Origin of the sequence: Mesorhizobium sp. INR15, assembly GCF_015500075.1 — a bacterium.
In the GTDB taxonomy this organism is placed as follows: Bacteria; Pseudomonadota; Alphaproteobacteria; order Rhizobiales; family Rhizobiaceae; genus Mesorhizobium.
In genome coordinates this window covers 1,370,021-1,425,847 of record NZ_CP045496.1, presented here as the reverse complement: position 1 = coordinate 1,425,847, position 55,827 = coordinate 1,370,021, and the positions used below count along the sequence as shown (strand labels likewise).

Below are 55,827 nucleotides of genomic sequence, written 5' to 3'. Positions count from 1 at the left end.
GCGGCCCTGCTTCATCAACTGGTAGATGGCGACCGTCTCGCGCGGGAACGCGGTGACCAGCCCGGCCACCCAGCCAATGGCGCCGACTGACAGTGCCTCGAAGGCGAGATTGTCGACACCGGTGAACAGGTCGTAGCGGGTGCCCAGGCGGTTGATGATCTCGGTCGAACGACGGATGTCGTCGGATGATTCCTTGATGGCGACGAAGCGCTTGTCCGATGCCAGTTCTTCCATCTGGTCGACGCTGACATCGACGCGGTAGGCGAGCCGGTTGGAGTAGATCATGACAGGCAGGTCGCCGGCCTGGGCGACGGCACGCAGTGCCGCGACCGTCTCTTCCTCGTTGGTGTGGTAGATCGGGCTCGGCACCACCATCAAGCCGTTGGCGCCTTCCTTGGCGGCGCGCTTCGCGATGCTGGCCGCCTCACGGGTGCCGGCTTCGTTGACCGTCAGCAGCACCGGCTTCTTGCCTGCCACCTTCTGCGCGATCTTCAGAACCTCGATCTTCTCGTCCGGCGACAGCATCGGCCCTTCGCCGAGCGATCCGCAAACGATGATGCCGTCGCAGCCGGCCTCCATCTGCAGCGCGTAGCAGCGCTCCATCTCGGCATGGTCGAGGCGGTCATCCTCGGTGAATTTGGTCGTGACTGCGGGAAAAACTCCGGTCCACATGATCATCTCTCCATCTGATATATCAGCCATATATCTGTTAAGAAACTGCCTGTCAATGCGGATTCCGTTATGATATATGCAAGATATATCAGGAGAGCGCGTTTGATATCCATGGAAGCAAGCACCGCGATCGAACCGGCCGCGATCAAGGCCTATCATGTGCTTGAGCAAATGATCGTCACACTCGAATTGGCGCCGGCAAGCTTCGTCACCGAGGGCGCGCTGATCGAAAGGCTCGGGCTCGGCCGCACGCCGGTGCGCGAGGCGATCCAGCGGCTGGCCTGGGAAGGGCTGCTCGACGTGCGGCCCCGCGCCGGCATTGCGATCGCCCCGCTTCACCCCGGCGACTGGCTGCGCGTGCTCGACGCGCGCCGTGGCGTCGAAGTGGTGCTGGCCCGTTCGGCCGCGCGCTTCGTCACCCGAGAGGCAGCCGACCTGTTCCACGATGCGGCGCTGGCAATGCAGAAGGCGGTGATCTCAGGCAATGTGCTGGCCTTCATCCAGGCCGACAAGGCGCTCGACGAAGCGCTGGCGCTGGCCGCCGACAACCCGTTCGCAGCCCGGCTGGCAGCGCCCTTGCAGACGCACAGCCGACGCTTCTGGTTCCGCTACAAGGCCGACACCGGCCTGGCGGAATCGGCCGAACACCACGTCGCGCTGATCCGCTCGATCCTCGACGGCGACGAGGAAGCCGCCGCCAAGGACGCCAAGCGGCTGATGGCATTGCTGCGCGGCCACGCCGAAGCGGCCGCGACGCGATGACGGCTCAGGCTCCGTGCGCCTTGGCGGCGACCGCGAAGGTATTTTCCCAACCGTCGCCCGCCGCAAGTATGCAGCTTTGGCCCTTCACGTCGGTTATCAGCATGGTCCATTTGCCGCTCGCCGAGACATAGATCTCGATGATCGCGGCTCGCCCAACCACGCCGTAGCCGAGCTGCTTTTCCTGAAAGACCTGGGCCAGTCGCGCGACCACATCACCGTGGCCGCCGCAGACGACTTGGGCCTGAGCGGGGAGAGCCGACAAACCCGCCATCACGGCGCCGCTCGTGACCATCTTCATCCATCGAAACAAGAATGTACGTGCCATGGGGCACCTCCTTTGCCTTCGCGTCTCGGCAAGGGAGGCACATCGGCCGCCTCAATATGCCGGAACGCTCCAGGCCGGATTCGACGTCTTCATCACGTCACTCCTTCTGGTTTCCGGTCTGTCGTCGGGAACAGCTATGACGCTCCCTGGATTCGATATGGTGAGGTCCTCGTGCGAAAACAAGCGGCCTTTTTGGGGCCGTGCATCTGACGCAAGGCGCACAAACACCAGACGCAAAACGGGCGCCCGAGAGCGCCCGCTTGTTTAGATTCTAACCGAATTCCGGATCAAGAACTCAGTTCATAGTCGGGATGACGAACTCCGCACCGTCCTTCGAACCCGACGGCCAGCGTGACGTTACCGTCTTGGTCTTGGTGTAGAAGCGGAATGCATCCGGGCCGTGCTGGTTCAGGTCGCCGAACGACGAGGCCTTCCAGCCGCCGAACGTGTAGTAGGCGATCGGCACCGGGATCGGCACGTTGACGCCGACCATGCCGACCTGGACACGCGAGGCGAAGTCGCGTGCGGCATCGCCGTCGCGGGTGAAGATGGCGACGCCATTGCCCATCTCGTGATCGTTGGCGAGCTTGATCGCGCTCTCATAGGTCGGCGCCCGCACCACCGAGAGCACCGGCCCGAAGATCTCTTCCTTGTAGATCCGCATGTCGGCGGTAACATTGTCGAACAGGCAGCCGCCCATATAATAGCCGTCCTCGTAGCCCTGCATGGAGAAGCCACGGCCGTCGACGACCAGCGTGGCGCCTTCCTTGACGCCGGTATCGACGTAACCCTTGACGCGCTCCAGCGCCTGCGCCGTCACCAGCGGACCGAAATCGGCGGAAGAATCCGTAGACGGGCCAACCTTCAGGCTTTCAACGCGCGGGATCAGCTTTTCCATCAGCCGGTTGGCGGTGTCGTTGCCGACCGGAACCGCGACTGAGATCGCCATGCAGCGCTCGCCGGCCGAGCCGTAGCCGGCGCCGATCAGCGCATCGACGGTCTGGTCCATGTCGGCGTCGGGCATGATGATCATGTGGTTCTTGGCGCCGCCAAAGCACTGCACGCGCTTGCCGGCTGCCGTGCCGCGCGAATAGATGTAATGCGCGATCGGCGTCGAGCCGACGAAGCCAATGGCCTTGATATCAGGATCGTCGAGGATGGCATCGACGACGTCCTTGTCGCCATTGACGACGTTGAGGATGCCCGCCGGCAGGCCGGCTTCGAGGAACAGTTCGGCGATGCGCATCGGCACGCCCGGATCACGCTCCGATGGCTTCAGGATGAAGGCATTGCCGCAAGCGATGGCCGGCGCGATCTTCCACAGCGGGATCATCGCCGGGAAATTGAACGGCGTGATGCCGGCAACGACACCAAGCGGCTGGCGCATCGAGTAGACATCGATGCCGGGGCCGGCGCCGTCGGTGAATTCGCCCTTCATCATATGTGGCGCGCCGATGCAGACCTCGACCACTTCGAGGCCACGCTGGATGTCGCCCTTGGCGTCGGCGATGGTCTTGCCGTGTTCGCGCGCCAGGATCTCGGCGAGCGAGTCATATTCCTTGGCGACCAGTTCGAGGAACTTCATCAGCACGCGTACGCGCCGCTGCGGGTTGGTGGCCGCCCATTTCGGCTGCGCTTCTCTTGCGTTGACGACCGCTGCGCGCAGTTCCGCCTGCGAAGCCAGCGCGACCGTGCCGCGCACCGTGCCGTCCATCGGCTGCATGACGTCCTGCTTGCGGCCGCTGGTGCCGGCGACATGCTTGCCGCCGATGAAATGACCGTATTCGATCATGATTTCTCTCCCTGGTTTGTGATGAGGCATTCTCCGCCTTTGCACCGCCGATGGCAACGCGAGCCAGAACGCAACCGTTGTGCGTGAAATAAACAACGGTTACACGTTGAGTATGAATTTTCGCAAACGATCGCTTTGACAGCGGGAGCGCCATGAACTGGGATGACGTGCGTATCTTTCTGGCGGTGGCGCGTGCCGGCCAGATCCTTGGCGCGGCCAGGCGGCTTGAGCTCAACCACGCCACCGTCTCACGCCGCATCGTGGCGCTTGAAGACGCGCTGCGGACAAAGCTGTTTCGCCGGCTGACCACGGGCAGCGAGCTGACGCCGGCGGGTGAGCGGTTCCTCGACATCGCCGAGCGCATGGAAGCCGACATGATCGCCGCGCGCTCGACCATTTCAGGCGAGGGCGACGATGTCTCGGGCACCGTGCGCATTGGCGCGCCCGACGGCTTTGGCGTCGCCTTTCTGGCCAAGCGTCTTGGCGCGCTCACTGCCCTGCACCGGGAACTGACCATTCAGCTGGTGCCGGTGCCGCGCTCCTTCTCGCTGTCGCGGCGCGAGGCCGACATCGCCATCACCGTCGAGCGGCCGACCGAAGGCCGGCTGGTGGCGGGAAAGCTGGTCGACTACTCGCTCGGCCTGTTTGCCTCGCGCGCCTATGCCGAAGCCAACGGTCTGCCGCGGACCCCTGCCGAGCTCTCCAGCCATACGCTTATCGGCTATGTGCCCGACCTCATCGTCAGCCCCTCGCTCGACTACGCGGCCGAATTCAGCGCCGACTGGCGCACTGCGTTTGCCATTTCCTCGGCACTTGGCCAGGCCGAGGCAGTCCGCTCAGGCGCCGGCATCGGCATCCTGCACACGTTCGTCGCCCGCTCGATGCCGGAACTGCTGCCCGTCAATGTCGTGGCGCCGATCCGCCGCGCCTACTGGCTGGTCTATCATGAGTCCGTCAGGCCGCTACGCCGCATCCAGATCGTCGCCAGCTTCATCACCAAGGCGGTGGAACGCGAACGAAGCCTGTTCGTGTAGAACTTTCATCGCGCATCGAGGACGAAAGAACTCACCACCCGTTCAGCCTGCTCCGCCAGCGGCGCCCACATCTGCTCAACCTGTTCGATGTTTTCGCTGATCACCGCGCAGTTGACATAGCCGAAGCGCGCGCCACGCACCGAAAACGCAAACCTGGAATGGCCGTGCAGGCTGACATTCTTGTCTTCTACCGTGAAGTCCACATCGGCAAGTCGCACGGGATAGCCGTCCGGAAATCTTGCCAGCTTGTCATTGCTGAAATCAGCTGTGCTGAAAGGTCTACCTATCATCGCTTTCCATGTGTTCATCGACCAGTCCTCGATGAATTTGCGGGGATCGGCCGGCGAGCCCGGCCCGGATGTGTTGTAGAGCGAGGCAGATACCATACAGGTGAGGCTTGGATCGCCGGAATTTATCACGAGCCGCAACATCGCCTCGCCGGAAGGCGGTTCTTTGGTCCACTTTTCAGGAAAAGTCAGCGAAAACCCGTTGTCCTGGTCATGAATGGTCTTATCGGCGGCGGCGGCCAGCGAGGCACAGGACACAAATCCAACGGTCGTGACGAGAAGGCAGAGGCGCATCGCTGATACTCGCGAATGCCTGGCTCGGGTGGCGCCTTCCAGGCAGGTTGTACCGACACGGCGAACGCAGGCGGGCCATCCACGCCGCCTTTTCCTTGCCACAAAACCGGCCAGTGTGTCATCAGGCGTGCGGCGACTGCCGCTAGCGGGATTGCCGGGTGGTGAATCTTTCAGAAAACAGGCACGGATAGATATGCGAGCCGTTCTTGCCATCCTGCTTTTGGCTTTCCTTTCCGCTTGTGCCAATCCTTGGACAAAAGTGCCGGAAGCGGAGCTGCCCAAGCCGATCCGCTATGCCATGGCACGGCCCTCGCCTTTCGTCATCGGCAACTATTGCGGCCCGGGAACCCGCACCGGTGATCTCTCCGCCCGGCCGGTCGACCGCCTCGACGCGGTTTGCCAAACCCATGATGCCTGCTACATCGCCCGCTACAACCATTGTGACTGCGACGGCGCCCTTGTCGCCTCGGCCAAGGCGATCCGCGATGACAAGACAGCACCGGGCAAGATGCGAGACGAGGCCGAGCTTTTGATCGCAACCTTCGCCATTCCGATCTGCAAGGTTTTCCCGCAAGGCTTCATGCCGCCGCGCGACCCCGCGCAACTGGCCGTCTTGAAAGCCGGAGCCGCCGGGTGACAGGCCGAGCATTCCTTGTCCTGGCCCTGCTCGGTCTGACGCTCATCGGCGGCTGTGCGGGACCAGCTGGACGAAAGTCCTGCGAATTCTTCCCCGGCGAGCAGGCTTGCGCACGGCCTTCGTTCTCGGCTGAGACAACGCATTCACGGATCGCGGCTGCCCAGTTTTTCGGCGATGCCGGCGCCAGCGACTATGAGAGACGCTTCCAGGCACTGCTTGCTCATCACGAAATCGGCGCCATGGATCGTGACAATGGCACCGGCCCTTTCGGTCATGACCGTCATGAAATCCGAAACAGCGATTTCCAGGCGGCCTACCGGACACTTCAACAACTGGCCATATCAGTCGCCATCCCGCACCTGCCCCCGGCTGGCAACAACAGTGGCGAAGGCCGCTTCATCGGGCGCTGGCGCGTGTCACGGCAGACGCTTTATATCGACGCTTCAGCGCGGCCCACGGCGCCGAAGACATTTTCCTTCTCCGGTTTGCAGGCCCGCTCGGTCGAGATCATGTTACGGCAAGCCGGCAGCCAACCGGTCGACATTGCCGGCTCTTGTGACGGTGCGCTGGCGATCCGCCAGGCAGGCACCACGCGCCGCTTTGCGCCAGGAACGGCTTTCCGCATCCGCCTTGCGCCCGGCGACATCTCTGTCAGCCTGTTTCCCGAAGACAGCCTGAACCGTTGCAGCCTGAGCACGCGGTCAAGCCTCGCCCCAACCGGCGCGCCGCTCACGATTCTTCGCGAAGAAAAGGCCGACCCCTCACTCGCCAGTTTCGACAGTCGTTACGACCGCTGTCCGACGCCGAACCCGACTGGGCTCGATGCCCTCGCTCAAGCCTTTTATGCCGGCCGCTGGCTGTCGCAGACATGCGCCTTGCCGATCGGCCAGCCTCGTCTGTTGCGCAAGTCGCGGGATGGGTTCAACGCGAAGGTCGAGGCGCTGATGGGTGCACCGCTGTCCGACGCCGCCATCGACAAAGGCGATCCGGAACTGCCGCTCGACTTCGCCAAAGCGCCAAGGCTGAAGCTGATCTACCTGTCGTCGCTGGAATTCAAGGCGGACTTTTCCGGCTGCATCATCGAACGGCTCATCCGCCATCATGCCGCGCTTGGCACCAAGGTGCGCATCATGGTCACCGATGTTCTGGAGCGCGACAAGGATGACGCGATGCTGCACCGGCTGGCGGCTGAATTCCCCAATGTCGAGCTGCAGGAATATCGCTGGCATGCGGACCAAGGCGCACCGATCGACGAGCAGATCTCACAGCTGCACAAGACCCTTCACGTCAAGATGCTGGCAACGCTGGCCGAGGATCCAGGCCGCTCGCGCGTCATCATCGGCGGCCGCAACATCCATGACGGCTTCCTGTTCCACCAGCCGATCGACCTGTCGCGCTATCCGGACCTGCAGCAATACGGCAAGACCGACGGGCTTTCGCTCAACTACTATTCGAACTGGAGCGACTTCGACATCGAGATATCCGACCGGACCACGGTCGAGACGCTCGCCGCGCATCTTTCGACCCTGTGGCTGCGCGATGCCGACACCAACCTGACGCGGCCGTTCTCCATCCCGGTCACCTCTTCAAGCCGCCAGCCACAAGGCACCGCGCGGCATTTCATTTCGGTGCCTTATGAGGACGGCCACGCGCTGGAGGACTATTTCGTCGAACTGGTCGACGCCGCCCAGCATCGCATCCAGATCGTCAATCCCTATCTCAACCTGACGCCGAAGCTAACCCACGCCTTCGACCGGGCGCTGGCGCGCGGCGTCAAGATCGACATTGTCGGCCGCATCGATCTCAAGGGCGACATCGGTGGCAGATTTCTCACCGCGCTCAACAAGCTGTTCGTCGAGAAATATGGCGACCGCATCAACATCCGCGAATTCAAGGCGCCTGATGTCGTGCTGCATTCCAAGATCATGATGATCGACGAAAGGCTGGTCGCCATCTCGTCGGTCAATCTCAACAACCGCAGCTTCTTCCACGACAGCGAAAATGGCCTGATGGTGCTCGATCCCGGCTTCTACGCCAGGATGAAGCCGATCTACGACGACTACGTCGCCCACTCGAACCCGGTCGCCACCAACGTGACGGTTCCCTGGGCCTACCGGCTGCTCTTCGACGAGGATTGGGTCAGCCAGGCTTTTTGAACGCTGACGTGGCCCCTATCGCTGATACCGTTCGGGGCCGAGATCACGCACATCGATATCAGGCACCTTGCTTGAGATGATGTCGGACAGAACCTTGGCCGAACCGCAGGCCATGGTCCAGCCAAGCGTGCCGTGGCCGGTGTTGAGATAGAGGTTCGAGTATTCGGTGCGGCCGACCAGAGGCGGTCCGTCCGGCGTCATCGGCCGCAGCCCGCACCAGAACGAAGCCTCCCGCATGTCACCGCCGCCGGGGAAGAGATCGCCGACCGAATGTTCAAGCGTCCGACGCCGTGACTCGTGCAGCCGCAGGTCGAAGCCGGAAATCTCGGCGGTGCCGCCGACCCGGATGCGATTGCCGAGCCGGGTGATGGCCACCTTGTAGGTCTCGTCCATCACGGTCGACTCTGGCGCCAGGGCGGCATCCTTGATTGGCACCGTGATCGAATAGCCCTTGACCGGATAGACCGGGATCGGCCGTTTCAGGAAGCGCATGAACTTGGCCGAATAGCTGCCCATCGCCATCACGTAGGCGTCGGCGGCCCTCCAGCCCTTTTCGGTGGCGATGTTGGTGATGCGATTGCGGTTCTTCACCACACGCTTGATTGACGTGCCGTATTCGAAAGTGACGCCGCGCTCCACGCACAACTCGGCCAGCCGGTCGGTGAACATCTTGCAGTCGCCGGTCTCGTCGCCCGGCAGCCGCAGGCCACCGACGAACTTTTCGCGCACCCCGGCCAGCGCCGGCTCTGCCCCGATACAGCCTTCAGGGTCGAGCAACTCATAGGGGACGTTGTATTTGTTCAGCACCGCGACATCGCCGGCGACGCCATCGAGCTGCTTCTGCGTGCGGAAAAGCTGCAACGTTCCTTTCGTGCGTTCATCATAGGCAATACCGGTGTCGGAGCGCAGCGCCTTCAGCGTGTCGCGGCTGTATTCAGCCAGCGGCACCATGCGCGCCTTGTTCACCGCGTAGCGCTCGGCCGTGCAGTTGCGCAGCATCTTGACCAGCCATGTCCACATGTGCGGATCGAAAGCCGGCCGCACCACCAGCGGGCCGTGCTTCATCAGCAGCCATTTGATCGCCTTCAACGGGATGCCTGGCCCGGCCCATGGCGAGGCGTAACCGGGCGAAATCTCGCCGGCATTGGCAAAGCTGGTTTCCAGCGCCGGACCTTGTTGACGGTCGACGACTGTCACTTCATGGCCGGCCTCGGCAAGATAATAGGCCGTGGTAACCCCGATGACCCCGCCGCCCAGCACCATGATTTTCATTGTTCACTCCTTGCAGCGCCGCGTCTCCGTCCGGGGACAGCGTGGCCTTTCTGATTTTGCACATGGTCCAACCCAAAAATCGATACCGATTTTGGGTTGGGCCACCAAAGCTGATCAAGCCGCCGAGGGACCTGGATCATTGTCTTCTGTCTGCCGGATTTTCCCGATCTCGCCAAGGGGACGGCTGCCCCAAGGAGCACTGTAGACAAGGGTAAGAGCGGCAGGGCGCCGCGCCGGCTTTTCCTGCAGAGCACGCCGCGCCGCCTCGGGCTGGTAAAGCACCGCCTCGATCGCGATCCGCTCGCGCCGGCCGTCGGCCTGCTCGATCGACGCCGTCTGGCCTCGCGCCATGCCAAGCATGCAGAGCCCGCGCCTGGTCCCGAGCGGCAGGCTCGAGCCAACCGGTCCGCGTGTCTCGTTCTGCACCAGGGTGCGTGTTTCCAGCGGGCCGGCATCAATGCGAAAGACCACCCGGCTGTTCAGCGTCACGATGTCGGGGCTCACGGCGTCGACCGGCACGACGCGGCTTTGCGACAGCTTTTCTTCCAGCACCGCCGCGATCGGATCGGCGAAAGCACGCCGGCGTTGCAGCATCGCCTCAAGGGTCGAGAAGTCCTTCGTCGTCAGGCAACATGTGTCTGTCATTTGAGCCTCCCGTCACGGCCGCGGGTCAGGCGACGGCGCTTCGACGCCGCCGATGGTCGCCGACAGCTGTCGACCGTCCCGGCTCTTCCAGCTCACTGTCTGGCCAACGGCCGCCCCGATAAGAGCGGTTCCCATCGGCGTCAGGACCGAGATCCTGCCTTCCGCGATGTCGGCATAGCCTGGATAGACCAGCGTGACGCGCTGCAGGTTGCCGCTGCCGCCTTGCGTGATCACCGTCGAACCCATGCGCACGACATTGGCCGGCATTGCCGCGGCCGTCATGATCGTGGCCCGATCCACTTCCCCAAGCAGTTCTTCGGCGGTGGCCGGCGTGCGGTCCAGCGAAGCCCTGGCCAGGACTGTCAGCCGGTCGTGGTCGATATTGCTGATCCGCAGCCGGTTCCTCGGGTGCGGTTTCGTTGCGTGTTGCATGGCAAACCTCTTGAATGGCGCACGAAGTGCGCGCTGCCACCGGATCAAGGGTGGCTTGACGAAGGGCCGCTAACCACGATGGTTGTCGGCTCGATGATGGGATGTCGGAAAGAAAAAATGCCCCGGTTCGGACGAACGCCAAAAGGCGGCCGCGCCGGGGCTACGATCCCGCGATCGGGCAAACCCTGAAAAAGGTTCTGCTATGGCCGAGGTTGCTCATGCGCGGAGCCTTGCCGACAAGCACATGCTTGTCAAGCGCGGCGAAACCGCTCAACCGCCGATATAGTGCCGTTCGAAGCGGTGTCCAAGGCTGGTCAGCACCTCGTAGCCGATGGTGCCGGCATGGCCAGCCGCGTCATCGACGCTCTGCGATGGTCCGAGCAGCTCGACCAGATCACCGCCTTTGAGCTTGCCCGGGGGCAATGCTGAAATGTCGAGAATAATCGAATCCATCGAGACCCGGCCAAGGAAAGGCAAGCGCACGCCTTCGAAGAAGGCCGCGGCCGAGGCACGGCGATGCCATCCATCGGCATAGCCGAGCGAGATCGTCGCCGTGGGCAAAGGAGCGGTGCTATGGAACGTATGGCCGTAGCCGACACCCACACCTGCCTCCAGCATCCGTGTCTGGACGACCCTGGCCTCCAGCCGCGCCACAGGCAGCATCGGGTTCGGGTCGGCCGGTGTCGGATTGATGCCGTAGAGCGCTGCCCCTGGCCGGGCCAGATCGTAGTGATACGATGGGCCGAGAAAGATGCCCGATGAATTGGTGAACGACGACGGCGCTTTCGGCAGCAGCTTGCGCAGCCGCTCGAACGCCAGCCGTTGCTGCTCATTGGCCGGATTTCGCGGCTCGTCGGCACAGGCGAGATGGCTCATCACGTAGGTGACGTCGATGCCGTCGAAAGCCTGCGGATCGGCGGCGAGGCGCTCGACGTCGCTGGGGGCGATGCCGAGCCGCGACATGCCGCTGTCGACCTGGACCGCCGTTGGCAGTTTCCGGCCGGCATTGCCAGCCGCTGCGCGCCACGCGGCCAACTGTTCAGGGCTGTTGATAACAGCGCAAAGCCCCGCCGCCACCGCAAGCCCCTCCGCGCCAGGAGGAATTCCGTTCAGCACATAGATCGCGGGGGCAGGCCCGAGTGCCTGACGCAGGGCCACGCCTTCGACGAGAAGAGCGACAAAGAAGATATCGCAACCTTCCTTGGCAAGCGCCGCCGCCACCTGGTTGGCGCCTAGCCCATAGCCGTCAGCCTTCAGCACGCCGGCGCAGCGCACGCCATTGAGCCTTGCCTTCAACCGCCTGCAATTCTCGCGGATCGCGTCGAGATCAATCGTAAGGATAGCGCTGGCTGCTGCATCGCCGACAGACGGCGACTTTGTCTCATGTGCCTGAAGCATCGACTTTCCGGACGCAGTGCTCATCCGGCCCCTGATTTCTGGCGGATCGGCTTACTGGTAAGGTCAGATCACGCGCATCGCAACAATGTCGGCCTACGCCAGATGCCGGAACGCGGCCACCACATCCTCATAGACATGGCGCTTGAACGGCACGATCAGGTCCGGCAGGTCCTGCATTGGCCGCCATGCCCATTTGTCGAACTCAGCGGTGTGGCCGCCCGGCGGCGGGTTGATCTCGATCTCGCTGGCGTCGCCGTGAAAGCGGAAAGCAAACCATTTCTGCGTCTGGCCGCGATATCGCCCCTTGAAGGCGATGCCGACGAGGTCATCGGGCAAATCATAGTTGATCCAGTCCGGCGCCTCGGCCAACAGCGAGACGCTGCGCATGCCGGTCTCCTCATAAAGTTCGCGTTCCGCAGCCTGCAGCGGTTCCTCACCCTTGTCGATGCCGCCCTGCGGCATCTGCCAGAGCTGGGTCGTGCCAGCGAATTCACTGTCCGGCTCGGCAATGCGATGCCCGACCCAGACCAGGCCGTCGCCATTGAGGATCATCAACCCGACGCAGGGGCGGTAGGGCAACGTTTCGCGGTCGATCTTCTTCGTCTTGGCCATCGTGAATCGTTCCGGAGGATCAGCCCCCGTGGCTAGCCCTTTTCCGGATCAATGGCCACCGCCGAAATCGGCACGATCTCGATGCCGCGCTTCTTGGCCTCGATGACCCAGGATGAAACGGTGTCAACGGTCAGGTCGAAGGCCGAGCCGATGCCGATGGCGGAACCCTTCGCCCGCGCTGTCGCCTCAAGCCCGTCGAGCTTCTTCAGGATGGCGCCACGGTCCTGCACGGCATCGATCGACGTGTCTCCGGCAACGAAGGGCACACCGTCCTTCAGCGCCATATCAGGCGCAAGGCTGCGCGACGACGAGCCGTCATCGATATAGGCAAGACCGCGTTTGCCAAGCTCGGCCATGAACGGCCCCATTGCCGCCGCGTCGGCAGAAAAGCGCGCGCCCATGTAGTTCATGACGCCGGTGTAGTTGGTCGTCCGCGACAGCGCCCAGTGCAGGCTCTTCAGGTTCTCATCCGGCGTTGCCGCCACCGTCAGCGTGTTGCGGCCGGGATTGACGTTGGGATAGTCGAACGGTTCGAGCGGCACCTGCATGACGATCTCGTGGCCGCTCTGGCGCGCCGCCTGCATCCAGCGGCCGATGCTGTTGCCTTGCGGCGCGAAAGCCAGTGTCACTTCCGCCGGCAGCTTGGCAATGGCCGCCTGCGTGCCGGTCTGCGACACGGCGAGCCCGCCGATAACGATCGCCACGCGCGCGCCGCGTGCGCCGGACCATGGCCGCGCATAGACATCGAAGGGCCGCCTTCCGTCAGCCGACCGGATCGGCAGCGGCCCGGTCTCGCTGGTTTCAATCAACGCCTTGTCAGGGATATGCGCGATCTTCAGGTTTTGGCCGACGGTCGAAGGGTCGCGAATGACAATAGCCGCCTTGGGCGGGCCATCGCCCTCTTCCGTCTGCACATGAATGATCTGTGGGCCGCCAGTCTTGGCCGGCGCCTCCACCTTGGGTGCCGCCACGGGAGCCAGTGCGGCCGGCGCGGCGGGTTCGGCGGCTGCCGTCACCTTCGGCGTTGAAACGGCTACTTCTTGCGGCTTTCGAAACGGCTTCTCACGCAGCGCGATCGCGCCGGAGACACCAACCACGGCCAGCACGGCAAGTGCCGCCCCGACCGCCCCGACGCTGATCTTGCCGGCACCGCGCGGCGCCCGGACAGACTGTCCGAGCGGGCGCTCTATCTCCTTGCCGATCTCAGCCAAGCCGGCGTGTCCCCTTGCCCTGGAGTGGCTCACGGAACCGCTCCAACTCCTTGCTTTTACGCAATTCCGGACGGAAAACCGCTGCGCACTTTTCCTGGAATTGCTCTGGGTCCCCGAATCAAACTGCCGGAACCTCGCGGCCCCGGCAGCATAACATTGCTTCGATCAGGCGATCGATCCTTACTGGTTCAGGACCGCCTTCTCCGGATTGGGCGGGAAGGACGGATCGGTCTTCTGGCCGCGCAGCAGCTGCTCGGCGTAGATCAACTGCAGATCGTCCTTCGGATCCGGCGGCACATAGGCTGCCGAGCCTGAACCGGTCGAGCTCTCGTCAGCGCCCTTGATGTGGCCCTTCAGATCGGACTCGCCGCGCGTCAGGTCCCTGCCCTGCAATTCTGGCGGCAGCGGCTGGTCGACCTTGATGTCGGGCGTGATGCCCTTGCCCTGGATCGACTTGCCGGACGGCGTGTAATAGAGCGCCGTCGTCAGACGCAGCGCGCCATTCTCGCCAAGCGGGATGATCGTCTGGACCGAGCCCTTGCCGAAGGATTGCGTGCCGACCACCGTGACGCGGCGCAGATCCTGCAGCGCGCCGGCGACGATCTCGGAGGCACTGGCGGAGCCGCCATTGACGAGCACGATCATCGGCTTGCCGTTGATGTCGTCGACCTGCTTTGGCTTGGCGTCGAAACGGGTGACGTCCTTCGGATCGCGGCCGCGCGTCGAGACGATCTCGCCACGGTTGAGGAAGGCATCGGACACGCTCACCGCCTGGTCGAGCAGACCACCCGGGTTGAGCCGAAGGTCGAGCACATAGCCCTTGAGCTTGTCGTCCGGCACCTGCTTCTTGATGGTCTCGATAGCGTTTTCGAGATCGTCATAGGTCTTCTCGGTGAAGGAGGTGATCTTCATGTAGCCGATGTCGTTCTCGACCCGGAACTTGACCGCCTTGACCTTGATGATGTCGCGCACGACCGTCAGTTCGATCGGCTTGTCGGCGCCCTGGCGCAGGATGGTGAGCTTGATCGGGGTGTTGACCAGGCCGCGCATCTTCTCGACCGCGTCGTTGAGGGTGAGGCCGCGAACCTCTTGGCCATCGATCTTGGCGATATAATCGCCGGCCAGCACGCCAGCCTTGGCGGCCGGCGTATCGTCGATCGGCGTGATCACCTTGACCAGGTCGTTTTCCATGGTTACCTCGATGCCGAGGCCGCCGAATTCACCCTTGGTCTGCACGCGCATGTCCTGCGCTTGCTCGGCGTTCATGTAGGAGGAGTGCGGATCCAGCGAGGCAAGCATGCCGTTGATAGCGTTCTCGACCAGCGACTTGTCGTCCGGCGGCGTCACATACTGTGCCCGTACCCGCTCGAAGATGTCGCCGAAGATCGCCAGTTGCTTGTAGGTCTCCGACCCCGCAGCGTTCGCCGCCGAGCCGGGAGTGCCATAGACGAGGCTCATGGCAGACGCGCCCATCAGCGCACCGGCAAACAGAAGCGACAGTTTCCGCATCATTTCACGTCCTTCCAGAAAAACGGTCCGCCCACCATGGGGCCGGATCGACGGGTTTTCCATCCTTGCGGAACTCGACATAGAGTTCCGACGTGGCATTCGTAGTCTTCGAAACCGAGGTGCTTGCCACCCGGGCCTCTCCCATCGCACCGACCGGCTCTCCTGCGAGCACCGACTGGCCAGTCGCGACACTGATTCTGCTCATCCCCGCGAGAACGACATGATAGCCGTCGCCTGCGTTCAGGATCAAGAGTTGACCATAAGAGCGAAACGGCCCCGCATAAAGCACATTCCCATCCGCCGGCGCGGTGACGATGGCTCCGGATTGTGTCGCAACCATGTCGCCAAGCATCACTGCGCCGTTACCGTCATCACCCCCGAATCGCCGTTTGATCCGGCCTATGACCGGTAGCGCGATCTGGCCCTGAAGTGCGGAAAAAGGAGCTGGGGCGGTGAGTTGGTTGCCCTCCGGAACCGGCAATGACGCCAGTTCCGTTGTCTTGTCACCATCGGCTGCTGCCTTGTCCGCCGTTGCCTGGCGCGACACGTCCGCCGCCTTGCGGTTCTTGTCGGCCTGCGCTTCGAGCGACGCTATCAGTTCCTTCAGGCTTCCCGCTTTGGCGGCGAGCTCGACGGATCGCTGTTTTTCAGCGGCCATCGCCGCTTGCGTGTCGGCTTCGAGCTTCTGCTTGGCCTCCAGCAGCATGCTGAGCCGCTTCTTTTCCGCGGTCTGGTCGCCGACCGCCGCCGTCAGCCGCCCACGCTCGGCTTCAATGGAGGCCGTCACCCGTGACTGTTCCTTGAGGTCGGCAAGCAGGATGTCGGTCTGCTGGCGCAACTCCGGCACCACGGCGCCAAGCAGAATCGCGCTGCGCACGGAGGACAGCGCATCTTCGGGCTTGACCAGGATCGCCGGCGGCGGATTAAGCCCCATGCGCTGCAGCGCGCCCAGCACTTCGGCCAGCACGTCACGCCGCGCCATCAGCGACGCGCGGATCTTCTGCTCCTGGCCCTTCAGCCCTTCCAGCTTGGCGCCGATGTCCTCGATGTCCTGGCCGAGCTTCTGCTCGGTCATCGCCGACTGGATCAGCGCGGCGGTGATCGAGGCGTGGTCCTTCTTGACCGTGGCAATGTCGGCGGAAAGCTTGGCCAGCCGCTCGGAGGATAGCGTAATCTCCTTCGAGACCCGCTCATATTCGGCACGGCTCTGGTCGGGGTCGGGCGCCATGTCGAGCGTGTTCTCGCTCCAGGCCGTTCCGAACGACAGCAAGACAAGCGCCACAGCGATACCGCCGCGCGCGCGCCAGGAGCCCGTTCTCGATTTCCAGCCTTCAGACATTCAAGTTCGATTCTATCCGCGGCTTCGTTAACGAACCATCAACCATAAATGCGTGGAGAACGATCCCGCGTCGGGAAAGCCCGCCTGCGACCTCATCATGCGTGCCATTGGGGCGGAAATCCGGGCGGAGCATGCTGATACACAGGGTTCAGATCGAGTCAGGACCGGTGATAGGGGTGTCCCGAAAGGATGGTGGCTGCCCGGTAGAGCTGTTCGCCCAGCATGACACGCACCAGTTGATGCGGCCAGGTCAGCGCGCCGAACGACAGCACAAGTTCGGCCTGGTCGCGCAATGACTGATCATGACCGTCGGCGCCGCCGATCGCGACGACAAGCGCCTTGCGGCCGCCATCGCGCAACAGGCCGATGCGGCCGGCGAAATCTTCCGAGGAGAGGTTCTTGCCGCGTTCATCGAGCAAAATCAGCGCGGTACCCGCCGAGAGCTGCGTCTGCAGCTTCTGGCCTTCCTCGCGCCGGCGCTCATTGGCGGTCTGGGCGCGGCCTTCAGCAATCTCGGCAACGCCGGTGAATTCGAGGCCGATAGCCGGGCCACTCTTGGCGAAGCGCTCGAAATAACGGTCCGCAAGCTGCTTCTCGGGGCCGGCTTTCATCCGGCCCACGGCATGAACGGCAATCTTCATCCCTGCCTCAAACAGCCCCGAATGCCTGTCTCCCGACAGGCATTGCTACAAAGCTGGCTCAGTGGAGGGTCTCTTCCTCGAGATCCGGCGCCTGCCACATCTTTTCAAGATTGTAGAATTCGCGGACTTCGGGACGGAAGACATGGACGATGATATCGCCAGAATCGATCAGGACCCAGTCGGCGCCAGCCAGCCCTTCAACGCGCGCGGTGCCGAGGCCGGCATCCTTGAGCGCCTTGAGGAGATGATCGGCGACAGCCGCGACATGACGGTGCGATCGGCCCGATGCGACGACCATATAGTCGCCGAGGCTCGATTTCCCCTGAATGTCGATTGAGACAATATTTTCGGCCTTGGAGTCTTCCAGACTGACAAGGACTGTCTTGATGGCGCGGGACACGGCGTCGTCTACGCTGATCCCGGCCGGCGAAGGCACGATAAAGGCCTTCTTCCGCAGTGCTGTTCTCAGTGTATTTCCTTTCGCAGCAAGAACAACCAAATCACCCCCTAAAGCAGGTGACACCCCTTAAATAGGCAGAGTTCCGTTGCAGTTTCAAGACGGGGACCCCAAAGCGGTTGTGCTAGATCAGGTTAATGGCGTTTCGCCGGGTGCTCTTCCGCTGCAAAGGCCAGTTCGACCGGCAGCGGCGCCTGCGCCGTCATCGGCGCGAAACTGCCCGTCTCGGCGGCGGGAACAGCTTGCGTCGTCACCACGCGCCACAGCACGAACAGGCAGAAAGCGGCGGCGATGACGATCGCCACATAAATGAAGGCCTGTGTTCCATAGACCGCCGAAAGCCCCGTGACGATGCCTGGCACGATGAAGCCCGACAATGACCAGGCAAACAGCAGCGAACTGGACAGCGCCACCATGTCGTCCTTGCCGGCGCGGTCCGATGCATGCGCGCTGGACAGCGAATAAATCGATTCCGATGCGCCGTCCCAGACGATGTAGATGACAATCAGGGCCGTCAATGCGCCACCGTCAAAACCAAGGGCGAACACCCCTGCCACCATGGCCAGCGCCGAAGCGGCGATCAGCACGTAGCGGCGGTCGGTGCGATCGGAGATCCAGCCGAGCGGAATCTGCAGGATGAGCGTACCGACCGGCATAGCCGAAAGCAGCAGCGCCACATCCGCCTGGCTATAGCCCTTGGCTGTAGCGTGGATCGGCGCGAAACCGGCGATCGCCATCGACAGACCGCCGACGGCCAGCATGCCGGCAACCCCGACCGGTGAAATCCGCCAGGCCCGCCGCAGCGCCACCGATGCTGCCTGCGGCGCCGGCGGCTGGGCAAGCCTGGTCAGTCCGACGGGCAGGATCGACAGCGCGGTGAAGGCGATGCCGATCAGCGGCCCTTCCGCCGTGCTGATGTCGATCAGCACCAGGGTCGCGTAGCCGACGCCAAGGCCGGCGACATAGGCGACATAGAAGAAGGCCATCACCCTGCCGCGTATGGCGTTGGCTACGGCATCGTTCAGCCAGCTCTGCGCGACGATGAACAGGCCACAGATGGAAAAGCCATAGAGCGCACGGGCAGCGATCCACACCAGCGGATGCGGTCCGGCGCCGACGGCGGCATTGGACAGCGCAATCAGCGCCGACAGCACCATGAAGGCGCGGGCGTGACCAACCCGTCGCACCAGCGGTCCGGTCAGGATACAGCCGGCAAGGCCGCCCGCCGAAAGGCCGGTGATGATCAGCCCGGCCCAGGTCGGATCGAAGCCCTCGGCACCGAGCCGGACAGGGATATAGGCAAACATCAGCCCGTTGCCGACCGCGATCAGCGCCATCGACAGGATGACGCTGGCAATCGCGATCAGCGGCGTCGGCGTGCCGCCTTGCACCGGATCAGTTTCAATTCGGTTTTTATGTTGAATGGCCATGCCCGGCAAGGATCGCCCATGAGCTTGAGAAAGGCCGCCGCAAAAGCGACATGGCCAGGAGGGTCCGGCTCAGCTTTTCGCCATCTCGCGGATCGCGCTTGACGACAGTGACGAGCGTGGGCCGTGGATGAAAGTCCAGGCCGGCGCCTTCATTCGAGAAAGTCGGGGCGCATCGCCCTCATCGACGCGGGCGTAGTCAAAGGTCTTGGCCACCACCGACGACAGGAATGACAGCGTCGCGCCGGGGCGGTCGATGACCGCGATCGGAAATGTCATGACGATCTGCCGCCAGCGCTGCCAGCGATGGAAATCGCGCAAGCTGTCCGCACCCATGATCCAGACAAAATCGACGCCGGGATTGCGCGCCTTGACCAGCGCCAGGGTGTCGGCGGTGTAGCGGACATGCTGGCCGGCCTCGAAAGCGGTGACCTTGATTTTCGGGTTCAGCGCAATGGCCTCGGAAAGCCGCAGCCGCTCGCCAAGCGGCGCCAATTCCCTTGCGCTCTTGAGCGGGTTACCCGGCGTCACCATCCACCACAGCTGGTCGAGCGCCAGGCGCCGCAGCGCGATCTCGGCAACCAGCGCATGGCCGGCATGCGGCGGGTTGAACGAGCCGCCGAACAGCCCGACAGCCAGGCCTTTCTCGGCATGCGGCATCTTCAGATATCGATGCCCAATATCCGGCAAAGACTTGGAAGTGTCGGTCAAGGCCGTATCTGGCCAGACCCGCGCACGCGGTATTTGAAGGAGGTCAGCTGCTCGACGCCGACCGGGCCGCGCGCGTGCATCTTGCCGGTGGCGATGCCGATCTCGGCGCCCATGCCGAATTCACCACCATCGGCGAACTGTGTCGAAGCATTGTGCAGCAGGATAGCCGAATCGATCTCGTTGAAGAACCTCTCGACCGCTTGCGCGTCCTCGGCAACGATCGCCTCTGTGTGATGCGAGGAGAATGTCTCGATATGCACTATGGCGTCGGCAACGCCGTCGACCAGCTTCACGGCGATGATGGCGTCGAGATATTCGGTCACCCAATCGGCATCGATCGCCGGCTTGGCGTCGGAAAACACCTTCAGCACTTCGCCATCGGCATGGATTTCGCAGCCGGCGGCGCGCAGCGCGTCAAGGATCGGCACCAGATGCGTGGCGGCGACAGCGCGGTCAACCAGCAGCGTCTCCGCCGCGCCGCAGACGCCGGTGCGCCGCATCTTGGCATTGACGGCGATGTTGACCGCCATGTCGAGTTTCGCGGAGCGGTCGATGTAGAGATGGCAGATGCCTTCGAGGTGGGCGAATACCGGCACCCGCGCTTCGTTCTGCACGCGTTCGACCAGGCTTTTGCCGCCACGCGGAATGATCACATCCAGCGCGCCGCCGAGGCCTTTGAGCATCTCGCCGACAGCGGCGCGGTCGGTGGTGGGCACCAGCTGGATAGCATCTTGCGGCAGGCCGGCGGCCTTCAGCCCCTCGACAAGGCAGGCATGGATCGCCGCTGACGAGTTGAGCGAGTCCGAGCCGCCGCGCAGGATGACCGGATTGCCGGCCTTGAGGCAAAGCGCCCCGGCATCGGCGGTCACATTCGGCCGGCTTTCATAGATGACGCCGACGACGCCGAGCGGCGTGCGCACGCGTTCGATATGCAGCCCGTTCGGGCGATCCCAGGCGGCGATGACATCGCCGACCGGATCGCGCAATGCGGCGATCTCGCGGATCCCGTCGGCCATGGCATGGACCCGTGCGGAATTGAGCTTCAGCCGGTCCATCGAGGCGCCGGAGAGCCCGCTTTCCTCACCATTCGAGACATCGATGGCGTTGGCATCGAGAATGTCCTGCTCGCGCGCCAGGATCGCCTCGGCCATGGCGGCAAGTGCTGCATTCTTGGCTTCGGTCGAGGCAACGGCCAGCGGTCGGGCAGCGGCGCGGGCGCGATGGCCGATATCGGCCATCAGCACGACGGTATCATCCCGGGATTTTTCATGCAGCTTCAGCATGGTTCACCGTCCGCTCGATATCTGGCCACCGGCCAATGCTCAGTCGTCCGCCAGTACTTGGTCACCCGAATGACTCACCACAAGGTCGTCGCGATGGATCATCGCCGAACGCGCCTCATAGCCCAGCACCGTCTCGATTTCGGCTGTCTTCAGGCCAGCGATCCTTACGGCATCGGCGGCATCATAGGCAACCAGCCCGCGTGCGATCTCGCGGCCCTCGGGCGACAGGATCGCCACCGTGTCGCCGCGCGCGAAATTGCCGCTGACCAGCTTCACGCCGGCCGGCAGCAGGGATTTTCCCGACTTGAGCGCGCCGACGGCTCCGGCATCGACCGTCAGCCTTCCGGCCGGCTCGAGCTGGCCGGCGATCCAGGTCTTGTAACCCTTCACCGGGTTGCTGCTTGGCCTGAAGAAGGTGGCGCGCTCGCCGCGTTCGATCGCCATCAGGGGTGACAGCCGCGTGCCCGCCGTGATGATCATCGCCGTGCCGGCGGCAGTGGCGATCTTGCCTGCATCGAGCTTCGTCCGCATGCCGCCACGCGACAATTCGGAGGCAGCAGCACCCGCCATCGCCTCGATGTCGGGCGTGATGCGGTCGACCACGGGAATGAATTTCGCGCCAGGGTCCAGAGCCGGCGGCGCGGTATAGAGCCCGTCGATGTCGGAGAGCAACACCAGAAGATCAGCACCCATCATGGTGGCGACGCGGGCGGCCAGCCGGTCATTGTCGCCATAACGGATTTCGGACGTCGCGACGGTGTCGTTTTCGTTGATGACCGGCACCGCCTTCATCTTGAGCAGTGTCGAGATCGTGGCGCGGGCGTTGAGGTAGCGCCGGCGCTCCTCGGTATCGCCAAGCGTCAGAAGGATCTGGCCGGATTTCAGGTTGCCCTTGCCGAGCGCGTCCGACCAGGCCCCGGCCAGCGCGATCTGGCCAACGGCGGCGGCCGCCTGGCTTTCCTCGAGCTTCAGCGCCCGCTTGCCAAGGCCGAGAATGGTGCGGCCGAGCGCGATCGCACCGGAGGACACGACCAGGATTTCAGCCCCGCCCTGAGCGAGCACCGCGATATCATCGGCGAGCGAGGCCAACCAGTCACGCTTCAGGCCCGTCGCGCGGTCGACCAGCAGCGCCGAACCGATCTTGACGGTGATGCGCCGGTATTTCTTCAGCGACTGCATCGGCCTACTTTTCCCAGCGCGTCTCGACAGGCGCCGCGATCTGCGCGCGCGCTTCCGCCACCACCGCCCGCAGCACCGCCTCGACGCCTTCGCCGGTGACCGCCGACAACAGCATCGGCGCGCGGCCGGCGGCACGCTTCAAGGAAGCGACCTTCTTCTTGCGCGCATCGGCATCGAGCGTATCGATCTGGGAAAGCGCGACGATCTCGACCTTGTCGGTCAGGCCGTTGCCATAAGCGTCGAGCTCGGTACGCACGGTCTTGTAGGCCTTGCCCGGATTCTCCTCCTGCGCCGAGACCAGGTGCAGCAGCACGCGCGTACGCTCGACATGGCCAAGGAAACGGTCGCCGATGCCAACGCCTTCATGCGCGCCTTCGATCAGCCCCGGAATGTCGGCGATGACGAATTCACGCGCATCGATGCGCGCGACACCGAGGCCCGGATGCAGCGTGGTGAAAGGATAGTCGGCGATCTTCGGCTTGGCAGCGGTAACGGCGGCCAGGAAAGTCGACTTGCCGGCATTGGGCAGTCCGACCAGGCCGGCATCGGCGATCAGCTTCAGCCGCAGCCAGATGTTGAGCTCTTCGCCCGGCAGGCCGGGATTGGCGCGGCGCGGCGCCTGGTTGGTCGAGGTCTTGAAATGCTGGTTGCCGAAGCCGCCATTGCCGCCCTTGGCCAGCAGGAAACGCTGCCCGACGACAGTCATGTCGCAGATCATCGTTTCATTGTCTTCTTCGAACACCTGCGTTCCCGCCGGCACTTTCAATGTCACGTCAGCGCCCTTGGCGCCGGTCATGTTGCGGCCCATTCCGTGAACGCCGGTCTTGGCCTTGAAATGCTGCTGGTAGCGATAGTCGATCAGCGTGTTCAGCCCGTTGACCGCTTCCAGCCAGACGTCGCCGCCACGGCCGCCATCGCCGCCATCCGGCCCGCCGAACTCGATGAATTTTTCGCGCCGGAACGACACCGAACCGGCGCCACCGTCACCGGAGCGAATGTAAACTTTGGCTTGATCGAGAAATTTCATGGGATTGCGCAGTTTCTGCTAGTGGCTTTGCGCCATTGCTCTAAACCAAGGTGGGGCGAAGGGCGAGGCTGTTTTATAGTTGCGGCGGAGATGGCGGAATGAAGCTTGTAACCTATAACATCCAGTACGGCATCGGCCTCGACGAGCAATATGACGTCGGGCGCATCGCCGATGCCGTGCGCGGCGCCGATGTGATCGCGCTGCAGGAGGTTACCCGCAACAACCCCAGGAACGGCGGGCGCGACATGGTCGCCGAGATTGGCGACGCCCTGCCCGACTACTTTGCCGTCTATGGCAGCAATTTCGAGGCCAATCTCGGCTCGCGCATCGAGAACGGCCGCGCTGTCACCAGCACCTTCCAGCTCGGCAATATGATCCTGTCGAAGACGCCCATTCATCTGTCACGCAACCTGCTTTTGCCGCGCAGCCGCAGCTTCGAGGTGATGAACTTCCAGCGCGGCGCACTGGAGGCCTTGATCGAGACGCCGCTTGGTTTCATCCGCTTCTATTCCATTCATCTCGATCACCGCAGCCCGGTTGAACGCGCCAGGCAGATCCAGTTCCTGCGCCAACGTCTGCTGAACTACGCACTTGAAGGCGGTGCCTTGTCCGGCGTCGCCGAGATCGGCCTGCCGGAATTGCCCCATCCTGAAGCCTTTGTCGCCATGGGCGATTTCAACATGCTGGCGGGGTCGCCCGAATATGTCGAACTCGCCGGCCGGCCCGATCATGAATTCGGCATGCCGCTGACCGCCGATTTCGCCGTCGACGCCGCCATGCGCCTCAATGTGGCGGGTGACGGCCTGACCAGCTGGGTCGACCCCAAACAGCCTGCCGCCGCCAGCCGCCACAAGCGCATCGACTACATCTTCACCAGCGCCTCGCTCGCCAGATCGTTGAAGCGGCTCTGGGTCGACGATCAGGCGGTCGGTTCAGACCACCTGCCGGTCTGGCTGGAACTTGGCTGACGACACGACCGTCATGACCTTGTAGCGTTTTCGCGTTCGACAATCGCCATTGTAATCGTGTCGCGATACTCGCCGTCGGCATAGATGGCGTCACGTTCCACACCTTCCCTGACAAATCCGACTTTCTCATAAAGCGCGATCGCGCGAGCGTTGTCGGCATGCACGGCAAGCCCCACGCGCACCATGCCTGCCCTTCGCGCCTGTGCGAGGGTCGCATGGATAAGCCGCCTTCCTATGCCACGGCCCCGATAGGCAGGGATTATTCCCATGCCAAGCGTGCCGCGATGCGCATGGATCGGCAGGCTGTGACGCACGATATCGCACCAGCCGACAACGTCGTCTTGGCTGACCGCGACCATCTGCGGATGGCCTTTCTCAATGCACCCCATCACAAAGGCACGAGTCTGTTCAAGAGGCGGAGCCTCCAGAAAAGGCAGGTATCGGCGCTCACGCGCGACGACATCGAGCGCACGATGAAAGCTCTCGATGTGCTCGTGCGCAATGGGCATGATCGCGATATCGCCGATACCTTCGCTCATCAGCTCGATTTCCACGACCTCAGGCTGGTCCAGGTCTTCCTGTCGAGGCGGTAGCGCTCGACCGGCACCTGGCCGGCGACGATGGAGTTCAGCATGCCCTGGCCGGCATATTGGAAGCCGCATTTGTGGATGACCCGGCGCGAAGCCGGATTGATCACCCGCGTCGAGGCCTGCAGCACCTGGATCGTCGTGCGCTGGAAGGCGAGATCGACCAGCGCATGCGCGGCTTCCGTCGCATAGCCACGCTTCCAGTAGGGTTCGCCAATCCAGTAGCCGAGTTCCAGGCCACGCTCGGTGGTGTTGAGACCGGCGCAGCCGACAAAGGTCTCGGTGCCAGTCAGCGTCAACGCGTAGGCGATACCGGCGCGGCGGGATTTCGCCATGGCAAGGAAGGCACGCGCCTCGGCCTCGCCATAGGGATGTGGCATGCGGGCCAGCATTTCGGCGACATGACGGTTGTCGGCAAGCGCGGCCAACTGGCCGATATCGCTTTCACGCGGGGCACGCATCACCAGCCGCTCGGTGATCAGCACCGGGCAATCTATCGCGTAACTTTCGTCTTCGGTGTCTTCCGCTTCGGCAACCATGTCAAAGTCCTCCAGGCACAAGAAAAAGGGGAGATGGAAACCCATCTCCCCTGATCCATTTCCTGGCTTGGCCAGACACCGGTTCCCGAGATGGGCTGCCGGTGTTCTGGTGCGGAACCGGCTACTCCGCTGCTTTGCTAATCGGGTTGACCGATACGTAGGTTCGGCCGTTGGCTTTTTTGTTGAAGGTGACTGCGCCGGATTCGAGCGCAAAAAGGGTGTGGTCCGTGCCCATGCCGACATTGACGCCGGGATGCCACGTGGTGCCGCGTTGACGAATGATGATGTTGCCCGGGATGACGGCTTCGCCGCCGAACTTCTTCACGCCCAGGCGCTTGGAATGCGAGTCGCGACCGTTGCGCGACGAGCCGCCAGCTTTCTTGTGTGCCATCTAACTAACTCCGTTGCGCCGCAAGGCGCCTAAAAGGCCTTATGAACGCGTTCGCGTTCCGTTTCAAGTCCGATTCCGGCGACTGTTTCGCCGGAAATCTTACTTCGCCAATTCCTTGGCCTGTTCGCGCCAGTCCTTGATCTGGTCGGCGCTGAACGGCATGTGCTCGTCGATCTTGGCCACATCCTTGTCGGACAGCTTGGCCAACTGGGCGAAGGTGATGATACCCTGCTCGGCGAGGTCCTTGGCTGCGACCGGGCCGATGCCCTTGATCACGGTCAGGTCGTCCGGCTCGCCCTTAGGCGCCTTGAACAGCGGCGCGGCGGCCGCATCAGCCGTCTTGGCCTTGGCTTCCTTCTTCGGCGCGGCTTCAGCAGCCACGTCGGTCGCGGCCTCTGCCTTGGCTTCCTTCTTCGGCGCCTTCACTGCTGCCGTCTTCGTCGGCTTTGCGCCAGCCAGCAGGATCTCGGCGATCCGCACGGTGGTCAAAAGCTGGCGATGGCCGATCTTGCGGCGCGAATTCTGCCGGCGGCGCTTCTTGAAAGCGATGACGGTGCGGTTCTTGCCCTGTTCGACGACTTCGGCGGTGACCAAAGCGCCTTCCACGAACGGCGCGCCGAACGTGACATTCTCGCCCTCGCCATGCGCGAGAACGTGGCCGATTTCGACGATATCGCCGACATTGGCTTCGACTTTTTCGATCTTCAGGAGATCGTTGGCGGCAACGCGATACTGCTTACCGCCCGTTTTAATGACTGCGAACATTTTTTGCCTTTCGCTGTTCGGTCGGCCTTTTCGGCCGTCTTTTTGTCAGTCTGCGGGACCAAAAAACAAGCGGCGCGGAAGAACCCTCCACGCCGATTGCGCGCTGTCCGTAACCGAAGGTTTGCCCAGAGTCAAGGCGAGGAGAAGTCAAGGCAACGAGGAGTCAAGACGGGGCAACGACCAGAACTGTTGCCGAGACTGTTATTGGCCGCCGCCAGCGGGCCGTGTCAATCTCGCGCCAGAAATGCGTTTCTGCCAGGAGGAGGCCAAGGTGCTCAACGGGTTGCGAAACTGCCTGAGCTTTGCGCTGATGGCCGGGCTTGCCGCAACGCCGGCGCTGGCAAATCCGAACACGGTCGCCGACAGCGTCGACGCGGCCGTGAAATCATGGATGACCACCTACAACATCGCCGACGCCGAGGTCGCGATCGCGCTGCACCAGAACCTCGTCGGCTCTTATGATCACGGCTGGAAGCCCACGGAGCGGCACCCGGTCGCGAGCCTCTCCAAGGCAATCACCGGCATGTGCATTGCCGGGATGGTCGACCACAAGCAACTGGCGCTCACCGATACGCTCGGCACGGTCCTTGCCGGCTACTTCCAGCGCAACGGCGGCGCCAATGAACCGAAGGACCCGCGCTTCAAGACGATCACCATCGACGAATTGCTGACGCATCGCGCCGGGCTGGAGAAAAACGCCTTCGACGACAAGAACGACCACTCGGTCGGCGCATCGTTCAAGACGGCAACGCAAGCCACGCTCGATTTCGATCCGGGCACGACGATCTCCTACAGCGACAGCGGCTACCTCATCCTCGGCTATGTCGCACAGCTGCTCGGCGGCCAGGCCTATGCCGCAACTTGCAGCAAGGTGTTCACCGAGATGGGCCTGGCCGCGCATGCCGGCATCATCGACGACACGCTGGTGGCGCGCGCCCCAAATGGCGGCTGGGATATCTCCGCCGAGGACTATGCGAGGTTCCTCTACGCTTTCGACAAGCAGTCCGGAGTGCTCGGCCCGGTGACGCGGCAATGGTTTGACGCCCTGCCGGGCAACGCGGGCTACGCCAAGGGAGGCGGCACGCCGCCAACGCAGGCGCCCTGCCCGCGCTTTTCCGGCAAGCCCAGCTACGGTTTTGGCGTCTGCATGAAACAAACGGCGCGCGGCGTGCAATATTACCACGACGGGCTGCTGCATCATCACATGCCCGACTACCCTAAGACCGGCGGCTCATTCTTCTTCGTCAACGAAGCCGGCTATGCCGCCGTGGTGATCTTTTCCGGCGAGAACGACGGCAAGACCTATGGCGCGCTGGAGAAATCGGTGATCGCCGCGATGACCGCCAAGGACGCCTATGGCATGCCGCTGGAGGCAAATTCGAAGGGCGGCATCACCAAGCCGAAACAGGTGCAATGACGTCCTTGCCGAAGAAGCCTGACAATCGGGTGGATTTGGCCTTGTAACCTGCCGGTTCAGCCGTTATCTAGTGCGCCGCGCCGGCAACGGCGGACCATGACCGCGGAGAGGTGGCAGAGTGGTCGAATGCACCGCACTCGAAATGCGGCATGGGTGCAAGCCCATCGGGGGTTCGAATCCCTCCCTCTCCGCCAGTCACATTGATTTCATTGAGTTTTTCGTAGGACTTTTCCGTTTGCCATAACGCGAAAAACGTCCGCCGAAGCGGGCTATCCCTCGGCCTTGAAGTCCTTGGCTTCCTCCTGGGCCTTCTCCTTGCCGTGCTCGGTCGCAAGGTCCTTCGCCTGCTTTGGCGAGACCTCGGTTTGCTCTGCGATGTTCAAAGCCTCCTTGTCGGAAAGCCGGACGTTTTTGCCACTGGATTTGGTAGCCATTGCGGGATTCTCCTGATTGTCAGGGATAATGGCTTAACGCGCGACCCGTTCCAAGAGCCCGCTCAATCGGGACTCCTCTTCCGCAAACTTGGAACCTACCGCCTGCGAGACGGTTGAGGCCGGTGACGGCGGAGCATTGGTTGTCCCTCAAACAATGTCGGGTCCGTACCCCTAATTCGCCGTCACGCTCGCAACAAAAAGCCCGCCCCATTTCCGGCAGCGGGCTGTGCGCTGCTAGCGGTTGGCGCCGCGAGCGCAAAAGGGGGTCGCCCCTATCGAAATGCAAACGATAGGGGCCGACCGTCATATGCGATTTACGGTAACGCTGACCAAGCGCACGCCATCCGCCACGACCTTGCCGAGAAACTCCCGCTTGCGGTTGGCGTAATTCTCAGCGGAAGCCTGAAGCGGCTGATCAAGGGTACGCACAACGCCGTCGCTAAAAATCGACGTAACGCGCCACAGCTTGGGCAGCGCGGAGAGTGCTTCAAGGCGTTCTGTCATGGTCAACGGGTGCGCGTTCATCAGCAGGGAATCAAGCGATACGTTCCGACCCACTCCTCGCCGTTCTTCTCTAGCCAGTGCACTAGCCATCGACCTTGATCATCGAACACAGCGCGCTTGGCTGTGCGGCCCTGTGTGCCGCACTCGCGGCACGTGCAGGGCTCTGTCTGGCGCTCGCCCAGTCCGGCGGCATTGACGCAAATCGTAGTGAATTTCTTACGCATGGTGTGGCTCCTTTGTTGCGTTTGGAAAATCAACCGAATATGTTGATACCCAAGACGCAAGCCTGCGTCAACAGAAAATGTTGATTAATGTCGCCAGCGCAATGTCGTGCCGCCCGATCCTTACTAGATTGGACCCAACCAAAATTGGCCGAACGCGCCAGTATTGGCTTATCAACCGTGGTCGATTTCGAGAGGAAACGTAGAACGGTATCTGGCGACGCCGTTGCCGCCATCCGCGCCGCCCTGGAGGCGGCTGGCGTCGAGTTCATCAACGGCACCGGCGTGAAGTTGCGGACGTGAAGCGGTATCGAGTGCCTTCCAAGCCCATCCTGATCCACAAACTCACGCCAGCCCAAATAGCGCTTGTCGACCGACTGACCGCATCCGAGAACGGCGTCACTATGGATGCGCTGGAGTACCGTGAGATCGTTGCATATCAGGAACTGCAGAGGCTCGGCATGGCCGACATGCAGATCGGCAAGCGACGCAAAGTCACCATCGTGCTAACCGATTTGGGGGCACAGGTCCGAGCTAGTGGCTATGTGTCGCGAAATCCGGTCGTGCGGCTAACCGAGCCGCAGATCGCGGCGCTTAGGTTCCTTGCTGGCGAGCGCCGGCATTACCGGGATATTCCTGCGCATATGATTGACGTATGTCGCCGCATGAGCCTGCGCGGTTGGGCGGCTTGGGAAGAGGATGTAGTTGGTCAGTTCTGGATTAGGATCACTATGGACGGGTGGAACATCCTGAAGCTGGCGGATGCCACATTGAATTAGACCCCTTCATTGAACTAAAACCCCTATTGATGCGACAATCAGGAGACCGCACTTGCTGAATGAAACCGACCTAATCGAACTGACCGCCGATATCGTCTCGGCCTATGTGAGCAACAATCCCGTGCCGGTTGGCGAACTGCCGAACCTGATTGCCAGTGTGAACGCCGCGCTGCATGGCGTAGGCCAGCCCGCAGTTGAACCGGCCGTGGATCTGGTTCCGGCCGTAAATCCGAAAAAGTCGGTGTTCCCCGATTACATAATTTGCTTGGAAGACGGCAAGAAATTCAAATCGCTTAAACGGCATCTCAGGACGGACTTCGGTCTCACGCCTGACGCCTATCGCGCCAAGTGGAGCCTGCCGCATGACTACCCGATGGTCGCTCCGAACTATTCGGCTTCCCGATCGGCGCTTGCGAAGGCGAGCGGGTTGGGTCGCAAGGCTGCGCCCGCAGCACCTGTGAAGAAGGTGGCGAAACGGAAGGCTAAGGCTTAACTACGGAGTACCACAAACAGCCAACAGCGCCCGGCTGGTCGGTGCAGTGCGTGCCGAGCGCATCGCCATTCACCGACAATGGATCTGCGGAATAAGGAGCGGTCCATTAGGTTCCGCTCAATAGGTTCCGCTGCGTCAGACACCATTCCGCGATCACACACCTTACCCCGCCTAGCGACTCAACTAAGGTCGTCATGCGGCGGACCTGTTGGACCGCTTGGCCGGCGCTATCCTCAGGCAACGCTCCCAAAGCGGCGCCGGCCAACTACCCGCCACCACTCATAGGCGCCCTGTGCGGCTCTTCATAACCGGCTGGCCGGTCGTTGAGCAGGTTCAAGGCTCCCCGCAGATGGCTATGAAGCGCATCGAGCGCATCGTAGTGCGCGCGGAACGGCAGCAAGGCGAGTTGCGCGGCCTGCATCTCGACCCGCAACTTGAACACAGCCCGATCGATCAGCGCGAGGTGGTATTCAGAAATACGTTCGTGTCTCTTAGTGCGTGCCATGCGCCATCATAGGAATATATTCCAGACGCGGTCAAGAGGTCACTCTTCCCGAAAATCCTGAAACGAAGCGTGCCGCAGTTCGTCCTCGCCGCGCAAGCTTTTTACACGCCCGATGATCGTGCCGGGCTTGACCCATTCCGTAGCTGGCCGCTTCATGCCTTTCGGCGCCGGCCCAGCATTGGCCTGGACGCGCTGCCACAACCGCTCACGGATCGCGCGGCTGGAGTTGATGAAGGCGGACCCAACATATTGACCGGTCTTGCGGTCGGCCATCAGCGCGAATGCCGGCTTGCCTGGCTCTCGCTCGACACCGAGCAGATCGTATTCCTCGACCGCGTAGCTTTTGATCTTCAACCAGTTCGTCGATCGGCCGCTGCGGTACTTGCTGTCGCGCCGCTTCGAAACCATGCCCTCGATACCAGCCTTGTCGACCAGTTCGAATATCGCCTTCGCCTCACCTGGCAACGCCTGGCTGAATTGGATGTGGCTGTCCGGTTGGATGATGCCTTCGAGAATTTCACGACGGTCCTCCAGACCCATGTCGCGCAGATCGTGGCCGTTGAGGTGGAGAAGATCGAAGGCGACGAAATAGAGGTCCTGCTGTCGGCGTGTAATCGCCTTGCGCAGTGCCGCGAAGTCCGACAGGCCTGCTTCATTTAGAACCACGATCTCTCCGTCGATGATGGCATTATCCAGGCCGAGGCGTTTGGCGGCGCCCGCAAGGTCGCGATATTTGGCCGTCCAGTCCAAACCGTTTCGGGTGAAGATGCGGACATCGTGGTCGAGAATGATCTGGGACCGGTAGCCGTCGAACTTGATTTCATGAATCCAGTCGTCACCCTCGGGAGGCTTCTCCACGAGCGTCGGCATCAACGGCTCGATAAACTTCAAACGCATTCACAGACCTCGCAAACCGCGACTCAATTAGCTTGCGCTGAAATGGTTCCCGAAACGGAAAACGCCCGCCACCTCTCGGCAGCGGGCGGAATTGTGGTGATTTATGTTGTCAGAGGCCGCCCTGTGGAATGCCCTGAGAATTGGCTGCAATCGCAGTTACGCTGGACAACCGATCCCGCTTTTCGAGCTTCGGCTTGATATAGATCTTCTTCATAATGTATCCCCTAGCTCTACCCTCAACCCCAAATTGCTGCATTTCGATCCGGTGTCAAGCGCATAGCAGCCGCACGGCGCAGCAAAAAGCCCGCCGGCCGAAGCCTGCGCTTCACTCGTCTATGTCATTCCCCTTATTTTAGCCTGCCGTAGGGCGGCCACAGTGCGCGGAACGGTATGTTTGTCGTACTCAGCCAAGGCGCGTTTGATCTCGTCCCCAACGCCTTGCTGTGCCCCGCGCGCGTCGATTGTGATGTTGTTGTTGACCGCGACGGTATCCCCACCACGCGAAGGCGCCTGTATGGCTGGCATCTGTGGTGCAGCGATCGAACCACCGCGCCGCAAAGCCTCAACGGCCGCTACGCCGCCATTGCGGCGGATGTCGTCTTGGCTAAAGACAACCTCGCCTTTGTGAACAATGCCGGCCTTCTGGTTCTTGCCGCCAGGGCCGGTATAGCCACCGTCTGCGTACAGGCCGCCCGTGCCAGCAGGCGCGGCAGGAAACACGTTGCTCGAGCCACCACCGCCAAAGATGGCGCCGAATATCCCGCCAAGACCACCACCGCCGCCACCCGCCGCCGAGTTGGCTTGCATGATCGAGTCGATTAGATCGTTCTCGATTTTCGAGATGATCTTGTCGAGCGCATGCGTCGCGATGTCCGCGAACGTTTTCCACGACAACTGGCCGGCCTCGAGCGAAGTGCGCAAGTCATCGAACACGCCTTGCAGCACGTCGCGCTGCAATTGCTGGGCGGCTTGTGCATTTTTTAATTGCTCAGCTTGTGCTGCATAGGCGGCAGAAACCTGATCGATCTTTGCGATTTGGTCCGGCGTTAATTGCGCATTTTGCCAATCGACGTCACCCTTCTTTCGGGCTTCTTCGCGGACCTGCTTTAGTGCGGTCTGCTCGAGTTGCAGAGATATTTTCCGCTTGGTTTGGGCTTCGTTGGAGAGGCCGAGTGTATTCATCTCCTCATTCAGCGCTGCCGTCCGGTCTTTGATCGACTGAAGGTCTCCGGCGAACTGGTCCATGGCGGTTTGGGCTGGTGCTTTGGATTTGTGGCCGCGCGACGCCTTGGCTGCCAGCTTGTCTTCGTAAGCGCCCTGATCCTCGCGGTTGGGTGCCTCACCGGGGATTGGAGCGCTGTCGGGCAGAAGCCCAACGGGGAGTTTCTGCCTTCCATTCGGGTTTGTGCCCTGGTTGGTAAAGTATTTGGAGCCCAGTGCGTCAAGCGCCGCATTAGTGGCTGCCGCGGCCTTCAGTATCTCCGCGAAACCGGCTTTAATGCCGGCGAAGTTTGGATTGGCTTGCTCCAGCGCCGCTAACGACTGAAGGATTGCGTCGATAGGCTCCTTACCGTCTCGGGCCTTGTCGAAGAGCGCCTGCAACTCTGCCTGGATCGGCTTTGAGTCTACGTTGGCGAGCTGTAGGGCAAAGGCGTTTACGGTGTCGGTTACCGCATCAACCGTATGCCCGAGGTTGGGCAGTGCCGCCTGCGTCTTTGCGGCTTCCGCGGCCATGTCGGCAAGGGCAGCGCGCGCAGACTCGAGCTTCGGATTGACCTCCGATATGGCGGCTATCTGGTCGATAAACGCCTTCACGTCGTGCGATTTCGCCAAGTCGGCGAGCGCCTGCTTGAACGGTTCGAATTGCGATTTTAAGACTGTCTCCAGCGGCCCTTGGCCACCACCGCCAGCACCGATCGTCTGATAAACGCTATCGAATATCCCCTTGATCTGACCGGTCAGCACGTCCTTCGCGTCCTGCAGATCCTTGGAGTTGGCAGCATTGACAGAACGCGCGGTCAGCGCCGCATATTTCTGTTGCTTGCCTGCCACCTGATCGTACGCGTCGCCAAGTAGCTTAATGTTCGCTTCGTGCGTCTTGAGGATGTCGTCAAGCGTGCGAAGACTGGTCCCGCCCAACGCCTCGTAAGCAACGAATGCTACGCCTGCCGCGCCAATCGCAGCAGTCACATAGGGGAACTTCGTAACCAAGCCGAGAATGGTCGTCCCAGCGGTGCTAAGCGCGCCTGTAAGGCCGCCAGGCTGCGAGGCAACGTACGAAAGGTGGCTAAACTGCGCGGTAAGCGCCTGCAACGGCGATGTGCCCAACGCCAATTGCTCAACCATGGAGCGGGCAGAGTGCTGCAGCGCCATCATTTGCGTTGCGCTACTGCCCGCGTGCCCGCCTGTGGTCTCCAGTTCCTTGCCGAAGCTCGCAAGCGCGCCCTTCCACTCTTTGACCTTGCCGGTGTATGGAATACCGATCATGTCATTAATTCGCCGCTGCACCGGCGTGAACGACTGATCGATGCCCTTGCTCATCGTCTCGAATTGGTTGGAAATCTTGCTAGTGATCTGGCCGATGTCCTGACCGAGTTGCGTCAACTGACGCTTCACGCTGGTGACGTCGGTGCTGACGCTGATTACAAGGTCGTCGCTGTTCGTTGTCATATGGCGACCTCCTCCGCTTTCATGCGGAGGAGCGCCGACCACGGCGCCTTGTTCGGCATGGTTCGGATAAGCGACATGACGCCGGCAAGAAGGCTGGCCGTTATGTACGGGTCGGAGAAGCCCAGGCCGCGAAGTGTGTCGATGTGGCCGGCCGTTGCGGTTGAGGCGATCGCGTTCTCGATTGCGTCTAGCAAGGCCTGATCTGGGTCGATTTTTGGCGCGCGGAGGCGCCGCGCGGTTGCGCGTGGTTTGGTCATGTTGTTGTGAATCCTGTGTGAAAAGGGCCGCACAAGGCGGAAAGATGCTTTATTGTGTCGGCGGACGGGTCTTCGCCCAATCGCTACTAGGGTCAGTCATGGAATCCGGGGATGAACAAAAACAGGCCTTCGGCAAAGGCCACGATCAGTTCTACGCATCGATTGGAATGCTTGTGGTTGCATGGGCTGAAGCTGAAAGCGCTATCGATGCCCTGATTGATGTTGCGTATGACCATTACAATGGCCACGCAATCGACGCCGAGCGTCCGCGAACCGCGTTAGCCCGAAAAATGAGCTTTTGCCGAAAATTCATCCGCTGTGTGTCTGAGACAGAAAAAATCGCTCAGTCCTATCTGGTGCATTTCGACCACCTCGGAACGGACGCCGATTACCGCCACGATGTCGTTCACAGCGCCTATCTCGAGATCCTAGAAGAACAGGGCAGAGCCTCGATAACCAGATTGATCAAGGCGTCGTCGCAAAAACCGATGCGTAAGACCGTGGAGATCGACTCCCAAACGATTGTTAAAATAGCGATTATGACTCAAAGGCGTGCGGTGCTCGTTTTCACGCTCGCAAACGATCTGCTGGAAATCGCGCTCGCACGAGGGCCAATAGCCGACGCGCGAACGCCGATGCTAACTCGTCGCTTTCCTCCCATTCGGAAAGCATACGAGCGACTTCGCGCACTACTGTGCCATCATCGATAGGTGGCGGCCTGGCCATGCCAAATTTCCTAATTTTGTGGATGCGAAACTTTCCTTTGGACGCCGGTCCCATGCCGAGACGGCCCAAGACGCCAGCCCGCCCCTACCCAATCCCCCGCAATTTCTGCTCCAGCGCCAACTTGAGCCGCAACCTCGTCGCCGATGCCCGGTAGGTCGCCAGGCTGCGCAAACCAATCGTGGTGTCATCATACGCGGGCGTCCCAACAGCCGAGATTTCTATAAGGTCAATGCGCTTCAGTGTTCGCAACGGAAGGCCTCCCGTGTCCTCCCAGTTTTCTTCCAGAACACGGAAGCCGAACGACATGCCCTTTATATCGCCCCGGCCGACGAGCCCCAAGAGCGTCGCGCCATCGGGGGTCGTCGGATCTGCATCTAGCGAAAAAAACAAGCCTTTCGCGTCTTCGCGCAGAACAAGAGTTCCCGACGACGTCCGGCCAAGAATCCGCGAACTATCGTGATGTAGCAGGGCAAGAACGTCCTGCGATTTGATCGACTGGCTGAAGGCGCCGGGAGCGATCCGCTCGCGGAATTCCCCCGCAATGACGGCTTCGGAATGAAAGATCGCAGCATGGCCTGAAACCGTTGTGCCCTGTGGGATATCGAGCGGCTTGGTCCGTATCTCAAGTTCAGATACCACGCTGCCTCGCAATATTTTCGAGACGCGCCTTGCGGTCGGCAAGAGTCAGAGGCTTGGTTTTGCCACGGCGCTTTATGGCCCTGGCCATCGCGATCGGATCTGCGATGGCAACAGGGAACGGCTTGCCGTCGAGTGTGACACGATGGTCAGCCTTGGCGGTGCGGGCGTCGGCCCGTTCAATCCTGCTCATGGCCGAAGTGCCTCCGGTACATCCGTTGATGCAACGAACCCGCCGCGAACTGCATCGCCAATGAAATGCGCCAGCTTCCCGTCGATGCTGGTGGCACTTATCGGGCCGAGCGCGGTCCAGGCGACGTTATGAACGTTTAGTTGGTCTTTTATATCTTCGAGCGCACGGCTGGCCTGATGGGCCGCCACAAGCGCCTCAGACAATGCCACCACGCGACGCTTGTATTCTGGGGCCACTTCCTTGACGATAATCGCCGAGGCCGCCCTTCGGGCCACCACGCGGCGTTCGCGCAGGATGTCCCGCGCCATTTTAATGTCCGCGAGTTCTCGATCGATCGCCTCAAACTTTGCGCGCATGGCAATAGAGGGAGCCTCTGGAGCGTCAGCTAGGCTCATGGTGCCATCGGCAACAGCCTCCATCCTGGAGCGGCGAGCGTCAGATTCGAAATTCTGCATGTTCGCGAACATGAGCGCGTTGCGATCCCGCTCAAGTTCATGCTGTCGATTCTCGAATTCTACGTCGCGGGCAGCCAACGTAACGCAATCTGACGACACCTCTTCGGGGCTACGAACTCGAAAGGTCGGCACGGCCGGCTTGGTCTTAGCGAAAATGGTCATGTTTAATCCTTGATGTTCAGATCGCGCACAGCGTCTACGAACGCGGCGCCAGAAATGGTGATTGATTTGCGGATGCGTGCATCGCCCCAATGGGCGGCAAGTTCGCCTGTCTGGCGGAACCGGGTGATGTCGCCATCCGGGAAGTGAATTGCGATTTCAGGCCATGTCGACACAACTTCGATCTTCAGTTTCGACACCGCAGACTGCAGGTCAGGATCGTCGCTCGCAGCCTTCCAGGCGAGCGTTTCCAGATAGCTGCGCGCCGTCACGGGAGGCAGACGAATTCCCTCCGGCATAACCGCGGTGTCGACGCCATGCGGCACGGTCTCGGCTAGACGATCCAGTGCCTCGACGGTTAGGTGCAGTTCCGTGTCAGCTGCGAGCGCTAGCAGTAGCGTCACGAAATCGGACGAGTCGATTTCCGGCGCTTTTCCGGGGGCACCAGATGGGAGCCTGGCGGTTTCTTGTAAGCGCCTGGCCACGGTCTTGCCGCGCGATACCGGGAAGCCGAGGCGGCGCCCGATTACGAGCAGCGCTTCGTTGAGCGTTGTCATTGTTCAATCTTTCAATTTTGGGAGTTGCAAGAGTTAGGGTTGAGAAAGGGGTGACGCGCGGCCTCGGGCAGCGAGAACCGCGCGTCTATTGTCGGCGCTGCCCGACACGCCATCACCTGCGACGAGCGCGGCGATGGAACTGGAATAGGTGCCGCCACGGCTGGCGACGTGAGCGGCGGGCACATCTAATCTGGGGAACAGATGTGCGCAAAGAGTGGAAGCAATGCTTCCTATCTCTACCGTAACGGGAAGGCTGAAAACGGCACTAAGCTGCTAGTTTTTCTTTTAGCTCTGGCATTTTTTCACCGGTAATTCTGGTAAGTGCTGCCCATGCTTCCTTAAGCGCTGACTTCATGGCCTTCTTCACGCCGTTGCGAGACATGCTTTCTGCACTGGCAATCTCTGTGTACGTGTTGCGCGCGATAGCTGCTTCAATCAATCGAAGTGTCCGGGCGGAAAGGCGTTCCCGCAAGGCTTTCTCCGCATCGCTTCTACGAATCTCTTGAACAACGCTGTGCTCTGGCGCTGTGGCACCGCAATCGCCGCCTCCCTTGGCCGTACAGAAAACGCTCAAGTCTCCGTAGACTCTCGCCCCCATTGGGGCGTACCGCGTCCATGTTACTCGGCTCCACCCGTTACGCTCAGTCCGCTCGCAGGCTGCGGCGAGGTCGGCTAAGGCAGCAGCATTCTTCGGGGCGTGGGAGCGCCACCACGGCGTTTCCCCGTCGGAGACGAACTCCTGCGCTGGTAGTTCCGCCACGCCCCGAAGCGCCAAATACCGTACGGCAGGCATGCCGTCCCGCGCATCCTTCCGTTGCACCGCAGTGAGTGAGCAGCCGCCAGCACCGGACCGCTGGCGAAATTTTAGATGTCCACCCGATATTTTGCCGATTTGGTCATACTCATCAATCACAGATTCCGCGCTCGGCTCATCGATGGCATAGTCAAGTCCGAAGCCGTCTCCCATCTCAACATCGGCGTCGTCAGCGAAATTGTCATTCGTAGCGGCCATGCCGGTCGGCGTCATCAACTGGCCAACCGCCCGCAAAACGAATGCCGCCTCGAAATCTTGTTCGTCAACAAGCCGCGAGAGAATGTCGCCCTCGTACTCCCTCGTCGCGCCAGGGTTGGCCTGCCGCGCACGATAGTCGGCGTCAGGGCCATCATTTTCTTGCCGCGCAACTGGCCGTGTGGGTGCGTTGTCGTTGGCCGCCGCCAATCGCGCGCCAATCCACACGGCCCAATCCGCTGGTTCTTCTATGTCAACCTTGGCTCTCCGGATGCTCTTCGACGTGAGCCAATTGCCCGGCTCAGTGGGCCACGTGCACGGCTTCCCACGGGAGTCGTAGTTGTCATTTGCCGCATGAGCGGCGGCGAAATCCTTCAAGGTCTTGGGTGACGTATAAAGTTGATGGCCGCGCGAAATCGCCGCGACGCGGTTGAAAATGGCCATTTTGGAAGCTCCCCAGATTTCCAGCCGCCAGGCTGGTTTTCTATGTATGCCGGCATTGCCGGCGGGCTGGCCTCAATCGAGGCGTGGTGCTATCTAGCGTCGAACCTACCCGCAAACACTAAATATAGTGCTGAAGGCCAATTTATTCCAGCCGGCGCCGCTCGATGCGCATTGAAAGTGTCCCTATGTTTACATATAGCGATTTCCAAAGGATTTTTCCTGTGTACGGCATATAAAAGGCGGCTCGCTTTGCACCGTCAATGATTTGTTGGCGTGGCTTCGGTCACCCAACCCGAACGGGGAGAGCCGCATATCCCTCGCGCGCTTGCGCACGCGCGAGGAATTTCTGTATTAGCGTTATATCTGCGGGATGGCACCGGTCCTTTGGTTGGCGCCCTGTCGCGATCTGACGGCCCCCTTACAGGTCATCATCCTCGATCGCAGGCGGCGTCCAGTTGATGCGTCGGAAATCAGACGGTGTCGCACCCATCGAGCCGAGGCAGAGCCGCAGCAAGTTCATGCCGCTGGTACCTAGTTCGTCGCGCGCCATCTTGCCGGACAGCAGCGCCGCGATCGACGTGATGCCACGATGTGTTCGGTTCAACCAAGGCATCGTGTCCGTCATCTCGTGCCACGCTTCCTGTGCCTCAGTAGTGAGCCAATGGGGTGGATAGCCAATGGGGTAGGAGTGCGCTGGTGGATGGTTGCTGCCCGTTCGAAAGCGCTCCTTGTGCACCAGGCTGTAGCCAGTCAGCCTAGCTTTTTCGATGGGTATAAGTGGTCTCGGCAACGGGTGACCCCCATATTTTCAATTGGAATTCTGTGCGCGATTGGCCACCGCCGGTCCGTTGTTCGAACCATGTTGCAACGCAACATACCCCCTACCGCACTGCACCATAGGTCGTTGTGCGGTGCAATATGATGTTCGGCTGATCGTCGTTGTCGTTCGCTGGCCGCAAGTCTGGCCGCAGTTGATACAACTCCGCCCAACTCATGCGCCGGCCTCGATAGGGTCGGTTGCTGTCGGCGGGTGCGGTGGATGTCATGCTGCTTCCTCACGCGCTCGCACGCCGTGGATGCCAAGGGGATTCGTTCTTGACCCAATCGATGGTCTCTGCATGGGTGCCATCAGTGCCAGTCACCAGAATGATGAGCTTCGGATGCAGGCTGCTTTCGTCCACGCCAACAACTTCGCACGGCTTGCCCGTGTCGGGATGAATGGCCGTGATTGGCGTCGTGAGGGCGATGCTGCGGGTTTCAATGTGCATGGTGGTTGTCCTTGATCGGTGTTGGTTAGGGCGGTTCAATGTGCGCACCTGCTCCACTTCACTATCATTGCTGCCACCTCCACCTGCTCCACCCTATAAGGGTGGGTGGAGCAAGTGGCGCAGTGGCGCAAAAGCAATGATTTCAATGGCTTGCCACCTCGTCATTTTAGGTGGCGCAAAGGTGGAGCAAGGTGGCGCAAAGTGGTGCAATTCAGTCGTCGCTAGGTTGGAATGCCCATTCGCCGACGACCACAAAAGGACGGACTTTCCGGCTTTCATCCTCCTTGTGCTCGACTTTAAGGGCGCCGCTTTCCTTCCATTTCTTGAGCATCTGCTTGATGCGTTCTTTAGTGCGGTCCTCATCGATATCGAGCCGTAAAGCATCTGCGACCGCGCGTCCTACCCAATTGGCGGCCTGGGAAGAATCCTTCCATGATCCAGCATTCACCGCCTTCTGAACCGCAAGCAGGTCGGCGGCCGTCATGCCTTGCATGGCATCCGGCCAGTGCCATGAGGTCACTACGCCGACATGGTCCGAGGCAGGCCTTTCAAGAGTCGCGTTCGCCAAGTCGACGCTCTCAATCTTGTACCATCGCGATTGTTCCGACTTCGGAGCCATGTTGGCCTTCGCATCAGTGGCGCGAAAGTGAACGTGGCGACTGTCGACATTGGCCTTGTTGGCCTCTTCGACGGTCATGCCATTGAGTGCAATCGCCGATCGAGCCGCACCTATAAGAGACCCAGCTCCGCGAGCGGATTCAGCGTTCACCTCGTTGCCACCAAGCTTTTTAGAATGGTGGATAAGCTCGGCCGCAATGCCAGTCCGCTCAATAACGGGCGCCCAGAACTGTTTGATGACAAGGTCAATTGCCATATTGTCATTCTCGACAACGGCATGCGTTGATACGAATGGGTCGACAATCATGACGTCGATTCCCTTCCGTCGAATCTCCGCCTCTAGGCCATCCCGGAATGGCGCCATGATGACCGCCTCACCTTTGGTCTGCTTGGCAGTGATGAACTCCTGATCACGAAACGAATTTACGAACAGTCGCCCGGCGATCTCACTGGGTCGAATTTCGTAATATTTGCATGCCGCCGCAATTCGTCGGTCTAATTCCTCCCGAGGATCTTCGTTCAGCAGCCAGACGCGCGCACGCTCGTGAACATGCTCACCTAGCAACTCCCGGCCAGTCACCATCGAAAGTGCTTCCACTATGGCCTTGGCAGTCTTGCCTAGGCCACCTGGCGACACGGTGACGCTGACGTACTTCCGGATGTAGTGGCGGCCATAAACCCACTGGCGGGGCGGTATGGTCTTAGGGTCAATCCATTGCCATTCGGTAGCGGTGATCAGCGAGGAATTATCGTTGTCGGCGACAATGTCTATTGGAGGGTAAGCTTCGCCGGGCTGGACGGTTGTGGTTCTGGTTCGCAGCATCGGAAGGGGAGCCATTAAGCAGCCTCCCCAACGACATCTGCAAAGTCCACGCCGGCATCCACAGGCTCGGCGACTGTGATCTCCCTGCCTGCCGCATGCCACCTGCGACCGCATTCGTGCGCGGCCGCAATGCCTGTTCCGCTCGCATCATTATCCGCAAAGATAGTCAGAGCCTCTATGCCCGCAAGTACGGGGAACGCTGACATGGCTCCAGCCGACAGGCAGGCCCACACAGGGCGGAACGGCACAGCCAGCGCCGTCTCAATACCCTCGGCAATCGCAAGGCCGGTGGTGACATCCTCGTCGGATGATAGCCTCACTACTGCGCCGCGTGCGCGGCCTAGCATCTTGCGGTCGAGCTTCTTGCCATTCGTGTCAAGAAACGTCCTATGAACGCCGCAGGGTTCGCCTGTGACGGCATCCGTCATCATCGCGACCATCATGCGCCGGCCGGGATGGAACCGAAGCTCCTCACCGTCATAGGATAGCCCGCGGCTGTTCAGGTAGGTCTCTGCTAATGTGCCCGGCAGCGGTATGGTCTCCGCCCAAATGCGGGCAGCGATGTCAACGCGCCGGGCCTCGTCAACAATGGTGGAGTGGTCGGGTGCAAAGTTCTGATTGGCAGGTGCCGCCCTGTCGTCGGACAGGCCGAGCTTAGCCTTCACATGGTCGCGGCATTCCTTCCAATCGTCGCCGGCGAAGGAATTGCAGACAAATCCATCGGTCGTGAAGGTAACGCTCAGTGAGCGGTCATTCCTGCCGTGACCGGGGCCAGGACATAAGATACGGTTGCTGCTGTAGGCGTCGCCGCCAAGGGCGGTGGCTGCGGCTTTAAGATTGATGATGGTCATGTGTGGCGATTCCCTCGCGAAGTGCGACGCTTGCGGCGCGCGACAGTTCAATGGCAAATTCCCGGCTGAAGGTGGCAGTCGGCTTGCCGTGGTTGTTGGCGGAATAGGTCAAGTATCTCCCGCCTGACTCGACCAGGCGGAGGCCGCAAAGGCGGACGTGGGGAGATATCTCGGCGTCGTAATGGGCAATGGCTCGCCCATCCACGCCCGGAGGCGCAGGTCTAATGTTGAAGATTCTCAATTTGATAATTCCCGTTTCGTGGTCAGGTGTGTGGCGCCCGGTTGGATCCGGTGCTGTTGTGGTGGATCCGCCCGCAGCTATCGACGCTTGGGTTGCGCTTGCCGGCTGGCCGCGGGCGGGATTGGATTCGGCTGACTTGCGACGATTTGGCTATTGTTAGTATAATTTTCTAATAAATGTACTAATTACCCAATAAATTAGAATCAAATTCTCCATGAGACCATTCGGCCGCGGCAGTCAAACACCTTCCGCCGTTCTCTCCGGGCCACATGATAATGTTCTTCAGTATCAGACAATCGAATTCTAGCTATAACGGCAGCGGCCGACCCTGTTGCTTCATAGATTTCAAGTAAGGGTTTCGTGGACCAGTTATAATCAGCATTGGCTAGATAACGCCGAACTACGGCCGGCAATCTTTCAAGAATCAGAAAATGATCCGGTTCTTCAGATCCATACTTAACATTAGTCAAGACAGAACCTCCTCCAAGTGATCGGAAGCGTCGATATCTCTCAATGCCTGTGACCGCAGGTAACTCGGAAGTGCTCCCCATGCCGCGTAAAAATCAGCGAGTAAAAGTTCGTCGTCTTCGGTCTTAAAATTTGTCGAGAATTTGGCTTTGCGCCGCACGGATGCCATGGCTGCAGCAACTTCCCGCGCTGCGTTCCACTCGCTGTCACACGTTGGCTTTGCTGGACGCGCTTCTCTCACCGCTTCGTCGATATCGCGGTTGCGCAAGCGGTCGCCTGATGTCAGTCGATTAACAAGCATCTCGCGAACGTTGTCAGGCACATTCGGAGCCGCCAGTTTCATCACCGACGTGGGTGGAATTTGCGAAATTATTTCGCAACGCTCCCCAAAAACTTCTGACGCGCGCATGAACAATTGCGCAGTCCTCGATGTTATGCCGCACTCCGAGACGACCCATAATCCGAAGACACTTCCGCTCACCGCGGCCCGAATGGTTGCCAGGTCGCGCCCTGTTTCGAGCATATCGGACGTCGTCCGCTTCAGCCGAGTCAGAATGCGCATCCGCGCACGGCGCATATGCTTGGCGAGATCTGGTTCCAGGGCGCCATAGGAGAAGGAAACGGGGGTCACGCCGCCCTCGCCGCGATGCGTGAATCTATCCACGCCTCGACTTCCGCCCGCACATAGGCAATGCGGCGCTCGCCAAGTCGGACGGCTTTCGGAAATTCGCCGGCAGCCGCCATTAAGGTCAGAAGCGGTCGGCTCAAGCTGGTTGCCAGCGCCGCGTCTTTCGGCGCCATCAATCGTGGTGCGTTGTCGTTGCTCGGTGTCAAATCTACCTCCATCGCGATACTTAATTGCCTGCGGTATTAGGGAGTGGAAAATGTTGGGGGTGTGTCAATGTGAAAAATGCGTTCTGTGGCAACTCCCATTTCTATTAAGGGTTATGGCTAGGGGGGTGTGTCAACTCCCGATCGCCGCCAAAAAGGTCGCCCAGTCCGACATCATAGACCGCCGCTTATCCAAAGCTGTGCCCCGGCGGTAAGCCGCTTCGGTTTTGTCCTTGATCACGTGTGCCAGCGCAGCCTCCGCAACGTCGCGCGGATAGTCCGTCTTATCGCCTGCCCAGTCGCGGAAGCTCGACCGCAGCCCATGCAACGTCGCATCACCCGCACCAGCGGCACGGAGGGCTTTCACCATCGCCGTGTCGCTGATCGGCGCGCCTTCCTTGCCGCCTTCAAAGACAAGCTGCCCTGTGGCCTCTTGCTTTCGCGCGCGCAAGACCATCAGGGCACGATCAGAAAGCGGCACCTCGTGATCTCGTGCTGCCTTCATGCGCTCGGCCGGAACAGTCCACATTGCTGCATCCAGATCGATCTCGTCCCACACCGCGCCTCGCACTTCGCCAGACCGGGCTGCGGTCAAAGCAGCGAACTCCACAGCACGCGCAGAAACACCGCGGGCCGCCCGTAGGCGTCGGATCACGGCAGGTAAATCCTTGTACCCTACTGCGGCGTGGTGCTTCTGCTTGGTCGTCCTGGCTGGCAGCAGTTCCTTCAGGCCTCCGCGCCAGTCGGCTGGATTATCGCCAACATAAAGTCCCCTCGCCTTCGCGTGGTCGATGACGGCGGCAATGCGCATCCGCAGGCGGTCAGCAGTTTCCGGGATCGTCGTCCAGATCGGCTTCAGCGTCTCGACCACATCGTCGCGGGTGATCTCGTGGATCGACTTCTTGTGGAGGGGCTTCGCGTAATTCTGAAGCGTCATAACCCATTGCGCTTTATGTTTCGCATTCTTGAACGACGCCTCCTTCACAACAAGCACATCGTCCATGACCTCCACGAAGGTCTTGCGGCCACCAAGGTCTTCGCCGCGAGCAAGGCGTTGTCGGATAGCCTCCGCCTTCTCTCGTGCCAGCGCCAGCGATACAGGCGCAGTGCCTTGGCCGTAGCCACCAAGACCAAGTTCCTGGCGCTTATCGCCGCGCCGGAAGATGAAGAACCACTGGCGACTGCCCTCTTTCCGGACGCGCAGGAATAGCCCGTCGCCATCGCTGTGGATGCCGATCGGCAGGGTTCGAATCCGTGTCTCGGAAAGTTTGTTGCGTGCCATGTCGATTCCCGTTGCCATAACCGAGGTGTGGAAAATACGGAAAATATGGCAAATAGCAAGGTTAAAGCACTAGCAGTTTCAACAGCTTACGGAAAAAGGCGGGCTCCCTCTCCGCCATCGGCCTTTCGCGGCGATACCCTACTGACCGGATCACTCGGGCAGCGCATAGCCGAATTCTTTGCAGAAGCGTTCAACGCGGGCGAGAAATTCGGGCGGTAGGCCATTGAGATAGGTCCGGAACGCCTCGTTGCTTTCCCATTTTCTCAGTGACGTCGTCCGAATCGGATTGTTCGGGTCTTCGCTGAAACGGAGCCTCGATGAAAGGCCGCACAGGCCGGCAATGTTGCGCTGGGCAGCGTCCGGCTCCGCGATCAGGTCTTCGTAACGCAAGATGAGGATGTTCCTCTCCGGTTGAACCCTGCGCAGCCGCATCAGCCCATCATACTCCGCCTCCCAGCGCTCGGTGGTGACGTGAAAGCGGCGCACGCCAACCGTGTCCGGATGAGAACTGGTCAGCACGTCGAAAGGGTGCCGCACGCAATAGATCAGTTTGACGGAAGCCGGGAGGTCCGCCAACTCCGCGTGGCACCCTACGGTGCGCTTGACGACAAGACTGGCTTCCCGGCGGCGCTCCAGCCCGTCGAAGAGCTGGTACCGGGCTTCATCGCCGTGGACATAGGTATCGTCGAAACACGACATCAAACTCTTGGTCAGCGTGGTGCCGCTGCGCGCGCACCCCGCTATGAAGATTCGCGTTTGAGGCTTCATTCCACCCTTGAAGCCGCGCGACACAATTCGGCGAAGACGCCGAAGCAATCGCCTGGAATGGGCTGTCAGAGCAGGGCGTCGCTCGATCTCGGCTTCAGTTGAACGGATTTCAGCCAAGGCAATGCCGCTCTCGCCGGCAACCGCATAGAACAACCATGTCCGGGCGTCTTCCTCGAAGACAGCAGGATCCCGCAATGCGTTCTCCCTGCCCGGTGCCAGGCCGTTCCTGCTGCGGGTGACAGGCAGGTCCGCTCCCTCGAAATTCGTCAGGGGCCGCAGCAGTTCGGTTTGGCCCTGCACCTTCCACGTCAGCCAATCCCCGGCAAGATCGATCGTGCCGTGAAGGATACGCTCGGGCGCGTCGCCCCGGCGCGTGTAATAGACCCTCAGCAGATGGCCGCATTTCTGGACGGCAAGATGTCGTGGAGAAATATGCCCACGCAACGGCGGCAGCACGACAGGTCCCTTGATGAACCCTGATAAGCCATCCCTCGAGCGGCTGACGGAAATCGTGATCGTCCCGAAAAGCCCATACCACCAGCCGTCATGCCAAAAGACCCGCGCGTAGGAGGGTCCGAGTGCTTCGGAACGGGGCTCGAAATGCAGGCCGTTCACGGACGTCGCGGCAAACGTGGTCTGGCCTTGCCCGCTTTGTGTCGGGCCGTGAAAATACATCACAAGGCGGCGATTCTGCTGATCGATATGGACATCGGGAGACGCAATATGCCCTTCGAGAAACGGACACTGGCCGAGTGACAGAACCCCGCCGGGGTGAATCCGCCACGGCCCTTGTACGGAATCCGCATACGCCATGCGAATGTAAGTGCCGGTATGGTGGGCGAAATAGAGATAGTAGCGGCCGAGCCTGCCCGGCACCCAGTCAGGCACCTTGACCAGCGATGCGCCGTTGATGTTGGCCCCGTCATCGCCGGGCAGCATGTCCGGGGTCACAACAGGTCCGTATCGCCTTGCGATGATACCTTGCCGGCTTTCGTTCAAGCTTCGTCTCCAGCACTATCCGGCTCCGCCCGAGGCGCCGTTGCTTGCCAACGCCCTGCGGTCAAATGTCGACAGCCCTAGAAGGAATACGTTTGCTTTGAGCCGAGGGCAATTCCCACCAAGCACCTTCCCCTGCGGTAGTGGCGCGCCGCTGGTTCCCTGGCGCACTGCGATGTAAGCTTGCCCCATACGACACGGGAGGACGCAATGCTGCAGGTCAGACAGGATGCTCTCAGCGAGCGGTTCAGCTTGCAGCGTGCGGCCTTCGAGACGCAGCCTTTCCCAAATCTCGATGTCCGAAAGGATCGTCTCAAACGCCTGCTGGCGCTGACCGAACGGCATGAAGCTGACATCTGCGCGGCGATCGATGCCGATTTCGGCGGCCGCTCCGCGCATGAGACACGGCTTGCCGAACTGTTCGTCGTGCGCGCCGGCATCCACCACGCACTGGCGCATGTGGCGGGATGGATGCGTGAGCGCCGCGTCGCCACCAGCCTGCCGTTCCTGCCGGGGAAGAACCGACTTGTCCCGCAGCCGCTCGGCGTGGTTGGCGTCGTGTCACCCTGGAACTATCCATTCCAGCTCGCCATCGCGCCGGTCACGGCTGCCCTTGCCGCCGGCAACCGCGTGCTGGTCAAGCCGTCCGAACTGACGCCCGCCTTCTCCGCGCTGCTGGCAAAACTCGTCGCCGAGCATTTCGCTGCGGACGAACTCAGTGTCATCAACGGCGACGCGGAGGTTGGAAAGACATTCGTGTCGATGCCGTTCGATCATCTGCTGTTCACCGGCTCGACCGCCGTTGGCCGCCAGGTGGCGCTGGCGGCTGCCGCCAACCTCACCCCGGTCACGCTCGAACTCGGCGGCAAGTCGCCGGCGATCCTCGATGCTTCCGCCGACGTTGACGCCGCCGCGTCCAGCATCGCCTATGGCAAGCTCCTGAATGCCGGCCAGACCTGCATCGCGCCGGACTATCTGCTGGTGCCGAAAGGCCAGGCCGAGACCGTCGCGGCAAAACTCGTAGCCGCCGTGGCGCGGCTTTATCCGACCTTGCGCGACAACCCCGATTACACGGCCATCGTCAGCGATCGGCACTACCAGCGCCTGCGCGACATGATCACCGAGGCCGGCGATTCCGGCGCCGATGTCACCGAGATCAATCCGGCCAACGAAGCCTTCGGCAGCAACAGCCGCAAGCTGCTTCCAACCCTGGTCCGCAACGCCAGCCCGAACCTGCGGCTGATGCGCGAAGAGATTTTCGGACCCGTGCTGCCGATCCTCGAATATGCCGGGATCGACGATGCCATCGACCATGTCAACCGGGCGGACCGGCCGCTGGCGCTCTACTGGTTCGGGCAGGATCGCGGCAATCGCCAGCGCATCCTGCGCGAGACCATCTCCGGCGGCGTCACCATCAACGACTGCATGCTGCATCTGGTGCAGGAGCGGCAGCCCTTCGGCGGCGTCGGCGCCAGCGGTATGGGCGCCTATCACGGCGAATGGGGTTTTCGTACCTTCAGCAAGGAGAAGCCGGTTTTCCTGCAGTCCAGGCTAAGCGGCAGCGGGCTGTTGCGGCCGCCCTACGGCAAGATGTTCGAGCGGATGTTCGGCCTGCTCAAGCGCATAAGCTGACCGATATCAGGCTGAGCCCGATGCCCCGTGCTCCGCGATCGCACGGAGAAAGACGCGGCCGAAATCCTTCAGCTTGGCGGCGCCGACGCCGTTGACCTCGGCGAAGGCGTCGAGGTCGCGTGGCGCCCGCTCGGCCATGTCGATCAGCGTCCGGTCGGAGAAGATCACATAGGCCGGCACCTGGCGCTCCTTGGCCAGGCGCAGCCGCACGGTCTTCAGCGTGGCCAGCAGCGAAGCCTCATGACCTTCCAAAACCACGGCTTGTCCCTCGCCGCGGCGCGTCTTGCCGCGCGGCGCCTCAACGCGATAATGGAACGGCACGTCGCCCCGGCTGAGCGCATGGCCGGCTTCCGCTATGGCCAGACCGCCATGACCCTCGGGATCCGGCATCAGGAAACCGCCCGCGACAAGCTGACGGATCAGCGACATCAGGAGCTCCTTCTTGTGCGCCATTCCGGTGCCGAAACTCGCAAGCCTGTGGTGACCCCTGGCCAGGATCTTCTCGGTTTCATGGCCACGCAGAACATCGATGACATGGGCCGCACCAAAGCGCTCGCCGGTTTCAGCGACCGCCGCCAGGATGATGCGCGCCTCCGCGCCGCCATCGGCGCGCGGCGCGGTGTCGAGGCAGTTGTCGCAATTGCCGCAAGGAGCGGCACTTTCACCGAAATAGCCGAGCAGGATCTGACGGCGGCACTGCGCCGCCTCGCAATAGCCGATCAAGGTGTTGAGCCGGCCATGCGATCGCCTTTTGTGCTCCGCCGCCGTGTCCTCGTCGTCGATGAACATCCGGCGCATGCGGATATCACCAAGGCCAAACAGCATATGCGCCTCGGCTGGCCGCCCATCACGGCCGGCACGCCCGATTTCCTGATAATAGGCTTCTAGGCTGCCCGGCAGGTCGGTGTGGAAGACATAGGCGACATCGGGCTTGTCGATGCCCATGCCGAAGGCGATGGTTGCCACCATCACCACGCCGGACAGGGTCATGAAGCTGTTCTGGTTGGCGTCGCGCGCCTCCTTGCTCATGCCGGCATGATAGGCGAGCGCGGTGATGCCGTTCTTGTTGAGGAACGCCGCGATCTCCTCCGTCTTCTTGCGCGACAGGCAATAGACGATGCCGCTTGAGCCGGCGTGGCGCTTTACGAAGTCCAGCAGCTGGCGCTTGCTGTCCTGCTTGGGTTCGATGGCAAGTTTGATGTTCGGCCGGTCGAAACCCAGCACCAGCGTCTCGGCGTCGCCGGCGAACAGCCGCGCGTCGATGTCGGCCCGCGTTCCCTCGTCCGCCGTTGCTGTCAGCGCGATGATGGGCACATCCGGAAAGATGCCGCGCAGCCGCGACAGGTCCTCGTATTCGCGCCGGAACGCCGGTCCCCATTGCGAGATGCAATGCGCTTCGTCGATGGCGATCAGGCTGACGTCGAGCCTGGAAAGTGCATCGAGCATCCGCTCGGTCATCAGCCGCTCCGGCGCGAGATAGAGCAGCCGCGTCTGCCCGGCCGCGACGCGGCGCCATGCGGCGACATTGGCATCACGGTCGATCGAGGAGTTGATCGTGTCGGCGGCCACGCCAGCGAGACGCAGTGCGGAGACCTGGTCCTGCATCAGCGCCACCAGCGGTGAGACGACGACGGTGAGCCCGCCCAGGACCAGCGCCGGAACCTGGTAGCACAGCGACTTGCCGGCGCCGGTCGGCATCACCGCCAGCACGTGGCGCCCGGCCAGCAGCGCCTGGATCACCGCATCCTGGCCAGGGCGAAAATCGTCGAAGCCGAACACATCCTTCAGGACACGCCGCCTGGCGTCGCGCCCATCCGCCGAGATGCCCGCCGCCGAATTCCGCATCATGCGAAATCCACGATCGCGGCCAAGACCGGCGGATTGTGCTGGCGGACGCTATCCACCTGCCCGGCAAGTTGGTCTGTGGCTTGCCGGTCTGTGTTCAAGCGTCGTCTCCAATACCATCCACCGCCGCGCGGATGTTGCCAAGGTCACTAAGCCATCAGCCGCGCCGAGGCCAGACCTTGCTGAACCCGCCGATCGCCTTCTCCCCGTTTCGACCCTTTTTCGCGATCCACCGTCACGCCGAAGCCCGCTTTGACCTGGCGTGTCGGCTTCAGTATCCACGGTGTGGCAGCCGGACCAGACGCCTTCGATCGGGACCGTCCATTCTCACGCCCGACCGCTGTCGTCGCGCGGCTGGTGGATTGCGCCTTGGCCATGGAATCAACCGCAGGCCTGCTGATTTTCTACGTCCGCAACGACGCGCATCGAGCGCTGGCGGCCGCTGTCGAACACGGTCGAGGTGGTCATGGCGCCAAGGCGGGGGCGGTTTGGCGATATCGCCGACACGCCGGCCGAGGCCATTCTTGAGGCCACGCATCGCTTGCTCGCCACGGGTCGTCGAGACCATGCGGGCGCATCACGTTAAACCTATCTTCACCATGATCTGGCAGGCTTCGCATTCTGCGGCCATGTCTGTAGTACCGCGGCGCGCAAGCGCCCAGGCAACAAGCCCGCGCCTCTCCGGAGACGCGGGCTTTTCGTTGCAGAAGGGTTTGGCGTTTACGCCGTCAAGAAATCGGCGCGATGCGGCGTAAAGCTGTCGACCAGCCGCCCTGCCTCCAGCGCCTTGACGCCATGCACAAGGTTAGATGGAACGATGAAGCTGCCGCCCGTTCCCAGTGTCTCGGTGCGGCCGCCGATGGTCACTTCGAAGCGACCTTCGGCGACATAACTTGCCTGGACATGCGGATGCGAATGCAGCGCGCCGACACCGCCCTTGTCGAAACCGAATTCGACCATCATCAATTCATCGGTATGCAAGAGAACACGCCGCCTATTGCCATCCGGTGTCGGTGACCATGCGGCCTCGCCGGCATGCGCGAATAGTTTTGTTCCGGTCATTGCCAACTCCTCAGCGCGCAATCGGCCCATCTCGGGCTCAGAGCCGGTATGCCTTCTTCGCCAGCGTATAGGCCAGTTCCCGTGCAAGCTCATGCGCTTCGCCTTCGCCAAGCCGATGCTCGGCGACGAGCCGTGCCAGGAAGGCGCAGTCAACCCGGCGCGCCACGTCGTGACGGGCCGGGATCGACGGAAAGGCACGGGTGTCGTCGTTGAAGCCGACCGTGTTGTAGAAACCGGCCGTTTCCGTCGTCATCTCCCGAAACCGGCGCATGCCTTCAGGGCTGTCGTGGAACCACCATGCCGGCCCGAGTTTCAGCGCTGGATAGACGCCGGCGAGCGGCGCCAGCTCGCGCGCATAGCTGGTTTCGTCGAGCGTGAAGAGAATGACCGTCAAGTCACGCTCCAGCCCCACACAGTCGAGCAGCGGCTTCAGGGCTGTCACATAATCCGTTTTGGTCGGGATATCGAAGCCCTTGTCCCTGCCGAATTTCGCGAAGACAGAGGGCGAGTGATTGCGCAGCGACCCCGGATGGATTTGCAGGACAAGGCCGTCGTCGAGGCTCATCTTGGCCATCTCGGTCAGCATCTGGGCGCGGAACAGCCGTTTCTCGCGCTCGTCATCCGTGCCTTGGCGAATGCGGCTGAACAGCTCCTCGGCCGCCGCCGCCGTAAGATTGGCGGTCTCCGCCGTCGGGTGTCCATGATCGGATGACGTCGCGCCGAAACTCTTGAAAAACGCACGGCGCTGGCGATGGGCGTCGAGATAGCCGGCCCAATTGCCGGTATCGCAACCGGTGATGTCGCCAAGCTGGTCGAGATTGGCCGCAAACCCTTCGAAATCCGGATCGACCACCGCATCCGGCCGATAGGCGGTGATGACGCGGCCCGGCCAGCCGCTGTCGCGGATCATCTTGTGCCATTGGAGATCGTCGAGCGCACCTTCGGTCGTCGCGATCACCTCAATGTTGAAGCGCTCAAAAAGGGCACGCGGGCGGTAGTCGTCGCGCTGCAGGAGCGCCGCGATCGTATCGTAGTGCCGATCCGCCGATGCCGCGTCGAGAGGCTCGTCGATGCCGAACAGATGCGCAAGCACATGGTCGAACCACAGCCGGGTCGGCGTGCCGCGAAAGAGGAAATAGTTCTCGGCGAAACGCCGCCAGATCACCCTGCCGTCGCTCTCCACGGACGACCCATGAAGGGTCTGAACGCCGAGGTCCTCCAGGCGGATGCCTTGGCTGAAAAGCATGCGGAAAATGTAGTGGTCCGGCACGATCAGCAGTTGCGATGGATCAGGAAAGGGATCGTTCAACGCATACCAGCGCGGATCGGTGTGGCCATGCGGGCTGACGATGGGCAAATCCTTGACGCCGGCATAAAGGTCACGGGCAAGGGAGCGAGAAGATGCCTCGGGTGGGAAAAGCAGGTCCGGATCGGTGAGTGCGACCATGGAAAAGGCGGCTCCTTCCACGCTCGACATCGGTACGGCCGGGCGGATGCGGTGTCAACGTGGCCGACGAAACAGGCATCCTTGCGGCAGCGGGAAACAGGTGTTACGCCGCTTGCGATAAGCAGCGCCGGGACATCTCCATGCCACACGACCTGAACCTTTCTGCCTGTTTGGCGCCATGACCGCGGGTTCTTTGTCCGACAAGATGCTGCGGTCCTTGCCGGAGCAAGTCGCAACCCCGCGCTATGACCGCGCCGCTGTCACGCCAGGCATTGTCCATCTCGGCGTCGGCGCCTTCCACCGTGCCCATCAGGCCGCCTATATCGACGACTGCCTCGCGGCCGGCGAGACCGGCTGGGGCATAGTCGGTGTCTCGCTGCGCAGCGCCGACACCCGCGACGCACTGGCGCCGCAAGACGGGCTCTACACGTTGGCGATCCGAAGCAGCGGCGAGGAGAAGCTTGGCGTTATCGGCTCGATCCTGTCGATGCTGGTGGCACCGGAAAGCCCGGATGCCGTGCTTTCCGCACTGGCCGACCCACGCACTCGCATCGTCACGCTGACGATCACCGAGAAGGCCTATCTGCGTGCGGCGGGCGGTGGGCTGGATGCCGCCCATCCCGACATTGTCCACGATTTGGCGAAGCCCGACACGCCGAGGACCGCGCATGGTTTCTTGACCGAGGCGCTCGCCCGACGCCGCAGCGCCGGCGTCCCACCTTTCACTGTTCTGTGCTGCGATAACCTCCCCTCCAACGGCGCGACGTTGCACCGGCTGCTGGTGGAATTCGCCACTTTGCGCGATGCCAGCCTCGCCCGCCACATCGCCGAAGAAGTGGCGTTCCCCTCAAGCATGGTCGACCGCATCGTGCCCGCGACCACTGATGCCGACAGGGCGCGGATCACCGGCCAGCTTGGTGTCGAGGACGCCTGGCCTGTCATGACCGAGCCATTCAGCCAATGGGTGATCGAAGACCGCTTTCCGAGCGGACGGCCGGCCTGGGAGAAGTTCGGCGTCACGATGGTCGACGACGTCGGGCCGTTCGAGGACATGAAGCTGCGGCTCCTCAACGGTTCGCATTCGGCGATCGCCTATCTCGGCCTGCTCAGCGGCCATGCGACGGTCGACCACGCCTTCGCCGACCCGGCGATCAGAAGCTTTGTCGATGCGCTATGGGCGGAAGCCGCCTCCACGCTACCCGAGGACGCCGGGCTCGACACGAATGCCTATACGTCCGAACTCGCGGAGCGTTTTTCAAACACCGCTCTCGCCCACCGCACGGCTCAGATCGCCAACGACGGCAGCCAGAAACTGCCGCAGCGTATCGTGGCTTCCGCCTTGGAATGCCTCGAAGCTGGCACGGAGCTGGTCCATCTCACGTTGGTGGTTGCCGCCTGGATCGCCGCCTGCGCGGCACGCGGCAAGACCTTGCCTGAAGGCCATTTCACCGATCCGCTCGACTCGGCCCTGACGGCGCTTTTGAGCCAGCATCTCCCCGCGAATGAAACGGTAACGGCGGTATTCGACCTCGCCGGCTTCGCCAGGGATCATGCCGAACGCCAGACGCTGATTGAACTCGTGGCTGTCCATCTCGTCCATCTGCGACGCGACGGTCCAACCCTGGCCTTCGCCGCGCTCGGCATAGATGGCAATGGACCTGGAATTGAATAGCCAGGACTTCGTATCCGTCCACCATATCGAGCGCGATTTTACTTCGTTGGCGGTCCGTACGCCTACCACAAGCAAGTAAAGCCGGGCTTCCCAACGAAAAAAGCGAGGCAAGGCCCCGCTTTTCATTCCGTCATCTGAATTAGGCTTCAAGCCGGCAGGATGGCGCCTTCCAGCGTGGTGAGCTGGCTAAGGAATTGCTCTGCCTTGCTGCGCGATTGATCGTCCTTGGCGTCGGCGGCATCTTCCTTGGCCTCCTGGATGCGGCGGGCAAGGTCGGCGCGGTCGACGTTCTTCACAGCGACCGCCGATTCCGCCAGCAGCGTGCAGCCGGCCGGAACGATGTCGGCGAAGCCGCCGAACACCACATAGCGCTCTTCAGCGCCAGAAGCGGTCTTCACCGTGACGACGCCCGGCTTGATCGTGGTCATCACCGGCGCATGGTTGGCCATGACGGTCATCTCGCCTTCGGCACCCGGAATGACAACCGACTCGACCTGCTCGGAAACCAGCAGGCGTTCCGGCGAAACCAGTTCGAACTTGAAAGCTTCAGCCATTATTCTACCCGTTCAACCCATTAAGACGGACCCGATCGCCTCAGGCGTATTCGGGTCCGTTATCTCTTATCAAGCAGCTTCAGCCGCCAGGCGCTGTGCCTTCTCGACTGCTTCCTCGATGCCGCCGACCATGTAGAAGGCAGCTTCCGGAAGGTGATCGTAGTCGCCGTTGCAGAGGCCCTTGAAGCCCTTGATGGTGTCGGCGAGGTCGACCAGCTTGCCAGGCGCACCGGTGAACACTTCAGCGACGAAGAACGGCTGCGACAGGAAGCGCTCTATCTTGCGGGCGCGCGCCACCGTCTGCTTGTCCTCTTCCGACAGCTCGTCCATGCCCAGGATGGCGATGATGTCCTGCAGCGACTTGTAGCGCTGGAGGATCGACTGCACCTGGCGGGCGACACCGTAATGCTCGTCACCGACAACCAGCGGGTCGAGCATGCGCGAGGTCGAATCCAGCGGATCGACGGCCGGGTAGATGCCCTTTTCGGCGATGGCGCGGTTGAGCGTCGTCGTCGCGTCAAGGTGGGCGAACGAGGTTGCAGGCGCCGGATCGGTCAAGTCGTCGGCCGGCACGTAGATGGCTTGCACGGACGTGATCGAGCCCTTGGTGGTGGTGGTGATGCGTTCCTGCAGCATGCCCATGTCAGTGGCCAGCGTCGGCTGATAGCCCACGGCCGACGGGATACGGCCGAGCAAAGCCGACACTTCCGAACCCGCCTGGGTGAAGCGGAAGATGTTGTCGACGAAGAACAGCACGTCCT

The 55,827-nt window shown here is 61.7% G+C and carries 60 protein-coding genes and 1 tRNA gene (2 of these 61 only partly in view); 13 read left to right on the top strand and 48 right to left on the bottom strand.

The annotated features are described in order from the left end of the window. Nucleotides 1–672 carry the 5' portion of a dihydrodipicolinate synthase family protein gene (locus GA829_RS06815; protein WP_195177778.1) on the bottom strand. Its footprint begins 222 nt before the window's first position, so only the first 672 of its 894 coding nucleotides appear in the window; its start codon is at nt 670–672; its stop codon lies off the left edge, out of view. Nucleotides 673–783: 111 nt separating this feature from the next. Here GA829_RS06815 and GA829_RS06810 point away from each other — a divergent pair, with 111 nt between their 5' ends. Beyond that, nucleotides 784–1,434 (top strand): GntR family transcriptional regulator, encoded by a 651-nt coding sequence (locus GA829_RS06810; protein WP_374940389.1) that lies wholly within the window; start codon nt 784–786, stop codon nt 1,432–1,434. A 4-nt stretch (nt 1,435–1,438) separates the two neighbouring features. Here the strand turns inward: GA829_RS06810 and GA829_RS06805 are convergent, their stop codons facing one another. Then, nucleotides 1,439–1,759, bottom strand: a complete 321-nt coding sequence (locus tag GA829_RS06805) for a hypothetical protein (protein WP_195177776.1) — start codon at nt 1,757–1,759, stop codon at nt 1,439–1,441. 295 nt (nt 1,760–2,054) lie between these two features. Continuing rightward, complete coding sequence (locus tag GA829_RS06800; RefSeq protein WP_195177775.1) at nt 2,055–3,551, bottom strand: CoA-acylating methylmalonate-semialdehyde dehydrogenase; 1,497 nt, start codon at nt 3,549–3,551, stop codon at nt 2,055–2,057. A 152-nt stretch (nt 3,552–3,703) separates the two neighbouring features. On the opposite strand from GA829_RS06800, the gene GA829_RS06795 reads away from it, so the two are divergent. After that, the gene (locus tag GA829_RS06795) at nt 3,704–4,585 is read left to right on the top strand and encodes a LysR family transcriptional regulator (RefSeq protein ID WP_195177774.1); all 882 of its coding nucleotides are present in this window, start codon (nt 3,704–3,706) and stop codon (nt 4,583–4,585) included. Nucleotides 4,586–4,590: 5 nt separating this feature from the next. On the opposite strand, the gene GA829_RS06790 is transcribed toward GA829_RS06795, so the two are convergent. Beyond that, nucleotides 4,591–5,166 carry a hypothetical protein gene (locus GA829_RS06790; protein WP_195177773.1) on the bottom strand — a complete coding sequence of 192 codons (576 nt, stop codon included), beginning with the start codon at nt 5,164–5,166 and terminating at the stop codon, nt 4,591–4,593. Between the two features lie 193 nt (nt 5,167–5,359). Between GA829_RS06790 and GA829_RS06785 the strand changes: the two genes are divergently transcribed. Together GA829_RS06785 and GA829_RS06780 are read left to right on the top strand one after the other, a co-directional pair. Beyond that, complete coding sequence (locus tag GA829_RS06785) at nt 5,360–5,803, top strand: hypothetical protein (RefSeq protein WP_195177772.1); 444 nt, start codon at nt 5,360–5,362, stop codon at nt 5,801–5,803. Next, the gene (locus GA829_RS06780) at nt 5,800–7,959 is read left to right on the top strand and encodes a phospholipase D-like domain-containing protein (protein WP_195177771.1); all 2,160 of its coding nucleotides are present in this window, start codon (nt 5,800–5,802) and stop codon (nt 7,957–7,959) included. The genes GA829_RS06785 and GA829_RS06780 overlap by 4 nt, the downstream gene beginning before the upstream one ends. 15 nt (nt 7,960–7,974) lie before the next feature. On the opposite strand, the gene GA829_RS06775 is transcribed toward GA829_RS06780, so the two are convergent. From GA829_RS06775 to obgE, 15 genes are all read right to left on the bottom strand, one after another. Then, nucleotides 7,975–9,231, bottom strand: coding sequence for a D-amino acid dehydrogenase (locus GA829_RS06775; protein WP_195177770.1), 1,257 nt, complete (start codon nt 9,229–9,231; stop codon nt 7,975–7,977). Between the two features lie 114 nt (nt 9,232–9,345). Further along, entirely contained in the window at nt 9,346–9,876 is a 531-nt protein-coding gene (locus tag GA829_RS06770) for a nucleoside-diphosphate kinase (protein WP_195177769.1), read from the bottom strand. Nucleotides 9,877–9,888: 12 nt separating this feature from the next. Beyond that, on the bottom strand, nt 9,889–10,308 hold the full coding sequence (rnk, locus tag GA829_RS06765; protein WP_195177768.1) for a nucleoside diphosphate kinase regulator: 420 nt from the start codon (nt 10,306–10,308) through the stop codon (nt 9,889–9,891). Between the two features lie 270 nt (nt 10,309–10,578). After that, nucleotides 10,579–11,706: an alanine racemase gene (alr, locus tag GA829_RS06760; RefSeq protein WP_258052195.1), complete on the bottom strand. Its 1,128-nt coding sequence runs from the start codon at nt 11,704–11,706 to the stop codon at nt 10,579–10,581. 93 nt (nt 11,707–11,799) lie between these two features. After that, complete coding sequence (locus GA829_RS06755; RefSeq protein WP_195177766.1) at nt 11,800–12,318, bottom strand: RNA pyrophosphohydrolase; 519 nt, start codon at nt 12,316–12,318, stop codon at nt 11,800–11,802. Nucleotides 12,319–12,350: 32 nt separating this feature from the next. Next, complete coding sequence (locus GA829_RS06750; protein WP_195177765.1) at nt 12,351–13,529, bottom strand: divergent polysaccharide deacetylase family protein; 1,179 nt, start codon at nt 13,527–13,529, stop codon at nt 12,351–12,353. Between the two features lie 180 nt (nt 13,530–13,709). Then, entirely contained in the window at nt 13,710–15,041 is a 1,332-nt protein-coding gene (locus tag GA829_RS06745) for a S41 family peptidase (RefSeq protein ID WP_195177764.1), read from the bottom strand. Nucleotide 15,042: 1 nt separating this feature from the next. Then, a complete protein-coding gene (locus tag GA829_RS06740) occupies nt 15,043–16,377 on the bottom strand; it encodes a murein hydrolase activator EnvC family protein (protein WP_195177763.1) in 1,335 nt (444 codons plus the stop codon). 158 nt (nt 16,378–16,535) lie between these two features. Beyond that, nucleotides 16,536–17,018, bottom strand: a complete 483-nt coding sequence (gene rlmH / locus GA829_RS06735) for a 23S rRNA (pseudouridine(1915)-N(3))-methyltransferase RlmH (RefSeq protein ID WP_195177762.1) — start codon at nt 17,016–17,018, stop codon at nt 16,536–16,538. A gap of 58 nt (nt 17,019–17,076) precedes the next feature. Continuing rightward, nucleotides 17,077–17,454 carry a ribosome silencing factor gene (rsfS, locus tag GA829_RS06730; protein WP_195177761.1) on the bottom strand — a complete coding sequence of 126 codons (378 nt, stop codon included), beginning with the start codon at nt 17,452–17,454 and terminating at the stop codon, nt 17,077–17,079. A 155-nt stretch (nt 17,455–17,609) separates the two neighbouring features. Beyond that, complete coding sequence (locus tag GA829_RS06725) at nt 17,610–18,905, bottom strand: MFS transporter (RefSeq protein ID WP_195177760.1); 1,296 nt, start codon at nt 18,903–18,905, stop codon at nt 17,610–17,612. 69 nt (nt 18,906–18,974) lie between these two features. Then, complete coding sequence (locus tag GA829_RS06720) at nt 18,975–19,562, bottom strand: nicotinate-nucleotide adenylyltransferase (RefSeq protein ID WP_195179548.1); 588 nt, start codon at nt 19,560–19,562, stop codon at nt 18,975–18,977. A 47-nt stretch (nt 19,563–19,609) separates the two neighbouring features. Next, nucleotides 19,610–20,896: a glutamate-5-semialdehyde dehydrogenase gene (locus tag GA829_RS06715; protein WP_195177759.1), complete on the bottom strand. Its 1,287-nt coding sequence runs from the start codon at nt 20,894–20,896 to the stop codon at nt 19,610–19,612. A gap of 39 nt (nt 20,897–20,935) precedes the next feature. After that, nucleotides 20,936–22,075 carry a glutamate 5-kinase gene (gene proB, locus GA829_RS06710; protein WP_195177758.1) on the bottom strand — a complete coding sequence of 380 codons (1,140 nt, stop codon included), beginning with the start codon at nt 22,073–22,075 and terminating at the stop codon, nt 20,936–20,938. Nucleotides 22,076–22,079: 4 nt separating this feature from the next. Further along, nucleotides 22,080–23,102, bottom strand: a complete 1,023-nt coding sequence (gene obgE, locus GA829_RS06705) for a GTPase ObgE (RefSeq protein WP_195177757.1) — start codon at nt 23,100–23,102, stop codon at nt 22,080–22,082. Between the two features lie 98 nt (nt 23,103–23,200). Here obgE and GA829_RS06700 point away from each other — a divergent pair, with 98 nt between their 5' ends. Then, nucleotides 23,201–24,070, top strand: a complete 870-nt coding sequence (locus GA829_RS06700; RefSeq protein WP_195177756.1) for an endonuclease/exonuclease/phosphatase family protein — start codon at nt 23,201–23,203, stop codon at nt 24,068–24,070. 11 nt (nt 24,071–24,081) lie between these two features. Here the strand turns inward: GA829_RS06700 and GA829_RS06695 are convergent, their stop codons facing one another. The 4 genes from GA829_RS06695 to GA829_RS06680 all read right to left on the bottom strand — a co-directional run bounded on the left by GA829_RS06695 (nt 24,082) and on the right by GA829_RS06680 (nt 26,352). Continuing rightward, on the bottom strand, nt 24,082–24,609 hold the full coding sequence (locus GA829_RS06695) for a GNAT family N-acetyltransferase (RefSeq protein WP_195179547.1): 528 nt from the start codon (nt 24,607–24,609) through the stop codon (nt 24,082–24,084). After that, nucleotides 24,609–25,196 (bottom strand): GNAT family N-acetyltransferase, encoded by a 588-nt coding sequence (locus GA829_RS06690; RefSeq protein ID WP_195177755.1) that lies wholly within the window; start codon nt 25,194–25,196, stop codon nt 24,609–24,611. The genes GA829_RS06695 and GA829_RS06690 overlap by 1 nt, the downstream gene beginning before the upstream one ends. A 121-nt stretch (nt 25,197–25,317) precedes the next feature. Then, nucleotides 25,318–25,587, bottom strand: a complete 270-nt coding sequence (gene rpmA, locus GA829_RS06685; RefSeq protein WP_195177754.1) for a 50S ribosomal protein L27 — start codon at nt 25,585–25,587, stop codon at nt 25,318–25,320. 99 nt (nt 25,588–25,686) lie between these two features. Then, the gene (locus tag GA829_RS06680; RefSeq protein ID WP_195177753.1) at nt 25,687–26,352 is read right to left on the bottom strand and encodes a 50S ribosomal protein L21; all 666 of its coding nucleotides are present in this window, start codon (nt 26,350–26,352) and stop codon (nt 25,687–25,689) included. Nucleotides 26,353–26,596: 244 nt separating this feature from the next. On the opposite strand from GA829_RS06680, the gene GA829_RS06675 reads away from it, so the two are divergent. Both GA829_RS06675 and GA829_RS06670 read left to right on the top strand, forming a co-directional pair. Next, complete coding sequence (locus GA829_RS06675; RefSeq protein WP_195177752.1) at nt 26,597–27,769, top strand: serine hydrolase domain-containing protein; 1,173 nt, start codon at nt 26,597–26,599, stop codon at nt 27,767–27,769. Nucleotides 27,770–27,873: 104 nt separating this feature from the next. Then, nucleotides 27,874–27,963, top strand: a tRNA-Ser gene (locus tag GA829_RS06670). Nucleotides 27,964–28,038: 75 nt separating this feature from the next. Here the strand turns inward: GA829_RS06670 and GA829_RS06665 are convergent. Both GA829_RS06665 and GA829_RS06660 read right to left on the bottom strand, forming a co-directional pair. After that, nucleotides 28,039–28,203, bottom strand: coding sequence for a hypothetical protein (locus tag GA829_RS06665; protein WP_195177751.1), 165 nt, complete (start codon nt 28,201–28,203; stop codon nt 28,039–28,041). Between the two features lie 303 nt (nt 28,204–28,506). Continuing rightward, nucleotides 28,507–28,728, bottom strand: coding sequence for a hypothetical protein (locus tag GA829_RS06660; RefSeq protein WP_195177750.1), 222 nt, complete (start codon nt 28,726–28,728; stop codon nt 28,507–28,509). 347 nt (nt 28,729–29,075) lie between these two features. On the opposite strand from GA829_RS06660, the gene GA829_RS06655 reads away from it, so the two are divergent. The 3 genes from GA829_RS06655 to GA829_RS06645 are packed head-to-tail and all read left to right on the top strand — an operon-like array spanning nt 29,076 to nt 30,200. Beyond that, entirely contained in the window at nt 29,076–29,231 is a 156-nt protein-coding gene (locus tag GA829_RS06655) for an XRE family transcriptional regulator (RefSeq protein ID WP_308462330.1), read from the top strand. Nucleotides 29,232–29,242: 11 nt separating this feature from the next. Then, a complete protein-coding gene (locus GA829_RS06650) occupies nt 29,243–29,707 on the top strand; it encodes a hypothetical protein (RefSeq protein WP_195177748.1) in 465 nt (154 codons plus the stop codon). Between the two features lie 52 nt (nt 29,708–29,759). Beyond that, nucleotides 29,760–30,200: a Ros/MucR family transcriptional regulator gene (locus tag GA829_RS06645; RefSeq protein ID WP_258052192.1), complete on the top strand. Its 441-nt coding sequence runs from the start codon at nt 29,760–29,762 to the stop codon at nt 30,198–30,200. 265 nt (nt 30,201–30,465) lie between these two features. Here GA829_RS06645 and GA829_RS06640 read toward each other — a convergent pair whose 3' ends face one another. The 4 genes from GA829_RS06640 to GA829_RS06625 form a co-directional block, all read right to left on the bottom strand. Beyond that, nucleotides 30,466–30,705: a hypothetical protein gene (locus GA829_RS06640; RefSeq protein ID WP_195177747.1), complete on the bottom strand. Its 240-nt coding sequence runs from the start codon at nt 30,703–30,705 to the stop codon at nt 30,466–30,468. 39 nt (nt 30,706–30,744) lie between these two features. Beyond that, complete coding sequence (locus GA829_RS06635; RefSeq protein WP_195177746.1) at nt 30,745–31,602, bottom strand: ATP-dependent DNA ligase; 858 nt, start codon at nt 31,600–31,602, stop codon at nt 30,745–30,747. 333 nt (nt 31,603–31,935) lie between these two features. Further along, nucleotides 31,936–34,272: a phage tail tape measure protein gene (locus GA829_RS06630; RefSeq protein WP_195177745.1), complete on the bottom strand. Its 2,337-nt coding sequence runs from the start codon at nt 34,270–34,272 to the stop codon at nt 31,936–31,938. Further along, entirely contained in the window at nt 34,269–34,529 is a 261-nt protein-coding gene (locus tag GA829_RS06625) for a hypothetical protein (protein WP_195177744.1), read from the bottom strand. The genes GA829_RS06630 and GA829_RS06625 overlap by 4 nt, the downstream gene beginning before the upstream one ends. A 98-nt stretch (nt 34,530–34,627) precedes the next feature. Between GA829_RS06625 and GA829_RS06620 the strand changes: the two genes are divergently transcribed. Next, a complete protein-coding gene (locus tag GA829_RS06620; protein ID WP_195177743.1) occupies nt 34,628–35,239 on the top strand; it encodes a hypothetical protein in 612 nt (203 codons plus the stop codon). A 100-nt stretch (nt 35,240–35,339) separates the two neighbouring features. Here the strand turns inward: GA829_RS06620 and GA829_RS06615 are convergent, their stop codons facing one another. The 14 genes from GA829_RS06615 to GA829_RS36570 form a co-directional block, all read right to left on the bottom strand. After that, nucleotides 35,340–35,894, bottom strand: coding sequence for an HK97 family phage prohead protease (locus tag GA829_RS06615; RefSeq protein ID WP_195177742.1), 555 nt, complete (start codon nt 35,892–35,894; stop codon nt 35,340–35,342). Then, the gene (locus GA829_RS06610) at nt 35,884–36,084 is read right to left on the bottom strand and encodes a hypothetical protein (RefSeq protein ID WP_195177741.1); all 201 of its coding nucleotides are present in this window, start codon (nt 36,082–36,084) and stop codon (nt 35,884–35,886) included. The genes GA829_RS06615 and GA829_RS06610 overlap by 11 nt, the downstream gene beginning before the upstream one ends. Further along, complete coding sequence (locus tag GA829_RS06605; protein ID WP_195177740.1) at nt 36,081–36,701, bottom strand: hypothetical protein; 621 nt, start codon at nt 36,699–36,701, stop codon at nt 36,081–36,083. Before GA829_RS06605 ends, GA829_RS06610 begins: the two co-directional genes overlap by 4 nt. A gap of 2 nt (nt 36,702–36,703) precedes the next feature. After that, nucleotides 36,704–37,255 carry a hypothetical protein gene (locus GA829_RS06600; protein ID WP_195177739.1) on the bottom strand — a complete coding sequence of 184 codons (552 nt, stop codon included), beginning with the start codon at nt 37,253–37,255 and terminating at the stop codon, nt 36,704–36,706. A gap of 265 nt (nt 37,256–37,520) precedes the next feature. Continuing rightward, nucleotides 37,521–38,708 (bottom strand): sigma-70 family RNA polymerase sigma factor, encoded by a 1,188-nt coding sequence (locus GA829_RS06595; RefSeq protein ID WP_195177738.1) that lies wholly within the window; start codon nt 38,706–38,708, stop codon nt 37,521–37,523. Between the two features lie 418 nt (nt 38,709–39,126). Beyond that, nucleotides 39,127–39,312: a type 2 periplasmic-binding domain-containing protein gene (locus tag GA829_RS06590; RefSeq protein WP_195177737.1), complete on the bottom strand. Its 186-nt coding sequence runs from the start codon at nt 39,310–39,312 to the stop codon at nt 39,127–39,129. A gap of 451 nt (nt 39,313–39,763) precedes the next feature. Continuing rightward, nucleotides 39,764–39,976 carry a hypothetical protein gene (locus GA829_RS06585; RefSeq protein ID WP_195177736.1) on the bottom strand — a complete coding sequence of 71 codons (213 nt, stop codon included), beginning with the start codon at nt 39,974–39,976 and terminating at the stop codon, nt 39,764–39,766. A gap of 211 nt (nt 39,977–40,187) precedes the next feature. Beyond that, a complete protein-coding gene (locus GA829_RS06580; RefSeq protein WP_258052188.1) occupies nt 40,188–41,432 on the bottom strand; it encodes an AAA family ATPase in 1,245 nt (414 codons plus the stop codon). Further along, nucleotides 41,432–42,268 carry a DUF7146 domain-containing protein gene (locus tag GA829_RS06575; RefSeq protein WP_195177735.1) on the bottom strand — a complete coding sequence of 279 codons (837 nt, stop codon included), beginning with the start codon at nt 42,266–42,268 and terminating at the stop codon, nt 41,432–41,434. Before GA829_RS06575 ends, GA829_RS06580 begins: the two co-directional genes overlap by 1 nt. Further along, nucleotides 42,249–42,380, bottom strand: a complete 132-nt coding sequence (locus GA829_RS36575; RefSeq protein WP_258052187.1) for a hypothetical protein — start codon at nt 42,378–42,380, stop codon at nt 42,249–42,251. Before GA829_RS36575 ends, GA829_RS06575 begins: the two co-directional genes overlap by 20 nt. A gap of 595 nt (nt 42,381–42,975) precedes the next feature. Beyond that, nucleotides 42,976–43,608 carry a hypothetical protein gene (locus tag GA829_RS06570; protein ID WP_195177734.1) on the bottom strand — a complete coding sequence of 211 codons (633 nt, stop codon included), beginning with the start codon at nt 43,606–43,608 and terminating at the stop codon, nt 42,976–42,978. Continuing rightward, entirely contained in the window at nt 43,605–43,811 is a 207-nt protein-coding gene (locus tag GA829_RS06565; RefSeq protein ID WP_258052185.1) for a helix-turn-helix transcriptional regulator, read from the bottom strand. The genes GA829_RS06570 and GA829_RS06565 overlap by 4 nt, the downstream gene beginning before the upstream one ends. Nucleotides 43,812–43,941: 130 nt before the next feature. Next, nucleotides 43,942–45,090: a tyrosine-type recombinase/integrase gene (locus GA829_RS06560; RefSeq protein ID WP_195177732.1), complete on the bottom strand. Its 1,149-nt coding sequence runs from the start codon at nt 45,088–45,090 to the stop codon at nt 43,942–43,944. A 150-nt stretch (nt 45,091–45,240) separates the two neighbouring features. After that, complete coding sequence (locus GA829_RS36570) at nt 45,241–46,857, bottom strand: sulfotransferase (protein WP_258052183.1); 1,617 nt, start codon at nt 46,855–46,857, stop codon at nt 45,241–45,243. 207 nt (nt 46,858–47,064) lie between these two features. Here GA829_RS36570 and GA829_RS06550 point away from each other — a divergent pair, with 207 nt between their 5' ends. Beyond that, the gene (locus tag GA829_RS06550; protein WP_195177731.1) at nt 47,065–48,486 is read left to right on the top strand and encodes a coniferyl aldehyde dehydrogenase; all 1,422 of its coding nucleotides are present in this window, start codon (nt 47,065–47,067) and stop codon (nt 48,484–48,486) included. Between the two features lie 6 nt (nt 48,487–48,492). Here the strand turns inward: GA829_RS06550 and recQ are convergent, their stop codons facing one another. The 3 genes from recQ to uxaC all read right to left on the bottom strand — a co-directional run bounded on the left by recQ (nt 48,493) and on the right by uxaC (nt 52,840). After that, on the bottom strand, nt 48,493–50,331 hold the full coding sequence (recQ, locus tag GA829_RS06545) for a DNA helicase RecQ (protein ID WP_195179543.1): 1,839 nt from the start codon (nt 50,329–50,331) through the stop codon (nt 48,493–48,495). Nucleotides 50,332–51,051: 720 nt separating this feature from the next. Further along, nucleotides 51,052–51,393, bottom strand: a complete 342-nt coding sequence (locus GA829_RS06540; protein ID WP_195177730.1) for a cupin domain-containing protein — start codon at nt 51,391–51,393, stop codon at nt 51,052–51,054. A gap of 37 nt (nt 51,394–51,430) precedes the next feature. Next, a complete protein-coding gene (uxaC, locus tag GA829_RS06535; protein ID WP_195177729.1) occupies nt 51,431–52,840 on the bottom strand; it encodes a glucuronate isomerase in 1,410 nt (469 codons plus the stop codon). A 178-nt stretch (nt 52,841–53,018) separates the two neighbouring features. On the opposite strand from uxaC, the gene GA829_RS06530 reads away from it, so the two are divergent. Beyond that, nucleotides 53,019–54,512, top strand: a complete 1,494-nt coding sequence (locus tag GA829_RS06530) for a mannitol dehydrogenase family protein (RefSeq protein ID WP_195177728.1) — start codon at nt 53,019–53,021, stop codon at nt 54,510–54,512. Nucleotides 54,513–54,658: 146 nt separating this feature from the next. On the opposite strand, the gene GA829_RS06525 is transcribed toward GA829_RS06530, so the two are convergent. Continuing rightward, nucleotides 54,659–55,066, bottom strand: a complete 408-nt coding sequence (locus GA829_RS06525) for a F0F1 ATP synthase subunit epsilon (protein ID WP_195177727.1) — start codon at nt 55,064–55,066, stop codon at nt 54,659–54,661. A 69-nt stretch (nt 55,067–55,135) separates the two neighbouring features. Further along, nucleotides 55,136–55,827 carry the final stretch of a F0F1 ATP synthase subunit beta gene (gene atpD / locus GA829_RS06520; RefSeq protein WP_195177726.1) on the bottom strand. The gene runs 880 nt beyond the window's last position, so 692 of the gene's 1,572 nt are visible here — the last part of the coding sequence; its start codon lies off the right edge, out of view; the stop codon is at nt 55,136–55,138.

Bases quoted from the DNA above. Each gene is read 5' to 3' on its own strand.
- GA829_RS06575 (WP_195177735.1), bottom strand. From the start codon at position 42,268: ATGACCATCATCAATCTTAAAGCCGCAGCCACCGCCCTTGGCGGCGAC.
- GA829_RS06540 (WP_195177730.1), bottom strand. From the start codon at position 51,393: ATGACCGGAACAAAACTATTCGCGCATGCCGGCGAGGCCGCATGGTCA.
- proB (WP_195177758.1), bottom strand. From the start codon at position 22,075: ATGCAGTCGCTGAAGAAATACCGGCGCATCACCGTCAAGATCGGTTCG.
- GA829_RS06640 (WP_195177747.1), bottom strand. From the start codon at position 30,705: ATGGCACGCACTAAGAGACACGAACGTATTTCTGAATACCACCTCGCG.
- GA829_RS06755 (WP_195177766.1), bottom strand. From the start codon at position 12,318: ATGGCCAAGACGAAGAAGATCGACCGCGAAACGTTGCCCTACCGCCCC.
- GA829_RS06800 (WP_195177775.1), bottom strand. From the start codon at position 3,551: ATGATCGAATACGGTCATTTCATCGGCGGCAAGCATGTCGCCGGCACC.
- GA829_RS06585 (WP_195177736.1), bottom strand. From the start codon at position 39,976: ATGCACATTGAAACCCGCAGCATCGCCCTCACGACGCCAATCACGGCC.
- GA829_RS06530 (WP_195177728.1), top strand. From the start codon at position 53,019: ATGACCGCGGGTTCTTTGTCCGACAAGATGCTGCGGTCCTTGCCGGAG.
- GA829_RS06610 (WP_195177741.1), bottom strand. From the start codon at position 36,084: ATGAGCAGGATTGAACGGGCCGACGCCCGCACCGCCAAGGCTGACCAT.
- GA829_RS06690 (WP_195177755.1), bottom strand. From the start codon at position 25,196: ATGGTTGCCGAAGCGGAAGACACCGAAGACGAAAGTTACGCGATAGAT.
- GA829_RS06560 (WP_195177732.1), bottom strand. From the start codon at position 45,090: ATGGCACGCAACAAACTTTCCGAGACACGGATTCGAACCCTGCCGATC.
- GA829_RS06550 (WP_195177731.1), top strand. From the start codon at position 47,065: ATGCTGCAGGTCAGACAGGATGCTCTCAGCGAGCGGTTCAGCTTGCAG.
- GA829_RS06740 (WP_195177763.1), bottom strand. From the start codon at position 16,377: ATGTCTGAAGGCTGGAAATCGAGAACGGGCTCCTGGCGCGCGCGCGGC.
- GA829_RS06525 (WP_195177727.1), bottom strand. From the start codon at position 55,066: ATGGCTGAAGCTTTCAAGTTCGAACTGGTTTCGCCGGAACGCCTGCTG.
- uxaC (WP_195177729.1), bottom strand. From the start codon at position 52,840: ATGGTCGCACTCACCGATCCGGACCTGCTTTTCCCACCCGAGGCATCT.
- GA829_RS06630 (WP_195177745.1), bottom strand. From the start codon at position 34,272: ATGACAACGAACAGCGACGACCTTGTAATCAGCGTCAGCACCGACGTC.
- GA829_RS06790 (WP_195177773.1), bottom strand. From the start codon at position 5,166: ATGCGCCTCTGCCTTCTCGTCACGACCGTTGGATTTGTGTCCTGTGCC.
- GA829_RS06720 (WP_195179548.1), bottom strand. From the start codon at position 19,562: ATGCCGCATGCCGAGAAAGGCCTGGCTGTCGGGCTGTTCGGCGGCTCG.
- GA829_RS06715 (WP_195177759.1), bottom strand. From the start codon at position 20,896: ATGCTGAAGCTGCATGAAAAATCCCGGGATGATACCGTCGTGCTGATG.
- rpmA (WP_195177754.1), bottom strand. From the start codon at position 25,587: ATGGCACACAAGAAAGCTGGCGGCTCGTCGCGCAACGGTCGCGACTCG.
- rlmH (WP_195177762.1), bottom strand. From the start codon at position 17,018: ATGAAGATTGCCGTTCATGCCGTGGGCCGGATGAAAGCCGGCCCCGAG.
- GA829_RS06810 (WP_374940389.1), top strand. From the start codon at position 784: ATGGAAGCAAGCACCGCGATCGAACCGGCCGCGATCAAGGCCTATCAT.
- GA829_RS06675 (WP_195177752.1), top strand. From the start codon at position 26,597: ATGCGTTTCTGCCAGGAGGAGGCCAAGGTGCTCAACGGGTTGCGAAAC.
- GA829_RS06635 (WP_195177746.1), bottom strand. From the start codon at position 31,602: ATGCGTTTGAAGTTTATCGAGCCGTTGATGCCGACGCTCGTGGAGAAG.
- GA829_RS06805 (WP_195177776.1), bottom strand. From the start codon at position 1,759: ATGGCACGTACATTCTTGTTTCGATGGATGAAGATGGTCACGAGCGGC.
- GA829_RS06680 (WP_195177753.1), bottom strand. From the start codon at position 26,352: ATGTTCGCAGTCATTAAAACGGGCGGTAAGCAGTATCGCGTTGCCGCC.
- GA829_RS06770 (WP_195177769.1), bottom strand. From the start codon at position 9,876: ATGACAGACACATGTTGCCTGACGACGAAGGACTTCTCGACCCTTGAG.
- GA829_RS06795 (WP_195177774.1), top strand. From the start codon at position 3,704: ATGAACTGGGATGACGTGCGTATCTTTCTGGCGGTGGCGCGTGCCGGC.
- alr (WP_258052195.1), bottom strand. From the start codon at position 11,706: ATGCTTCAGGCACATGAGACAAAGTCGCCGTCTGTCGGCGATGCAGCA.
- recQ (WP_195179543.1), bottom strand. From the start codon at position 50,331: ATGCGGAATTCGGCGGCGGGCATCTCGGCGGATGGGCGCGACGCCAGG.
- GA829_RS06580 (WP_258052188.1), bottom strand. From the start codon at position 41,432: ATGGCTCCCCTTCCGATGCTGCGAACCAGAACCACAACCGTCCAGCCC.
- GA829_RS06605 (WP_195177740.1), bottom strand. From the start codon at position 36,701: ATGACCATTTTCGCTAAGACCAAGCCGGCCGTGCCGACCTTTCGAGTT.
- GA829_RS06595 (WP_195177738.1), bottom strand. From the start codon at position 38,708: ATGGCCATTTTCAACCGCGTCGCGGCGATTTCGCGCGGCCATCAACTT.
- GA829_RS06695 (WP_195179547.1), bottom strand. From the start codon at position 24,609: ATGAGCGAAGGTATCGGCGATATCGCGATCATGCCCATTGCGCACGAG.
- GA829_RS06625 (WP_195177744.1), bottom strand. From the start codon at position 34,529: ATGACCAAACCACGCGCAACCGCGCGGCGCCTCCGCGCGCCAAAAATC.
- GA829_RS06745 (WP_195177764.1), bottom strand. From the start codon at position 15,041: ATGATGCGGAAACTGTCGCTTCTGTTTGCCGGTGCGCTGATGGGCGCG.
- rnk (WP_195177768.1), bottom strand. From the start codon at position 10,308: ATGCAACACGCAACGAAACCGCACCCGAGGAACCGGCTGCGGATCAGC.
- GA829_RS06600 (WP_195177739.1), bottom strand. From the start codon at position 37,255: ATGACAACGCTCAACGAAGCGCTGCTCGTAATCGGGCGCCGCCTCGGC.
- GA829_RS06620 (WP_195177743.1), top strand. From the start codon at position 34,628: ATGGAATCCGGGGATGAACAAAAACAGGCCTTCGGCAAAGGCCACGAT.
- GA829_RS06785 (WP_195177772.1), top strand. From the start codon at position 5,360: ATGCGAGCCGTTCTTGCCATCCTGCTTTTGGCTTTCCTTTCCGCTTGT.
- GA829_RS06725 (WP_195177760.1), bottom strand. From the start codon at position 18,905: ATGGCCATTCAACATAAAAACCGAATTGAAACTGATCCGGTGCAAGGC.
- GA829_RS06775 (WP_195177770.1), bottom strand. From the start codon at position 9,231: ATGAAAATCATGGTGCTGGGCGGCGGGGTCATCGGGGTTACCACGGCC.
- GA829_RS06665 (WP_195177751.1), bottom strand. From the start codon at position 28,203: ATGGCTACCAAATCCAGTGGCAAAAACGTCCGGCTTTCCGACAAGGAG.
- obgE (WP_195177757.1), bottom strand. From the start codon at position 23,102: ATGAAATTTCTCGATCAAGCCAAAGTTTACATTCGCTCCGGTGACGGT.
- GA829_RS06660 (WP_195177750.1), bottom strand. From the start codon at position 28,728: ATGAACGCGCACCCGTTGACCATGACAGAACGCCTTGAAGCACTCTCC.
- GA829_RS06700 (WP_195177756.1), top strand. From the start codon at position 23,201: ATGAAGCTTGTAACCTATAACATCCAGTACGGCATCGGCCTCGACGAG.